This is a genomic window from Sporolactobacillus sp. CQH2019, assembly GCF_028765345.1.
Lineage (GTDB): Bacteria > Bacillota > Bacilli > Bacillales > Sporolactobacillaceae > Sporolactobacillus.
In genome coordinates this window covers 346,029-402,576 of record NZ_JARAJZ010000002.1, presented here as the reverse complement: position 1 = coordinate 402,576, position 56,548 = coordinate 346,029, and the positions used below count along the sequence as shown (strand labels likewise).

The window sequence follows — 56,548 nt, the reverse complement described above, 5'->3', positions numbered from 1 at the left end:
ATCAGATTCCTGAGCTGTCACGTGCGCTGTTAAGCAGGCTAACAAATTGGCCGGCAGAGTCGCCCGGACAGGAAATTGGGTGGAACCACGAGAAAGCACTCGTCCCTTTTGCGGACGGGTGCTTTTTCCGCAGATACGAAGCTTTTCCATCCATCACCTCTTCTTTCGAAGAAATCGCATCACTGAGTTGAAGTCAAAGGAGTGTTCTTTCATGTCAGTTATTCATATCACGTTTCCCGATCATAAGGTGAAGGAATTCCAGTCGGGTGTGACCACGGCGGAGATCGCGGCGTCGATATCATCGAGCCTTAAGAAAAAAGCGGTGGCCGGGAAAGTCAATCATAATTTGTATGATTTGACACGACCGATTGAAGAAGATGCTTCGATTGAAATAATTTCCCTTGATTCCGACGAGGGAATCGCGATCATGAGGCACAGCTGTGCGCACCTGCTCGCCCAGGCGCTGAGACGTCTCTATCCCGAAGTCAGGCTTGGAATCGGACCTGTTATTGAAAACGGCTTTTATTATGATGTAGACCTGTCGCATTCCCTGACAAAGGAAGATTTTCCGGCGATTGAAAAAGAAATGAAAAAAATTGTTGCCGAAAATCTGCCGATTGTCCGTGAAGAGGTTTCCCGTGAGAAAGCCGTTCAGATTTTTACGGAAATAAATGATCCTTTGAAGCTTGAGCTGATTCACGATCTTCCTGAAGACGCGGCCATCACGATCTACAGGCAGGGTGAATATGTAGATCTTTGCCGCGGGCCGCACCTGCCTTCCACCGGCAGGATTAGATCCTTTAAACTGATGAGCGTTGCCGGTGCCTACTGGCGCGGCGACAGCAATAATAAGATGCTGCAGCGCGTTTACGGCGTCGCGTTCCTGAATCAGAAAGATCTTGACGGCCATCTCCATTTTCTCGAAGAGGCACAAAAAAGAGATCATCGCAAGCTTGGCAAACAGCTCGGACTGTTCATGTTTTCCGAGGAGGCACCCGGAATGCCCTTCTATCTGGCAAACGGACAGATCGTCCGCACGGAATTGGAAAATTTCTCACGTGAGCTGCAGCGGCAAGCCGATTATCAGGAGGTACGTACGCCCCTGATGATGAATCAGAGACTTTGGGAAAACTCCGGCCACTGGGATCATTACCATGAGAATATGTACTTTACCAAGGTGGATGATATCAGCTACGCCCTGAAGCCGATGAATTGTCCGGGCCATATGCTGATTTATAAAGATACCCTTCATTCCTACCGCGATCTTCCGATAAGGATTGCCGAATTCGGCCAGGTTCACCGTCACGAACTCAGCGGGGCGCTGAACGGTATGCTGCGGGTCCGCACATTCTGTCAGGACGATGCGCATATCTTTGTCCGGCCGGATCAGATCGAAAGTGAAATTAAAAACATTTTTGAGCTGATCGGCAAAATATACAGCACCTTCGGCTTTGAGTATACAGTGGAGCTCTCGACCCGCCCGGAAGACCATATGGGCAGTATTGAACTTTGGGATCAGGCGGAAGCTTCTCTAAGCCACGTATTGGAAGATATGAATATGCCGTACAGCATTAATGAGGGCGACGGCGCCTTCTACGGTCCAAAAATTGATTTTCATATTAAGGACGCTCTGGGGCGGAGCCATCAATGCGCGACGATCCAGCTCGATTATCAAATGCCGGAAAAATTTGATCTGACTTATATCGACGAAAATAATGAAAAGGTGCGTCCGGTGGTCATTCATCGCGCCATTTACGGTTCGCTTGACCGCTTCTTCGGCATCCTGATCGAACATTTTGCCGGCGCGTTCCCGACGTGGCTGGCGCCCGTTCAGGCCGAGCTCATACCGGTTGCCGATGTCCATCTGGACTATGCCTCTAAACTCGAGCATGATTTAAAAGCGACCGGCATCCGGGCACACGCCGATCGCCGTGCGGAAAAGCTGGGCTACAAGATCCGCGACGCTCAGACGCATAAAATTCCGTACACACTTGTCGTCGGCGATCATGAAATCGAGAGCAGCACGATCAATGTCCGCAAATACGGCGAACAGGAATCCAACACGGTCCCGTACGAGACATTTAAAGCCGCCATACTTGAAGAAATTAAGAAAAGGGTCACGAAAAAACCGGTCGTTAAATAATTTCCGGTCGTAAAGAGCAGCATGCCGGCCGTTAAAACGTTCACGAATGGAAGTTGATTTTCCGGAATCCGGGAGGCGGGGCGCAGGCCTTGCAAAAAGCATATTGGCGTGCTATAGTGGAAACGTGATTTAATATTGATGAAAGCAGAGGCGCCCGGCTTCTCACCTGGGACGACGCAGAATTGCTGTTGTCGGGTTTGAATATAAGGTTGAATTTTCAATGCGGGCGTTTATGCGCTCGCATTTTTGTTTGACTGCTGCAGAAGTCGTTCGTGCAAGTTTCAGACCGAATCCGCGTTCCACGGCCTGTCCGCTGCCGACTGCCGCGGCCGGGGCGGTCTCTGTCCTGCACTTGTCTTTATGTTCATCCGGTCCCGGATCTTATTTTTAAAATATTTTGGAGGTGGCTCGATATTAGCAAAGAAATGATTGTCAACGAGGGGATCCGCGCTCAGCAGGTCCGGCTGATTGGTCAAAATGGGGAACAAGTCGGCATTAAAAGCAAGTCGGAAGCTTTGGCTCTGGCTCATCATGTCAATCTTGATCTGGTCATGGTTGCGCCTGGTGCCAGACCTCCGGTTTGCCGCATCATGGACTACGGCAAATACCGTTTCGAACAGCAGAAAAAGGACCGGGAAGCCCGCAAAAATCAGAAAGTGATCAGCATCAAGGAAATTCGCCTGAGCCCGAGTATTGAGGAACATGACTTCAATACGAAAATGCGCAATGCAAAAAAGTTTCTTGAGAACGGCGATAAGGTGAAGGCCTCTGTCCGTTTCCGGGGACGGGCGATCACGCACTCCGATCTCGGACGGCAGGTTCTTGAAAAACTGGCTCAGGAATGCGCGGATATCAGCGTGATTGAGGCAAAGCCGAAAATGGAAGGCCGAAGCATGTTCTTAGTGCTTGCCCCTAAGGCCGAAAAGTTAAGTAAGTAATCAAGGAGCGCGATTGAAGGGGCTCCGTAGGAGGAATTTTTATGCCAAAAATGAAAACACACAAGGGTGCCGCAAAGCGTTTCAAGAAAACGGGCACCGGAAAAATGAAACGGAACCATTCGTACACAAGCCATATGATGAGCCACAAATCTCAGAAGCAAAAACGCAATCTGCGTAAGAGCGCCATCGCAACATCTACTTTGGCAAATAAAGTCAAGAAAATGATCAACGCTTAATTAAATAAGAACGTAGCCGATTTTCATATTTTTTAAAGTCTGTTCGGCGGCGCGGAAAAATAAAAGCAGGATGGCCGTGAAAGCACAGTCTGAGGGGCGTACAGGCTTCATGGAATGCAGTGCCTTCGACGGGGACACGTATGGTTTGCCGTTGGGATCTCTCGATGAGTTGTCGGGAGCGGCTCACAGGCTGATGCGGGGATTCGGCAGCCATTTTTCCGGACGTTTCGAACGGCCTATTTAGGAGGTTTTTATAATGGCAAGAGTAAAAGGCGGATATGTGACGCGGCGCAGACGCAAAAGAGTGCTGAAACTGGCCAAGGGCTATTTCGGTGCTAAACATAAATTATTCAAGGTGGCTCAGGAGCAGGTCTTCAAATCGCTGACCTATGCTTATCGCGACCGCCGTCAGACCAAACGTAATTTTCGCAAATTGTGGATTGCGCGGATTAATGCCGCGGCCCGGATCAACGGTTTATCTTACAGCAAGCTGATCCACGGCTTAAAGACGGCCGGTATTGAGGTCAACCGGAAGATGCTGGCCGATCTCGCCGTTCATGATGCGAATGCATTTGCAACGCTTGCTGAAAAGGCAAAAACAGCTAAATAAATTTGAAGCATGTTTGAATTAAAAATGGAGAGCCGGCGCTTGAATGCAGCCGGCTCTTATTTTAACCGTTTTTCCTATTAAACGCCTTGTTCCAGCCGGGTGAGCATCTGATCGCGGAACGCGGCATCGGATTTGTTCCAGATCACTTCCATCAGGACGCCGAGTCCCGGCAGCATTTTTTCCTCACCGTTCCGGATGGCGTCGACGATCGTCTCCTGGAGCTGTTCTTTGTTGTCGCCGGATAAATTGTGCAGCACCGCGCGGCGGATATCCAGATCCATAATGAATCGGGCTCCTTTCTTTAAGCATTTTATACAGGCAATATGGTATAGTATGGATTAAACACATGAATTTATGTAGGGACGGAATCATCACAGACAGAAAAATTTCCTTACTAAAAGGAGTCTTTTCTTTGAGACGTATGGTATCGCTGCAAAATGAAAAAGTTAAAAGCTGGAAGAAGCTTCAGATGAGAAAATGGCGGGAAAAGGAAGGAATGTACCTGCTTGAAGGTCCTCACTTGCTGCAGGAAGCTCTTTTTACAGCGTATGATCGACTGACGGCCATCATCATGGATGAAGGATTTCATTTGCCTCCGGACTGGCCGATAGAGGATATCGAAGTTTATCAGGTCACGCATAAAATTTTTACCGAATTGTCACAGACGGAAACGCCGCAGGGAGTCATCGGCATTTGCCGGATGATTCCGCCGGCTCTTTCTATCCGGAAGGGTCATTATCTGCTCGTCGACGGTGTACAGGATCCGGGGAATCTCGGCACGCTGATCCGAACCGCGGACGCGTTCGGTCTCGATGCGGTATTTCTCGGTGAAGGCTGTGTCGACGGTTACAATGCAAAAACACTGCGCTCGGCGCAAGGATCGCATTTCCATCTTCCCGTTATCCATCGCGATCTGTTTGCCGTTACGGCAGAGATGAAGAAATCGGGCATTCCGCTCTACGGCTCGTCGCTGCAGGGAAAGGATATGACAGGCATCGCCGCGGACGGCCCTTATTTCGGCCTTGTAGTCGGCAATGAGGGTAACGGCGCCTCTCCCGAACTGCTGGCGGAAATGGATAAAGAAGTGAAAATTCCGATGGCCGGGCGTGCGGAATCGATGAATGTCGCGGTTGCTGCGGGCATTCTTCTTTACTGGCTGCAGACGGAAGGGCTTGCACACGGCGCATAAAATGCCTATACTAATAAAGAATCCATTGAAGGGGTCTTGTCAGGCCCTTTCTTAATCATGAAAAGCCGAGACGGAGAGCAGTACTTCCGCACCGCCATAAAGGGAAGGCACGCCATGGACTGAAAGCGCGCCGATGGGACGGACGGAACGAATTCACTCCCGAGCTGCCATTTGAACATTGATTGTTAGTTAAGAATGGACCGGTCCAATCCGCCGTTATTCAGATTTTTGAGTGGACAGCGAGTTTCAATCGCTGTCAACGAGGGTGGTACCGCGATGCTTCGTCCCTTTACAGGGGCGGAGCTTTTATTTTCCAAAAAACAAGGGGTGGAGAAAAAATGCTGCAGGAAAAGTTGCTCGAACTGCGAGACGCCGCATTGAAGAATATCGGATCGGCGAACAGCCTGAAGCAGCTTCAGGACATTCATGTCCGTTATCTCGGGAAAAAGGGTCCGATTACAGAAGTGCTGAAGGGCATGGGCAGGCTGGCAAAAGAGGAACGTCCGGTCATCGGTCAGCTGGCAAATGACGTAAGGAAAGCGATCGGCACACGGATTGAGGGAAAAAAGGCCGAAATCGAGGCAAAAGTGCTGGAGGCGCGGCTGGAAAGCGAGAGAATTGATGTAACCTTGCCGGGAAGAAAGATTCGGGTGGGGGGACACCATCTGCTGGCGTCCGTCATCCGTGAGGTGGAAGACCTTTTTATCGGCCTCGGATTTTCAATTGCCGAAGGCCCTGAGGTGGAAGAGGATTATTATAATTTTGAAGCGCTGAATCTTCCGAAAGATCATCCGGCCCGTGATATGCAGGACTCTTTCTATATCACGGATGAAGTTCTGCTGCGGACCCATACTTCGCCGATGCAGGCGCGTACGTTGGAGGCTCATAAAGGGAAGGGACCCGTTAAAATTATCTGTCCCGGAAAAGTATACCGTCGCGATAATGATGATGCCACGCACTCGCATCAGTTTATGCAGATTGAAGGGCTCTATGTCGATAAAAATGTCAGGCTCAGCGATCTGAAAGGGGTGCTGACCGTCTTTGCCAAGCATGTGTTCGGTGCCGAACGCGAAATCCGGCTGCGGCCGAGCTTTTTTCCTTTCACTGAACCATCCGTTGAAATGGATATCTCTTGTTTCAGATGCGGGGGCCGCGGCTGCTCCGTCTGCAAGGGAACCGGCTGGATTGAAATTCTCGGTGCCGGCATGGTGCATCCGAACGTACTCAGGATGTCCGGATTCGATCCGTCGGTTTATACCGGGTTCGCTTTCGGTATGGGGCCGGAACGGATTGCGATGCTGAAATACGGCATTGAGGACATCCGCCATTTTTACACGGATGATCTCCGCTTTCTGAGACAATTTAAACGGGCATAAGGAGGAGGCTCAAAATATGTTGGTTTCATATAAATGGCTGCAGGATTACGTGGATCTGGACGGCGTGACGCCTGAAGAGCTGGCGGACAGGATTACGAATACGGGGATTGAAGTCGAGCATCTGACCTATCCCGGAAAAGGGCTGAGCGGCATTGTGATCGGCAAAGTGCTGTCGTGTGAACCGCATCCGAAGTCGGATCACCTTCATCTTTGCCGCGTGGATCTCGGTAAGGAGACCGTCCAGATCGTCTGCGGCGCGCCGAATGTCGCAGCCGGCCAGAAAGTGCCTGTTGCGACGGGGGGCGCACGGATCGGCGGCAATGTGAAAATCAGGCAGTCGAGGTTCCGCGGCGAAGAATCCGACGGGATGATCTGCGCGCTCGATGAACTGGGGGTCAACAAGGAGTTGGTGCCGAAAGAATACGCGGACGGCATCTATGTGTTCGACGACGATGTTCCCGTCGGTGCCGACGCGTTGCCATATCTGAATCTGGATGATGCGATACTTGATCTGGATATTCTGATTAACAGTGCCCACTGTATGAACATGATCGGAGTCGCTCATGAAGCGGCCGCCATCTTTGACCGCCCGCTTCACATCCAAAGGCCGAATCCGAGTGAAAGCGATCAGGCCGCGGCCGACAGGATCAGTCTGAGTGTGGAGGCGGCGCAAAAAGTGCCTTATTATGGCGCACGGCTGATCGAGAATATCGAGCTTGCTCCTTCACCGCGCTGGATGCAGCTCCGTTTGATGGCTGCGGGCATTCGGCCGATCAGCAACGTTGTCGATATTTCCAACTATGTGATGATTGAGTACGGACAGCCGCTGCATACGTTTGACTTCGATGCTTTCGGATCAAACCGGGTGCTGGTCCGTTTTGCCGGCCGGAATGAAACGATCCAAACGCTTGACGGCCAGGAACGGGCGCTGACCCCGGAGGATATTGTCATCACCAACGGCAAACAGGCCGCGGCTGTTGCCGGAGTCATGGGCGGTGAAAGTTCGGAAGTGACACCGTCGACCGAAACGGTGCTCATGGAGTCCGCCGTTTTCGACCCGATCTCGATCCGAAAAACGGCCGCCCGCCTGCAAATGCGGACCGATGCCAGCAGCCGTTACGAGAAGGGGCTGGATAGAAACCGCGTTGCGCCGGCGTCCGACCGGGCTGCGGAACTGCTCGCGAAATATGCGCATGCGCGCGTTTTAAAAGGCATTGTCGAACAAGGCGATCGGACGGTGCCGGAAACAGTCATTACAATGCCGTGGGAAAAAATCAATCAGGTACTCGGAGCCGATCTTTCTTTCGGTGTGATCAAGAAGACGCTCGAGCGTCTTGGATTTACTGTTGAAAATCAAGGCGATACAATTCATGTCCGCGTCCCGTCCAGACGTTTTGATGTAACCATTCCGGAAGATCTGGTCGAGGAAGTGGGACGCATTTACGGATACAATCATATTCCCGCAACTTTGCCCGAGGGATCGGCGATTCATGCAGGGCTCACACCCTACCAGAAACTTCGCAGACGCACAGAACGCCTGATGGAAAGCGCGGGGCTTTTCCAGGCCTATACCTATTCACTGACGACCGACGCTCATGCATCGGCGTACATTGTCCGCCCGACTTCTGAAACGGCGGCAAGAGTTGTCTGGCCGATGAGTGAGGAACACGCTGCGCTTCGTCAGAGCATTGTTCCTCAGCTGATCGATGTCGTTAAATATCATCTGAACCGTCAGATGCCCGATGTGGCGCTTTACGAAATCGGAAAAGTCTTTATTCCGAAGCCGGGGGATCCGCGTCCCGGCGAAGAGGAACATCTTGCCGGAGCCGTAACCGGGAGAAGCGCGGAACGCAACTGGGAAGGCGAACCGCGGCCGGTTGATTTCTACACAGTCAAAGGTATTCTCGAAACTCTGTTCGAGGCGCTGGCTGTTTCTGAACGGATTGATTACCGTCCCGCCAGGCGGGAGGAACTGCATCCCGGACAAACGGCGGAGATTTTTCTCGACGGAAAAGTGATCGGCTACGTAGGCGCCCTTCATCCGAGAGCCCAGAAAGACGCCGGCTTGAATGAAACATTTGTTTTTGAAGTCGCTATCGAGTCGTTGCTCAGAGCGCATGAACCGGAGATCGTCTATAAAAATCTGCCTCGTTTTCCTTCAATCACGCGCGATATTGCACTCGTGGTTGACCGTTCTGTTTCCGCGGCGGATCTTGAGCGTATCATTCGGGAGACAGGCGGACCGCTGCTTGCTTCGGTCAGACTCTTCGATGTTTACGAAGGGACGCATGTTGCCAAGAATGAGAAATCACTGGCATTCTCGCTTGTCTACCTCGATCCGGAGCGGACGCTGACCGATGATGAGGTGAATGCTGCGTACAGTCGGATCATCGATGCCTGCAGCCGGGTGGGCGCCCGGCTCAGAGATTAAGGATTAAAATAAACAATAATATAGAAGATAAATGGCGAAGAGGGGACATGAGCTGTCCAGTCCTCCTCTTTTTTTCGAATCGGTTTCCTTTATAAGATAAAATAATGGCGTTTAGAAGAAAGAGATAAAGAAGGCGGCTTCGGCACCTGAAATGTTTTTTACGGGATGTTCTGATTATTTGTGTTTCCCTTCCTTCACATAAGCCGGGGATGCTTATCAACGCTGGACCGGCCTTTTTCCTGCCCGTTTTTCAAACGGCCGACTTTTTGATATGATTAACTTAAAGAATGGATGCAGCCTGAACCGGGACAAGGAATATCTTTCCGCGGGAATGAGCGGCCTACACCCCCGGAAGACGGCCGTTTTTGTCGAAAAACTTGCAAACCCTTCGTTAATCGGCTGCACAATAGGAGGGCAAATAACGAACTAAGAGATGCGCCTGTCCTGCAGCCGTGCCGTGACGGGCATCGGAAATCAGGGAAACGCCGTTTTAATCTGCGTACACACTTTCGGAAAACGTGAAGTTTTCAGCCGAGGCATTTTCTTCTTGAAAAAAATTTCTGCCGTTTCTCCGGAGTTATCGGACATCCTCTTATCAGAAAGATGGGATTGAACATATGCTGCTTAACATAATCATCATTTTGCTGCTTGCCGCCGGTTTCTTTACGGGATTCCGGCGCGGCTTGGTTCTTCAGTTGGTTCATCTAGCCGGGTTCATTGTTTCTTATATCGTTGCTTTTTTGTATTACAAACAGCTGGCGGGGGTTCTTAAATTCTGGCTGCCTTTTCCGACATCGGCGGCGCAGAGCGGAACGTTCAGTTTTTTAGGAACCCTCAATCTGCAGAGCGCCTATTATCAGGCGATCGCTTTTGTCATTCTTTTTATTGCTGCGAAAATCGTGCTGAATATTCTCGGTTCTATGCTTAATTTTCTGGCGGAAATGCCGATTATCCGTTCGGTGAACCATCTGTCGGGAGGTTTGCTCGGCTTTGTGGAAATCTATCTGATCGTCTTTCTTCTGCTCTATGCGGGGGCACTGACGCCGATGGGCGGCATTCAGTCTTCGATCGGCCACTCGTCGCTGGCACAATCGATCATCGGCAATACGCCGCTGTTTTCTAAAATGTTCAAGAGTATGTGGGTAGCTTTTATGGTCTGGAGATGACCGGCCGCCGGGCGAAATCGGCAAATTTTTCTCTCTTCAGGGGAAAAGAGTGATCGAATTGAATAAAAAACAGATTATTGATAAATTGGATGCTATTGCTCTCTATATGGAAATCATCGGGGAAAATTCTTTTAAAGTGGCTGCTTATCGCAGAGCCGGACAGGCGTTGGAAACAGACCGGCGTTCGATGGCCGGAATCGACGATGTGTCCGCGATCAAGGGCATCGGCCGCTCGACGGCCCGTGTCATCGAGGAACTGATGGCAACCGGCGAATCTTCCGTACTTCGGAATCTGCAGGAAAAAATCCCGGAAAGCCTGCTTGATCTGCTTCATATTGCGGGGCTGGGCGGGAAGAAGATCGGTACATTATACCGGACGCTTCACGTGACCGACCTGGCGTCACTGCGTCAGGCCTGTGAACAAGGACGTGTAAGCGCTCTTCCCGGTTTTGGAAAGAAGACGGAAGAAAAACTGCTGAAGGCAATTGAAGAAGGAAAAAAGCGTCCGGAAGTCCTGTCTATCGCTTATATGACCGACCTTGCGGAAACAATAGAATCGATCCTCGGGACAATCCCGGAAATCAGCCGCTTTTCCAGGGCGGGGAGCCTCAGACGGGTAAAAGAGACGATGAAAGATCTGGATTTTGTACTGGAAACCCGGAATCCTGAGAAAGCGGCGGACCGGATTCTGGAGCAGCTGCCCGTGTCCGAAGTGATCGGGCGCGGAGACGCCAAAATAACGGTTCTGATGAATGACCGCTATCAAGTCTCGGTCGACTTCCGTTTGGCTTCACCTGAAACATTCATTACAACGCTTCATCATTTCACCGGGTCTAAAGAACATAACATCCTGTTGCGCCATCTGGCAAAGGAACGCGGCGAAAAGATCAGTGAATACGGTATTGAACTCGGAGACGGCCGTGTGCTCACTTTTTCCAGCGAATCTGAATTTTACCGCCATTTCGGACTGAACGAAATTCCGCCCGAAGTACGCGAAGGGACGGATGAAGTGGAGCGGGCGCACCGTGCGCCGCTCGGGCTGATTAAACTGACGGATATTAAAGGCGATCTGCATATGCACTCGACATGGAGCGACGGTTCGCATACCATTGGGGAAATGGCCGAGGCGATGAGGGCGAAAGGGTATGCGTACGCCTGCCTGACCGATCATTCCAAGTCGCTGCGAGTGGCCGACGGTCTTTCCGAACGCCGGCTGTTCGATCAGCTTGAAGAAGTCGCACGGGTCAATGCGCGGTACGATGACTTTGTTCTCTATTCCGGCGTAGAGATGGATATTTTGCCGGACGGAACTTTGGATTATAAGGACGATGTGCTTGAAAAGCTTGATTTTGTTATTGCGTCTATTCATTCTTCTTTTAACCAGAGCCGGGCGGATATCATGAAAAGGCTTGAGGCCGCCTGCAGAAATCCGTATGTCCGGCTGATTGCCCATCCGACCGGGCGGCTGCTTGGGAAACGCAGCGGCTACCGCACCGATGTCGACCGTCTGATTCAACTGGCATCCGAAACGGGAACGGCGCTGGAGCTGAATGCAAATCGCAACCGTCTTGATCTCTCCTCGGCATGGGTATGCAAGGCCCAGGATGCGGGCGTTAAAATAGCGATTGATACGGACAGCCATTCGATGAAAATGATTGACGAAATGGGGCTTGGCGTCCGGACGGCAGCGCGCGGCTGGATACGTCCGGAGACGGTGCTGAACGCCCTTCCGGCCCGGCAGTTTGCCGATTTTATCAGGCGGAAGAAAGCGCCGTATTCAGGTTAAAAAGCTTCTCCTTTTTTTCTGCTTCGAAGTTTCAATTGCTTCTTATTTTAATACAATGTGATTTTTTAATTTTCTCCAAAAGGAGATGCGGCAAGTGAATGAACATGCACTTAAAGCATTGGAATATGAAAAAATAAAGCAAAAACTGATCCATTTTACCGCGTCTTCGCTTGGCAAAAGCCTGATTGAACAGCTGGCTCCGTCCGGAGATCTGCGCGAAGTCGGGGAGCGCCAGGAGGAGACGGATGAAGGGGCTGCGGTGCTGCGTCTGAAAGGATCGGTTCCGTTCGGAGGGATCACCGATATCAGGCCGGGTCTGAAACGGTCAAAGATAGGAAGTATGCTTATGGCAAGGGAGCTGCTCGATATTGCCGATACGATCCGCGGCGCACGCCTGATGAAAAATTTTATCCTTGATCTGGCCGAAACCGGGCAGGTCGAACTGCCGATACTGACCGGGCTGGTCCGGGAAATGGAGCCGGCGGGCGGCCTGGAACGGCAAATACGCGCCGCGATTGACGACCAGGGGGGCGTCATGGATTCAGCGAGCTCCGCGCTCCGCCGTATCCGCGCTCAGATCCGGACGGCCGACAGCCGCGTCAAACAGAAACTGGAAAACATCGTCCATTCAAGCGGTACGTCGAAGATGCTGTCGGATCCGATTATCACGATCCGCAATGATCGCCACGTCATCCCGGTCAAGCAGGAATACCGTGGTGCTTTCGGAGGCATCGTCCATGACCAGTCGGCCTCGGGAGCGACACTTTTCATTGAACCTCAGGCCATTGTCGACCTGAATAATCAGCTGAGCGAAGCAAGGGCAAAAGAACGGCATGAAGTGGAACGGATTCTGCGCGTCCTGACCGGAGAGACGGCAAAATCGGCGGACAGTCTGCTGGACCAGGTTGCCGGTCTCGCCCGTCTGGACTTCATTTTTGCGAAGGCTGATTACGGACACGCAATCAAAGGTTCGCGGCCGACGCTTAACGATCGCGGAATCATTAAAATGAAAAAGGCGCGCCATCCGCTCATCGATCCGGAACGTGTGGTGCCGATCGATGTCATTTTCGATGAATCAACGCACGCCTTGATCATTACCGGGCCGAATACAGGGGGCAAGACCGTCTCATTGAAAACGATCGGACTGGTGACGCTGATGGCCCAGTCCGGACTTCAGATACCTGCGGAAGACGGCTCGGAAATCTGCGTTTTCAAGAAGGTCTTTGCAGATATCGGCGATGAACAGTCCATTGAACAAAGCCTTAGCACGTTCTCTTCCCATATGACCAACATTGTCGCTATTATAAAAGAAGTCGATTTCGGCAGCCTCGTTCTATTCGATGAACTGGGTGCGGGAACCGATCCCCAGGAAGGGGCGGCGCTGTCGATTGCCATTCTGGATGCGGTTTATGCGCGAGGCGCGACCATTGTCTGCACGACCCATTACAGCGAGCTGAAAGCGTATGCTTACGAAAGAGCAGGTGTGATGAATGCCAGTGTCGAATTCGATGTGGAGACACTGAGTCCGACTTACCGGCTGCTGCTCGGCGTTCCCGGACGGAGCAACGCTTTTGAAATTTCGAAAAAACTGGGCCTGCCGGCCGACATTATCGATGCCGCCAAACTGCAGATCAGCCGCGAAACGAATCAAGTTGATAAAATGATCGCCTCGCTGGAAAAGAACCGGAAAGCGGCGGAACGGGAAGAAGAAACGGCGCGCCGCCTCAAGCTTGAGGCCGAGGAAAAAGAGGCGTCTCTTGCAGAAAAGCTGAACGAACTGGAAAATAAGAAAGAACTGATTCTGAAACAGGCGAAGAAAAAAGCGGAGCATTCGCTGCAGGAAGCGCGGCTTGAGGCCGAGGCCATCATCGATGAGCTGCGTCATTATCAAAAACAGGGGCAGGTCAAAGAACATCAGCTGATTAATGCCAAGACGAGGCTGTCCCATGCTCTGGATGCCCTGGATCAGCCGGATCGCAAATCTTCTCCCGTTCCCGTGAAAAAGGCGGCAGCCGGTTTTAAACCGGGCGACCGTGTGAAGATCGTCAGCTACGGCCAGGACGGTTACATCGTAGAAAAAATCAACGATCACGAATATCTCGTTCAGGTAGGAATCCTGAAGATGAATGTAGCCGGAACGGATCTTAAGAGCGTGAGGGAAGAGAAAAAAGTGCGTCCCGTGGTCAATGTCCGTACGTCGGGACGGACGGTGAAGCCGGAACTGGATCTGCGCGGCGAGCGCTACGAGGATGCCATGCTTAAAGTCGAGAAATACCTTGATGAAGCCATGCTCGCCGGATATCCCCGCGTTTCGATCATTCACGGAAAAGGGACGGGAGCACTTCGAAAGGGTGTGACGAAGCTGATCGAGAAACATCCGAGGGTTAAAGATTCGCGTCTCGGCAGCCAGGGGGAAGGCGGCAGCGGAGTCACGGTCGTCGAGTTTAAGTAAATGCGGCGGGAAAAATCATCGCGTGAGCTGAATAATGGAATCTCGCCGATGGAGATGCTATACTTTGTCACATAAGAAGTAAGAATGATACAAGGAGGTCATGATTCCATGGCTATCAATCAGGTAAATGACGCAAATTTTGCGGATGAAACATCGAAAGGACTTGTGCTGGCCGATTTTTGGGCGACGTGGTGCGGCCCGTGCAAAATGATGGCTCCGGTTCTTGAAGAAGTCGATTCCGAATTATCGGATAAACTGAAAATCGTCAAGCTTGACGTTGATGAAAATCAGGCGACTGCAAGCAAATTCGGCGTGATGAGCATTCCGACGATGTTTCTCTTTAAAGACGGCGAAATTGCCGATAAGGTTGTCGGCTTTACACCGAAGGAAGCTCTCGTTGACCGTATCAAGCAGCACATCGGCTGATTACTACTGTAAAACGGATCGGGAAGCATCCGCAAGAACCGGAGCAGAAACGCGCAAAGCGTTTTTGACTCCGGTTTTCTGTTTCTCCGCAGTTCCGTGAGAGATGGTTGAATCTTTTGCCCATCTCAGTGATAATAAAAAGATGCAGGTTTTCTATTTTATTCGATACTCTGCTTCACAGTTTTTGTAAAGGATGAAGGAAACATGGCCAGCCGAAAAATTAAAGAGAAACTCAGCCTGCTGCCGAAACAGCCGGGCTGTTACCAAATGAAAAATATGCAGGGGGAAATTATCTACGTCGGAAAAGCCAAAAATCTGTTCAATCGCGTTCACTCCTATTTCAGCGGGTCGCACGATGCCAAGACGCAGCGCCTTGTTGCCGATATTGCCGATTTTGAGTATATCGTCGTATCCTCGGAAATCGAATCCCTGCTGCTCGAAATCAATCTGATTAAGAAATATGAGCCTAAATACAATATCATGCTTAAGGATGATAAAAGTTATCCTTATATCAAACTGACTTCAGAGACGTATCCCCGCCTGATCATTACGCGAAAAGTCAATCGGAAAAGCGGTAAATATTTCGGCCCTTATCCGAATGTCACGGCGGCAAATGAAACCAAGCGGCTGCTTGACCGTCTCTATCCGCTTCGGAAATGCCGGACCCTGCCGAATCGCGTCTGTCTGTATTACCATATCGGTCAGTGCCTTGCGCCATGCGTCAATGATATACCGAAGGAAACGTTTCAGAAAATGACCGAAGAAATCACCCATTTTCTGAACGGCGGCTATCAGGAAGTAAAACTCAGGCTGAAACAGGAAATGATCGACGCGTCAAACCGGCTGAATTTTGAAAAAGCCAAAGAGCTGCGCGATCAGATCCGCAGCATCGAGACTTTGATGGAAGAGCAGAAAGTGATTCTTAACGATCTTGATGACCGGGATATATTCGGCTATGCCTACGACAAAGGATGGATGTGTGTTCAGGTCTTCTTTATGCGCCAGGGAAAATTAATCGAGCGCGATGCGTCGATGTTTCCCTTTTATCAGGAACCGGAAGAGGATTTTCTGACTTTTATCGGCCAATTTTATTCCCGCCGGAATCATATCAAACCCAAAGAAGTGCTGATCCCAAATCAGGTTGACCGGCAGCTTGCCGGACAGATGTTGAAAACCGCCGTCCTTCAGCCGCAGCGCGGGCGGAAAAAAGAGCTTGTGCAGATGGCGGTTAAAAATGCGCAGATTGCTCTTAAAGAAAAATTCGCTTTAATTGAACGCGACGAAAAACGAACGGTCGGCGCCGTCGAACAGCTCGGAAAAGCACTGGACATGCCGGCACCGCACCGGATCGAGACGTTTGACAACTCAAATATTCAGGGAACGGATCCCGTTTCGGCCATGGTTGTTTTTGAGGACGGCCGCCCGAAAAAAAACGATTATCGTAAATACCGCATTAAGACGGTCGAAGGTCCGGATGATTACGCGACAATGAAAGAGGTCGTCCGCCGCCGCTATACGAGGCTGCTTAAAGAGGCTGCTGTTCTGCCGGATCTGATTCTGATCGACGGCGGCAAAGGACAGCTTGCCGCAGCCATTGATGTTCTGGAAAATGAATTCGGCCTTTATATTCCTGTCTGCGGCCTTGTCAAGGATGATAAGCACCGGACTTCGCAGCTGGTCGCGGGCGAGCAGTCGCTGCCTGTTCCTCTTGCCAGAAACAGTCAGGCTTTTTATCTGCTGCAGCGCATTCAGGATGAAGTGCACCGCTTTGCTATTACATTCCACAGGCAGGTCAGGAACAAAGCGATGATCCATTCCGTACTGGACGATATCCCGGGAATCGGCAAACAGCGGAAGCAAGCACTGCTGCGGAAATTCGGCTCTGTAAAGAAAATTCGCGAGGCAAGCAGCGAGAATTTAATGGAAGCCGGCCTGCCGCATAAAATAGCGGAGAACGTTAAAAAATATTTGAGCGATCCTTCTTAAAAGGTGTTGTTTCAAAACATGAATTTTGTTATAATTTCCGTAACTTAATTTTTTCAAATATCTAGTGATAGAGGAGCGGTCTTCATGACTAAACCGCGCGAGAAGGGTGAACTTCACCGACCGCGGCGGAAAGGGGAGCCTGCCGAAGCCGGAAGCGGTTCATCACGCAGCCGGCTGGATCTGCGCTGAATAAGCGCAGAGCTGTCACACTCATGGGTGTGGAGAACTATCTCAGCATGTTGGAAAACGTTCGATTGTTCAGCAGCGGGGATTCTCGCTGTTCTTTTTATCAGCGAAGATGTTCGAAATTTAAGGAAGTACGTGCTCTTTCAAGGGTCCCGCTGTTTCTGTATAGAGGGCGAGAGAGGGGCGGCGGCAGATCTTATGCCGGCCAATAACTAAAGGAGCGAGGAAGAGTGGCTTTAACAGTGATGAAGTTTGGTGGAACATCGGTAGCGACGGTGGAGCGGCTTCAGAAGGTCGCGGACAGGATCATCGACAGGAAGAAGGCCGGCAGTCAGCTGATTGTCGTCGTTTCTGCGATGGGCAAGACAACGGACGAACTGGTGTCGATGGCTGGTGAGATCTCGGACAGGCCGTCAAAACGGGAGATGGACGTCCTCCTGTCGACGGGTGAACAGGTGACGATCGCTCTCCTGGCGATGGTACTGATTGAACGCGGCTGCCCGGCGATTTCTTTTACGGGCTGGCAGGCAGGGATCAGGACAGAGGACGTTCATGAGTGTGCACGGATCGGGTCCATCGATACATCACAGATCCGCCCGCACTTGAAAGAAGGACGGGTTGTCATCGTCGCCGGCTTCCAGGGGGTTACGGAAAAAGGTGAGATCACGACGCTCGGGCGCGGCGGATCGGACACGTCGGCCGTCGCACTGGCTTCGGCTTTCGGTGCCGAAAAATGTGAAATTTACACGGATGTCACTGGTGTCTTTACAACAGATCCGCGTTATGTCGGCAAGGCCAGGAAGCTGAAAGAAATCAGCTATGATGAGATGCTTGAAATGGCTTACCTTGGTGCGGGTGTTCTCCACCCGAGGGCCGTCGAATATGCGAAGAACAGCCATATCGAACTGGTTGTACGCTCATCTTTTACAGATGAAGAAGGCACGGTCATTAAGGAGGAAGTAGCAATGGAGAAGTCAAAGGCCGTCAGAGGACTTGCATTTGAGAAAAACGTAACGAAAGTGACATTGCTTGGCCTTCCGAACAGTGTCGACGCAGTATCGCGGGTGTTTGATGCGCTCGCCAAGCGGCACATCAATATTGATGTGATCGTTCAGAATGTACTTAACGAGGAAAAAACAAGCCTTTCGTTTACAATTGATCGCGATGTACTGAACGAAACGGTTGAAGTGCTGCGCGCTCAGGTGAAAGAACTGGCCTTTCACCAGCTGGTTTTTGAATCCGAACTGGCCAAAGTATCAATTATCGGCTCCGGCATGGCCTCAAATCCCGGGGTGGCTGCCCGGATGTTTCATGCACTGGCTGCCGAAAATATCAAAATCAAGATGATCAGCACTTCTGAAATTAAGGTTTCGACAATCATCGATGAAGACAAGCTTCTGGAAGCACTGGATACGCTTCATGAAACTTTTCACCTTGCGGAGCAGGAATCGATCCGTTTTTGATTCAATTCTGCGCACAGGCCGTAAAAAAAAAGTCCCCGGAGACAATCATAAATCCCGGCGGGCTTCTTTTATTTTTTAAATGCTATTTAAAATGAGCCGAGCGTATCGTTTTTCATTTTTTTTCGGGCAGTCCGCGTCGCCGGCTCTGTGTTTCTGTCAATCGGATCTTTCGCGTCCCATTTAACTGTAAATAAGGCTTTCTTTTCACGGCCTTTCCGTATATCCGTATAGCTCTCCGCCATAAATCCGAGAATCCGCTGCATTTGCTCGGCAATGAAACCGGCCTCCAGAGCAAAAGAAACGGATTCGGGATGATCCTTAATTCTTGATTCAATGAGGGCTGAACGGCAATCAAAAGTAATTTTGCTTTTCCCCTTTTCGAGCATCGTTAATGTTCCCCATCCGGCCTGTGTGAAAAAATCCGCCAGCTGCTCCTCGTTATCCAACGGGTAGTGCCTTGCGATCTTTCGCCCGGACCAATAAAGAATCGATGCGGTTTCTTCCCCAAGCAGTTCGGGTATCAATTCGTTTCTGATCAACTCATAACCGAAAGCCGGAACGCTGGCATCGCCAAAGTGCTCGGGCTGCGGATAGATGTCGCCTCGTGTCATTTCTTCATCTCCTCTCCGACTATTATATCTTTTTTTCCTTCAAATCACTACGGCCATAAAAGACAGCGTTTTCAATTTTTCATTTGACTGTCAAAAAACCGAGGGTTACAATGAATTTGTGACAAAAAAATGTCATTAAAGATTCACAACCGGCCAAATATAAGCGCTAACATTTCTGTCGGAGGGGGAAGCATCATGGCTGAAAATGATTTCGCCTGGCACCGTCTGCATTCTCTGCTGGGGGTTATCCCCGTCGGTCTGTTCCTGATAGTCCACCTGACTGTCAACTTTCAGGCAACCAAGGGATCGGACGCCTTCAATCAAGCGGCGTCTTTTATGGAACATCTTCCATATCTGCTCTTTTTGGAAATCGTTTTAATCTATTTACCGATTTTGTATCACGCAATTTACGGAATTTACATGGCATTTACGGCAAAAAATAATGTCGGAAATTTTGGCTTTTTTAGAAACTGGATGTTTTTGCTGCAGCGGCTGTCCGGTTTGTTTCTGGTTATTTTTCTTGCCTGGCATGTCTGGGAAACAAGAGTTGCCATGGCACTCGGGACGCCATTGAATTATGAAATGATGGCCCATCTTCTCACCAATCCATGGATGATTGCTTTTTATATGATCGGAATCCTGTCAGCTGTTTTTCACTTCTCTAACGGGCTTTGGTCGTTCTGTGTGCACTGGGGCATTCTTGTATCCCCGCACTCGCAAAGAATCGGCACTTATGTGGTCGCCGTCATTTTTGTCCTGCTGGGCTATGTCGGCATCCGGGCCCTATTCGCATTTATCGCTTAAAAAGCAAGTTCAGTAATCTATTAAGGGGTGAGCCTATTGAGTAAAGGAAAAATTATCGTTGTAGGCGGGGGCCTCGGCGGTTTAATGTCCACGGTAAAAGCAGCGGAAGCAGGTGTTGAAGTCGAACTATTTTCAGTAGTTCCGGTTAAGCGGTCGCATTCCGTGTGCGCGCAGGGAGGCATTAACGGTGCCGTCAATACAAAAGGCGAAGGCGATTCAACGTGGCAGCACTTTGACGATACGATTTACGGCGGCGACTTTCTCGCCAATCAGCCGCCGGTCAAGGCGATGTGCGAGGCGGCACCGGGCATCATTCATTTAATGGACCGCATGGGCGTCATGTTCAACCGTACGTCTGAAGGGCTGCTCGATTTTCGGCGCTTCGGCGGGACCGAGTACCACCGGACGGCTTATGCGGGCGCTACGACAGGCCAGCAGCTTCTCTATGCGATGGATGAACAGGTCAGACGGTTTGAAACCGAGGGACTCGTTCATAAACATGAGTATGTCGAATTTCTCTCGGCTGTTCTTGATGAAGATCGGGTGTGCCGGGGAATTGTCGTTCAGAATATGAAATCGATGGAGATCTCGGTGTTCCGAGCGGACGCGGTCATCATGGCGACCGGCGGCCTCGGCATTATCTTCGGCAAGTCAACGAACTCAATGATTAATACCGGATCCGCGGCATCGAGCCTTTATCAGCAGGGCGTCTATTTTGCTAACGGTGAATTTATTCAGATCCATCCGACGGCTATTCCCGGTGAGGACAAGCTGAGGCTGATGAGCGAATCCGCCCGCGGCGAAGGAGGACGGATTTGGACGTATAAAGACGGAAAGCCGTGGTACTTCCTTGAAGAAAAATATCCGCATTACGGAAACCTCGTTCCGCGGGATATTGCAACGCGCGAAATCTTTGATGTTTGTATAAATCAGCACCTGGGGCTTAACGGGGAGAATATGGTTTATCTTGATCTCTCCTTTAAGGACAATCATGAGCTCGATGTCAAACTGGGCGGTATTATTGATATCTATGAGAAATTTGTCGGTGAAGATCCACACAAAGTGCCGATGCGCGTCTTCCCGGCTGTTCACTATTCAATGGGCGGAATGTGGGTCGATTTTAACCAGATGACGAATATCAAGGGCCTGTTCGCCTGCGGCGAATGCGAGTATCAGTATCACGGCGCCAATCGTCTCGGCGCCAATTCACTGCTGTCGGCAATTTACGGCGGCATGGTTGCTGGACCCAATGCTGTCCGTTATGTGGAGAATCTTGATAAACAGAGCGATGATATTTCCTCCAAGCTTTATGATGATGCCCTTAAAAAGGAACAGGAAAAGTTTGAAGGCATCATGGGCCTCGACGGTAAGGAGAACGCTTATGTGCTGCATAAAGAGCTCGGTGAATGGATGACGAAGTATGTGACTGTTGTCCGTGAAAACAAGACGCTGCTCCAGACAGACGAAAAAATTCAGGAATTAATGGAACGCTATAAAAATATCGATATTAATGATACGTCAAAATGGAACAACAGCGGTGCCTCTTTTACCCGCCAGCTTTGGAATATGCTTGAACTCGCCCGCGTCATCACGCTTGGGGCGTATAACCGGAATGAAAGCCGCGGCGCTCATTATAAACCGGAATTTCCCGACAGAAATGATCCGGATTGGCTGAAAACGACTAAGGCAAAATTCAATCCGGCTAAAAACGGCCCCGACTTTGAATACGAAGATGTCGACATTTCGCTGATTAAGCCGCGGAAACGTGACTACACAAAAGCGCATTAAGGGGGAAAGATCATGAGTGAAGTTGAGACAGCAACAAAAACCGTGCGGCTAATCATTAAACGACAGGATGGGCCGGATGCGACCCCTTATGAAGAGGCTTTTGACGTCCCTTACCGGCAGAATATGAATGTGATTTCAGCTTTAATGGCCATCCGGCGCAATCCGGTGAATGCTAAAGGAGAGGAGACCACCGCTCCGCAGTGGGAGATGAACTGCCTGGAAGAAGTTTGCGGCGCATGTTCGATGGTTATCAACGGCAGGCCGCGCCAGGCGTGCACGGCATTGATCGATAAATTGGAAAAACCTGTTCATCTCGCTCCGATGGGCACCTTCCCGATTGTCCGCGATCTGATTGTCGACCGCACCAGAATGTTCGACGCTTTAAAGAGAGTAAAGGCATGGATTCCGATCGACGGAACGTACGATCTCGGTGCCGGGCCGCGCATGGCCGAAAGCAAACGCCAGTGGGCCTATGAATTGGCCAAATGCATGACCTGCGGCGTCTGCCTGGAAGCCTGCCCGAACGTGAACAGTAAATCCAGTTTCATCGGCCCCGCCCCACTTTCGCAGGTCAGACTGTTCGTTACCCATCCGACCGGAGCGATGAACAAAGCAGAACGGCTGCGGACCATTATGGGCAAGGGCGGAATCGAAGGCTGCGGTAACTCGCAGAACTGTGTCGAGGTTTGCCCGAAAGGCATTCCGCTGACGACATCGATTGCCGCCTTGAACCGGGCGACAATGGCGCAGTCTTTCCGGGACTTCTTCGGAAGCGACAATAATCAGTAATGGCACTTATTCGGACAGGATTTTATATCGGCTCTTTCTGAAAATCCCGCTCACGAATCATTTGCCGTTTTCATAAAATGTAGGGACTAAAAGCCTTCCCCGCCCGCTCTACTGCTGAGCAAGGAGGGGGAATTGTTGAAGGAAGAATACCATCGTCCAAAGCCGTTGCTGACGAAGAGGGAAAGAGAAGTCTTTGAATTGCTTGTTCAGGATAAAACAACCCGGGACATTGCCAAAGAACTCTTTATCAGTGAAAAAACCGTCCGCAATCATATCTCAAACACGATGCAGAAATTGGGTGTGAAAGGACGGTCCCAGGCGGTTGTCGAACTGCTCAGGCTCGGAGAATTAAAATTATAGCACTGGCCGGCTCCTGACAAAAGAGCCGGCTGTTGTTTCCCGGGGTGAACTGGAATATAGACAGATTCCGCGCCCGAATGTTATTAATCTCAAACTTTCCGGCGATTTCCTGCCATCGGATTAGGAAGGATTCCGGACTTATTTCCCCCGGGACGGATTTAATGAAAGTTCGATTGAAGGAGCCGTACCTGCGGCAGAAAACGGCTGCCGGAACAGAAAAACAATTTTATATCGTTTGCGACGGGCGATCGGAAAATGCGGACGGACCACAGGACCGATCGCCTTGTTTATAGGACGATCAAGGGTGCCGGCCGGATCTTATAAATGAAGTGATCCTCAGAGCAAAGACCGGCCAATAATCAGGGACCGATAACCCGTGAACGGCTTTCATTTCGCTGCGGCTGCTGGATGGCCGGCGACGTGCTGAGCGTATTCACGAGTTTTTTTATTTTGAAAAGCGGCATTTCCTGTTCTCAGATTTTTCAAACGCCGGAGGATCCCGCGTTAATTTATAAAGTTTCACAGCGGCAATGAATGAAGGAAAATTGCTGTACAGGTGTAAATATATAGTTTAAAATTTCAAACATTTTTCGACAGGTTGACACATCTATGATCAAGTGGTAAATTATTAACACGACAAATGAATAAGAAACAAACTCTTATCCAGAGTGGCGGAGGGACAGGCCCGATGACGCCCGGCAACCCCCAGATTTGACGTTTCGGCAAGTCTTGGAAGGTGCTAATTCCTGCAGAAAGATTGTTTTTCTGAAAGATGAGAGGGGTCTTCAGCCAAACCCTTCTCTTGAGGGTTTTTTTTATTTTTCGGAAACGTAAGGGGGGAGGGTTGCAAGCATTAGAAAAATTCTGATGCTGTTAAAGGCTGTCCTGAAAGAAAGTAGAATTTGTCGTTTTTATAACCCATTAAATACATCTGACTTTAATTCTTTGAAAATGGGTTAGAGGGCTTTTGAAAGCGGGGCAAAATGCTTGATTCGATTAACACATGTAAAGAAGATCTATCAAACAAGTGCCGGCCCGGTGAAGGCTTTAACCGATTTAAACCTTGAAGTCAAACAAGGGGAAATTTTCGGAGTGATCGGTTACAGCGGCGCGGGCAAGAGTACGTTGATTCGGCTGATTAACTTACTGGAGAAGCCGACGGAAGGGCGTGTTGAAGTAGACGGGCAAGTGTTGTCCGACTTGTCCGAGAAAGAACTTAATCGGAGGAGAAAACAAATCGGGATGATTTTTCAGCATTTTAATCTGCTCTGGTCGAGGACAGTTGCTGAAAATATCGCATTTCCGCTCGAACTGTCCGGGCTGTCCAAAGAAAAGCGTGAGAAGCGCGTCGATGAACTGATCCGGCTTGTCGGCCTGGAGGGAAGAGCGTCTTCCTATCCTTCCCAGCTCAGCGGCGGTCAGAAACAGCGCGTCGGTATCGCGCGTGCACTTGCCAATAATCCGGCGGTATTGCTTTGTGATGAAGCGACTTCCGCCCTCGATCCTAAAACGACCGATTCGATTTTGCAGCTTCTGTCGGATATCAACCGTTCGCTCGGTATCACCATTGTCGTCATCACTCATGAGATGCACGTAATCAACAAAATCTGCAATCGTGTGGCCGTTCTGAACAAAGGGAGCATTGTGGAAGAGGGAGCTGTTAAGGACGTCTTTCTGAACCCGCAGCAAGCGATCACGAAGGAGTTTGTCGGACAAGTGGAAGCTCCTTTACGAGAGCGGATCCGGATCGAAAAATTCCAGGCGGCCAATCCCGACGGCAAAATCGTGCAGCTTCTTTTTGACGGGAAAACCGATCAGCAGTCCGTCGTGGATAGGCTGTTTCATGATGAGGCGCTTCGTGTGACGACGATTGTCAGTGAACTGGCACCCTCACAAAAAGGTTTTTACGGGGCATTGATTCTCCTGATTAACGGCCGACGGGATTCCGTTCAGGCCGCTATTGAACAAATCAGATCTGAACACGTGAATGTTGAGGTGCTGCCGTCATGAGTCAGCTTTTTCCAAATGTCGACTGGATGGGGATGTTGACGGCGACGGGTCAGACGGTCTATATGACGCTCGTTTCGGGAGTCTTTACCTTTATTTTCGGGGTTATTCTGGGACTTGTCCTCTTTTTAACTGCAAAGGGGGGCCTGTACGAAAATGCGATCGTCTATCGGATCACGTCATCCTTTGTCAATATCTTTCGTGCCATTCCGTTTATCATTCTGATCATTCTGCTTATCCCGCTCACCGTCCTGATTATCGGCACGATGATCGGTTCTTCCGCCGCACTGCCGTCCATTATCATCGGAGCGTCTCCGTTTTTCGCCCGGCTCGTTGAAATTGGTCTGCGTGAAGTGGACAAGGGAGTGATCGAAGCATCGCAATCCATGGGAGCGAGCAGGATGCAAATTATTTGGAAAGTCCTGCTTCCCGAGTCGATGCCGTCGATTATTTCGGGCATGACGGTCACGCTGATCGCTCTGGTCGGCAATACGGCAATAGCCGGAGTTGTCGGAGCCGGCGGGCTCGGCACAATGGCTTATAATGACGGATTTGAAGCAAACAATAATGATGTGACTTTTGTTGCAACAATATTTGTTCTGGTCATTGTTTTTATTGTCCAGATTATCGGCGATATTATCGTACGCCACGTGGATAAAAGATAATAGATAGACAGACTGAGACGGGTTCCGATCCGATCAGCATAACTTAACGGGGGGATTGACTATGAAGAGGAAAATACTTGTCGTATCACTGATTTTAGCTGTTGTTTTTGTGATGGCCGCCTGCGGGAAGAGCAGCGGGAGCGGATCAAGCACTCAGAAGCCGGTAACTTTGGTTGTCGGCGCTTCGCCGGTTCCGCACGCCGAGATCCTGAAAAAAGCAGCGCCTATTCTTAAGAAAGAAGGGATCAATCTGGAAGTCAAAGTGTTCCAGGATTATGTCCTTCCGAACAAGGCGCTCGCTTCGAAGCAAATCGACGCAAACTATTTTCAGCATATTCCTTTCTTGAACTTATATAATAAGCAGAATCATACAGATCTCGTGAGTGTCGGTAAAATACACATCGAACCCTTCGGCATTTATTCAAAGAAATATAAGAATGTCAGCGACATAAAGGACGGAGCGACCGTCCAGATAAGCAACAATAAAGCGGAACAGGGCCGCATCCTGATGCTGCTTGAGTCAAAGGGGCTCGTGAAAATCAAATCGGGCGTTGATAAGGTGACAGCGACACTCAATGATATCGACAATATCAAGCATTTAAAATTCCTGCAGCCGATCGATCCTGCGCTGCTGCCTAAGGCTTATCAAAATAACGCGGCCGACCTGTTTGCGATCAATACCAATTATGCGCTGCAGGCGAATCTGAATCCGAAAAAGGACGCGCTTATTCTTGAAGGATCGCAATCGCCTTATGCCAACGTCATTGCCGTTCGAAAGGGCGATCAGAACAAGAAAGCAATTAAGGAACTTGTAAAGGTGCTTCATTCGAAAACGATTCAGGATTTTATCAACACGAAGTATAAGGGAGCCATTCTTCCGGTCTCCGATTGAATTGAAGCGACCGGCAAATGATTTTAATGGAATAGGCACGACACAAAAGGATCCGTTTCCGGTCTGAAAAATCGGGAGCGGATTTTTACATAGGATCGTTTTACAATTGCAAAAGTCATATTCAAATAAATCATATATAAATAATAGGAATAATGATTGACAGATTGTACGATAGGGCGTAAGCTCGTAGCAATGATAAGCCTGATCAGAGATTCGAGAGAGCTGTTTTCCGCGAGGCTCGGAGAAAAGTGTATGATTAAATCGCTTTTATTGAAAGAGCATGAAAAAGGGTTCCTCCAAAGTTTTTGATTGAAAGTGCTGCTTTATTGAAAAGACAACGATCTATGAATCTATGCCTCCGCAATTGGATTGCCCACATATAAGATGCTTCTAAAGGAAAGTGACTGAATGATGACGATTGATCAACTGGACGCCTTCCTTGCCGTTGTCAAATATCACAGTTTCCATCTGGCGGCGGAAAAACTCTTTTTATCACAGCCGTCGATCTCTTCCCGTATCCAGGCTCTGGAGAGAGAATTGAACGCGGAGCTCTTTGTAAAGAACGGGCGCGGTGTCAAATTGTCGGAACAGGGAGAGATTCTGATCCCTTATGCCAAACGTATGGTGGGTACTTATAAAAAAGCCTTATCGAAGCTGGAAAATGGAGATACAAAGAAAGACTGACAGGTCCGCGGTCGGAAATGAGGCAGCTCAATCCATGGATAGAGTTTTAAAAAAATGTTATTGACACAAGGAACGGTTTAAGATAGAATATAGCCAATTAAATAATTCTTATCAAGAGAGGCGGAGGGACTGGCCCGATGAAACCCGACAACCAGCACATAAAATTGTGTACGGTGTTAATTCCAGCAGATCTAATCTGGCAGATAAGAAAAATAAAACGACTGAAGCGGTTATTTTTCTTATAAAGGAAAAAATAATCGTTTTTATTTTTTAACTGCCATCATTCTTATCAAGAGAGGCGGAGGGACCGGCCCCGTGAAACCTCAGCAACGGACTCTTTTCAGAGCGCTGTGCTAATTCCGGACGATTAATGAAGATAAGAAGGGATGTAGAAGTGTTGAATCACGCGGATTATGCCTGTGTCGATAATTATCTGGACTTGTTTCTTTATGCCGGCGAACTTCACGATAAAAAATGGCAGGATGAAATTAAGGCTAAATTGGCCGAACTTCAAAGGAGCAGGCTTGGGCCGGCCGGACAGAAGGAAAAGAATCTGAAACAACAGTATCGTAAAGTAAATCGCCGGATTCTTGAATTGTATCGTCTGCACGGCTGCGATGTGAGGAAAGTCTCCGATCAATTTACAAAAGAGCTTTTCAGATTGAAGCAGAAAAGGCTGGATCTGGGACGCAAGATTGATCAACTGAACTGTCGGAATCAACAAATTTTCGGCTGAAATGACAGGTTGAAATGCTTGGCGGCGCAGTTTTGTTGGTTGATAGATAGAATTTTTTTATGAATCAGTTATGAAAAAAAGGCGTGAATACTGCTTTTCACGTCCTATTAGTGTTTCAATTTTTTTTCAAACTGCAGATTTGCTTTGATTGTGTCCATTTTTCATGGTAAATTTAGGTTGTGGAGAGAGGCATCATCGAAAGGGTAAAACGTGCTTTTCTTCCGCAACTATCACATTTGGAGGAATTTACAATGGAAAAAACAGATATGATGAACCAATCAATGATGATGCCGATGGATATGATGATGATGATGGAAATGGAAAAAATGATGACTCAGATGAAGTACATGCATATGATGATGGAACGAATGTCGGGCAAGGACATGATGATGAACAAGGATGATATGATGAGCTGTATGCACAAATGTGATGAAATGATGTCCTCAATGATGGACATGATGGGGAAAATGGGCTGATTTATCAACGATTTTATAAGTATTTAGAGACCTTAATAGCGAAAAAGTCTCCAAAAATGTTCATTTATTTTCATACAGTTGATTTTTTTAGGATATCTTTTAGAAAGTGGTTCACTTTCTGGACGGTATCCTTTTTCATTTTGTTGGTGACATGAGTATAAATTTCAAGAGTTGTTTCCATATCTTTATGACCAACGCGCTCCATAATACTTTTTAAATCAACTCCAAGTTCTGTCAGAATACAAACATAAGTATGTCTTAAACCATGTGGAGTTATTTTTTTGGCTAAATGGGCTTTTTTCATAATCCGCTGCATCCGCCGATCAATATTATAGGGGAAAAAGGGGTACCCATTTAACCGAGCAATCACAAAATTGCCATTGTGATAATCTTGAGAACGAAGGCGTATTCTGGCCTGAATCAGCTTATGCTTTTTTAAAATATCTATAATGTCTGGATCCATATCAAACTTGCGAATGGATTTTAATGTTTTAGGCGGAGTCAATTCATATTCGTGCATATTATCACTTTCGGTATAAATGGTTTTGGTGACGCTGAGAGTGTTATTTTCAAAATTGATATCGCTCCATTTCAGAGCGCAGAGTTCGCCCGCACGAAGGCCGCTAAATGGCAAGGTATAAAAAATAGCTTTATCATTATAAAGCCCGTATCGATCAACGGTGCGTAAAAATTCTTTCAGCTCATCATCTTCAAAATATTTATTTTCGATATTATTATTTTGAATCTCTTCAACCGTTAAACTCTTTTTTGGAATTTTTGCGCCGGCGCATGGATTTTCCTTAAGTAAATCCCAGGCAATAGCCTGTTTAAAGATCATGTTGGCTGTAACATGTACGCCGCTTATTGTTGATTTGGCATAGCCTTTTTTGGCTAAGTCCACTAAAATTCCTTGATACATGCGCCGGCTGATTTTCCCGATGGGTGCTTTTGGAATATAGCGATTGAGAATCTTTATTTCTTTAGAGCGTTTTCTGACCGTATTCTTTTTTGGCCCGACTGAATAGAATTCAAACCAATCGGCAGCCAGTTTTTCAAATGGCATATTTTGTGCAATTTTATGATCTGCCAAACTTCGGCCTTCTATGTCGTCAATTACTGCCTGAACTCTTGCTTTTGCTTCCTTTTTTGTTTTACCTCGGCGCCTGATCTGCTGCCGTTTTCCTGTCACCGGATCCCGTGGCCCTTCTCCAGTACAAATAATACGTGTCCCGTATTTTGTTTCCACATTTTTAAAAAACATGGTACCACTCTCCTTTGAAAATCTCTGATCATTATTACGCGTCTGTGTGATGCTGCTGGTACAATTTTCGGTCCTATATGGGAATATATGTTCTATTTTATGTTGAAAAGAAAAGCCGCTTAATGCGGCGATCCTTTAGTTACTAAAAGCTTGAGATCATTTGAAATTTAAATTAACAGTATAATTTTTTTCTGTCACATTTTCGTCTCCACACATAACTTGAAACTTAAATTGTGCATTTTTAATTGATTTTGCTTGTGAATCTTTCAGTGGGAAATATACATCGCCCTTAACGATCGCACCTTTCTCTATATCTCCCTCTTTGAATGCTGAATCAAGTGAACTATCTAGACCTTCTGCTCCGGAAATCTGAGTACCGTCTGGTAAAACGATATGTCCCTGTGCAGGATAAGCTGTTGCTTGATCATTTGCGTCATTCTTAACACTCATATTAATAACGAGAGCATATTTAATATCATTGCCATTATCATCGGTAAGCCCTTGATCTGATACGTCTTTAATTTCAGCTTTGCTGACCGTTGTCGTCTGTTGACCGGAAGTATCAGAGAAATTAGTATTATTTATTTTATCAATCCCGGAAGTTGAAGTGGAACTACTTGAATTGGTTGTTGTTGTGCTAGAGCTTGAATTGCTATTGTCTCCACCTCCGCTGCTTCCGATAGCAATAATAATTACAATTACAACGACAATTACCCAGAACCACCATCTCTTGTAAAATCTTTTTTTCGGCTTGTCTGATGCCATTATATTTTCCCCCTATGAAAATTTATCTATGTAAACTCAAATGAGTAAACATCTGCATTCATGGGATGATTTACCATGATAAAGGTCCACATATATTATATCAATTGATCGAAATATATAGCATTGTATGAGTCTACTATTTTTTGGTTAGATAAATCTCGCCATTTCTGGCGGTATTCCGCATACTTTAAGATAATTCTCTTTAGTCATCCATGATTCGTAATCGGTTTCAAATGTTAATAGTTTTGTGGCAAATCTGTTCGCCTCACACTCAATCTTATCAATACTAAAAAGTGTTTGCCTTCTCATATACGGAACATTTAAATATGGATGCAATATAGCATGTGCTAATTCATGAGCACAGACAAATCTTTTCATAATATCATTAATCGTATCGTTGATATTAATCATCTTGATTCGATTTGCACAGTTATAAAATCCGAATGTATCGCCAAGATCGGCAAAGAAAAGAAAAATCCCCATCTTTTTTGTGATCATGAATGGATCGTTTGTTCCGTACTTATTTACTGATTTCAGTACCGAAGAATCAATATCCATCGCTGATCACCTCAGGTATCAGTATTGTCACGATATTTTTTAGGGGTGAATTTCTTCTTTGCCATCTGTTTAGCAAACTTTAAGTTCGATTCAATTTGTGCCTTAACTAATTCCTTAGTTGTCTCATCCATCGGCTCACCGTCGAAGTTAAGGTTTGCTCTGCTGTCCATTCCGGACAAGATTTTTTCCAGCTGCCTGGCAATGTCTTTCTCATCTTTATCATTAAGTTCATAATAATGTTTCTTATCAGTACGTCCATATAAATAATCAGTTGAAACATCATATAAATCAGCTAATTTAGTCAATGTTTCCGGATCAGGGACGCTAATTCCGTTTTCATATCCGCTTAATGTTTTATTATTTATACCTGTTCTCTCTTTAACCTGAGTCTGCTTTAAATTCTGGCTTTCCCTTGCTAATTTTAATCTGTCGGATAGCACAGACATTCGCATCACCTCCGTGTTCATATTATATCCCTCTTCCTAGCATTAAAGAAAAAATTCCGTATATCTTAGAAAAATATATTGACATCTTAGATTCTAAGAAGTATAGTATGTATATAGAGTTCTTAGATAATAAGAACAAAGGAGGCGATAAAATGAAAATTAATCACCGTATTCGTCAATACATCGAGAGTAAAGGCTTGAAATTCGGATATGTTGCCGATCTTTCATCAATTGATGATTCCAAGTTTTCAAGAATGATGCTGGGAAAGCAAGGCATTAAAGTTGATGAATACGAGAAAATATGTAAAGCATTAAATTTATCTACGTCATATTTTTTTGATGAAGTATTCTTAGAAACTAAGAACTTAAAGCAAACTCAGGAGGTGAGTTAAATGACCAAGCAAGAACAAGAACTCTGTAACGAATTAGCAAAGCAGGCGACTGAACGTCTCAAACGTGGCAATGAGGCGGAAGACGTTCTCAATTTAGTCAAGGCTATTGCCATCCTCAAGCAAAACTGAAAGGAGCGTTAAATCGATGTCCATCGAAGATGCTATTCGTTCAGCCGTCGCTCAAGAAGTAGCACCGCTCAAGGAAGAAATCGATCAGTTGAAATCAAAAGTTGATCCGGATGAACTGGTTATGCTGAAACGCAGGGATCTAGCTGAAATATTCGGTGTGACGCAGCCGACAATCACGAATTTGTTGAATCGCCAAGACTTTCCAGTTTTTCGCGAGGTTGGGGTTAGGGTCCCTAAACACCTTCTTAAAAAATGGATTGAAGATCATACCGAATGGATTAAAGAGAATGTACCCGATTTAAAAAAAATTCATGCTATTTAACAATTTAATTGTACTTTGAAAGCTGGATATTTTAGGCAAAAAGGAGTGAGAGAGAAAGTGGGAGTTGGTAAGGAGTTTAAGCGGGCCCGGGGGAAGGAGAGTCAGCAGCAATTATCGCTTGAATTAAATGTTTCCCGCGAGGCCGTTTCATCCTACGAAACTGAGCGGGCTCGGATGCCGAAGGACGTGTCCTTGAAGGTCATGAACAAGTACGACGATCCGGACCTTGCCCGGGCGCTCGCTAACGAGTACACAGGGGGAGCGTGGGCGCCGGCGCTCGACGGCCCGGCAATGATCCGGCAGTGTTCGGCTATCCAATCCCGGACCATGAAGGAGACGGAAGAAGCCTATCACGCCATACAGAAAGCGGTTCTTGATATCAATCCTCAATATCTAGGAAATTTCGAACGTGAGGATATCAAAAAGTCGCTGGATGAAGCGTCCGAGGCGATAGCCTTTCTCAACGAATACATGGCAACGGTTTGCAAGACTTATAAAATTTCATGGCTCAAAACATGGACCGGATGCCAGGCGAGGTTAATCCATCGCGGATTCATGAGGATGGTGGGAGGCAAAAAGAAATGAATGATTTAGTGTACTTCACGGCGTTGCTGATAATCGTATGGGTCTCTTACGCAGAAATCGAGGAATGGCTCAAGAAACGAAAGAACGCCCGGTGCAACGGACGTTCAAAGGTTAAACAAAATTTACGTTAATTCCATTCTATCACGGATGGACAGAGGGGGAAAGCACATGTTCGGAAAGAGCAAAGTCCGTGAAGGAGATATTCTCGGAAAGATCATAAATGGAGAATTTAATATTCACATTGCTACTAAATACAAAGTATTCAACAGCATTAACCTTTATGACGCAGATAAATGGACCAAAAAAGGATACAAAATTATTGGTCACGCTGATTTGCTGAAACTGTGAAGCCGAAACGCCGGGATAACCCGGTGTCCGCCGGAGACGACCTTCCGGCGCTGATGAGGCAGGTCAGGGAAGGAGGCGATAGCGATGATTGAGAACGCCATGGTGTCGGGCCGTGCCCCGTATAACGATCACAAAGTTCTGCACTGCGTAGTCGGTGAATGTGACAGCTGCGGGCAGTCCATCTATCAATTTGAAGAGTATTTCGAGATGGAAAACGGCGAACTCGTCCATGATGACCTGGAATGCAAGGAACGGTATTTTTACAAGCATGGAATTAGGCACGATTAAGGAGGCGATAATCATGGATTCATCGTTAGCTCGGCTGATCGAAATGGATTTGGAAGATAAGCAAGAGTGGTTGAAGACAGCAGAAAATGAATATTTTAACGCAAAAACACAGAGCGGTCGCAATATTTGGGAGATCTCCGCTCACGAAACGAAGAAGACCATCCGCATGTTGCAGAACTATCTCAACCACTTGGCAGCCGTTGAGGAGGAACAAAACAAAAAAGCCGCTGTCTAAGGGCGACTTTTCGATCAAATATCAAATCAATCCATACCCTGATTATACAGGGTGGAAGGGAGTTTTTCAAATGGCAATGGAGCAGGAATCACTGCAGGAATATCTGGACAAGCAGCAGGGCGTCACACAGCCTGGATTCGTCGTCGACGATGACCGTAAAGCCGAATGGGCGCTTCGCAAACTGGCTGTCGTGAAGGCGCAGCAGGGCGCTGTGAAGACGGAAGCAGAGGAACAGATACAAGTCATTGAGCAGTGGGAAAACGAGCAGGTGGAACGGCTGAACAAGGATGTTGAATACTTCACGTCCATGCTTATCGGTTACGTCAAGACAAAGCGCGCTAATGATCCAAAATTCAAAACGTTGAAACTTCCACACGGAAAAATTGGTTTTCGGAAGCAGCAACCGAAATGGCAGTTTTCAGAGGATGCTATTGATCGGCTGAAACAAGCAGGATATACAGAATTGATTCGTATCAAAGAGGAACTTGATAAAGCTAAAATCAAGAAAAGATTTGCAATAGCAGGCGATGGAACGGGAATAGCAGTAGACAAAGATACCGGTGAAGTATTCCCATTCATTGTTGTCGAACAGCAAGAAGACAAACCGATTGTGGAGGCGAACTAAAATGGTTCCGGAAAGAGAATTAGCTCAAAATAACACATCGCTGTCGCTCATTGACGACATAGATGTTAGTTCTGTACAGAACACGCTCGGAAAAATTAGTAAGCTTCAGGCCGTCATTCACAGCACACTGAAGTCCGGCCATGACTTCGACGTCATCCCTGGTACAGGCAAGCCGACACTGTTAAAGCCGGGCGCTGAAAAAGTGCTCATGCTGTTTGGCCTGACAAGCCAGTATGAACTGGTCGAGAAGATCGAGGACTACGATAAAGGGTTATTCGCTTACACCTTTAAATGCTCTCTGCTAAAAAATGGTTGGAAGATCACGGAAGGCGTGGGAAGCTGTAACTCAAAAGAAGATAAGTACCGCTGGCGTCTTGTTAAGGAAGAAGATATTCCGGATGGTGTTGATAAATCGACATTACAGAAGCGCACGAACAAGTACGGCCAGACAAAATACCGCATTGAGAATGACGACACCTGCAGCATCGCCAACACGATCTTGAAAATGGCAAAGAAACGGGCTCAGATCGATGCGACGCTGACAGTCGCCAGCCTGTCGGAAATCTTTACCCAGGACGTGGAGGACATGGCTCAATTCCAGCAGGCCGAGCAGACCGAAACAATGACGGCTAAGGACGCAGGAAGTCTTGTAATCCGATTTGGCAAGTACAAAGGTGAGACACTCAGGGACATATTTAAAGAGAACCAGGGCTACCTGCAGTGGCTCAACAAACAGGATCGGACAGATCCAGCTATTAAAAAAGCAATTAGCCTGATGCTCGCCGCGGCTAAGGAGAAGGTTGAGGAAAAGAAAAAATCTGCTAAGGAAGCGGCCAGTAATCAACCCAAGGGCGATGAAAAGAAGTCAGAGAATCCGAAACCCGATGAATCCAATTGGCAAGGGAAGCCTGCTATCGAAGATCCATTCACAAGTGGACCGCTGGATAACCCGGATCTTCCATCAGATGATGAACTTCCGTTCTGAGGTGGACTGAATGGACTATCACATTATAATTCCCCCTTACATGTGGGGTGAGCCTAATTTTAAGCAGTATGTTACCTCGTATCTCCGGCGCAACTGGCCGGACATGAAACCGGTGCGGGTTGAAGTGAAAAACAGACAGATTGTTTGTGTGAAGAAGGATGAGTGTTTAAGGGGGTGAGGCCTTGAACTATATCAAATTGATTAATGCATTCTATGATCGGCTCGAAACAAGTCAGCTTAGCACATCAGCAATTGCTTTATGGCACGCCTTAGCGAGCGTAAACAATAAGGCTGGATGGCTTAGAGAATTTGCGGTAGCTGTATCGGTGTTATGCATTAAGACAGGCCTTTCCGAAAGAACGATATCGAACGCACGTAACGAGTTAAAGACAAAAGGATTCATTGATTTCAAATCGCGGAAGGGAAATAAGTCAGCTGTTTATCAATTATTTGATTTGTCGGCAATGATTGCCTACAAAGTTTCCGGGAAATCATTGCTGTCAGCAACAGATGCCGGCAATGCTTCCTATACGGTTTCCGACAATGCTTCCGACAACCTTTCCGACAATGCTTCCGCATTAGTTAGTCCTGAAACGAAACCAAACGAAACGAAACAACAAACTGCAGTTAGTCGGCAGCATTGGTTTGATGAATATTATCAGTGCTTCGGACAACAGCCCAGCCCGATACAGTGTGAGAAAATCATCGTCTATCTTGAACAGGACGGGATTAGCGATGAAGCCGTCTGCAAGGCGTTCAGAATAGCTGCAGAAGTTGGTAAGTCCTATGGATACGCTGCGGGGATATTAAACAATTGGGCTGCAAAGGGTATCAAGACTCTTGTCGATGTCAAGGCGGAACAGAAAAAGTACCAACAAACACGAAAACAAGCGACACAGAGCCGCACACAGACAGCAGCAACACGCCAAGAGGTTGTCCCCGCGTGGATGAAACAGGAACATCCGAAGAAGGAGCCGGAAGTTTCCCCGGAGGAAGCGGCGAAGCGTGCGGCCGAGCTTGAAAAATATTTTGAGAGTATCTAGGAGGGGCAATGAAAGCTATTGAACTGTTCGCCGGAATTGGCGGAATTAGCCTGGCAATGGAGTGGGCGGGCATTGAAACGATAGCATTCTGCGAACGCGATTCATATTGCCAGAAAGTGCTGAAAAAACATTGGCCGGACGTGCCGATATTCGACGATATATTTGATCTTAATAGACAAGCCCTAGAAGAAAGCGGGGTGATCGAGCGTGGAGGAACAGTTGACATTATTTCCGGCGGATTCCCTTGCCAGCCTTACAGTGTTGCCGGGCTCAAGCGAGGCACGGCAGATGACCGCGACCTCTGGCCGGAAATGTTTAGGATTATATCGGAAATCCGGCCCCGTTGGATTGCTGGCGAAAACGTTGCTAACTTCGCCAATATGGAGCTCGACAGAACGCTATCTGACTTGGATAGTGCAGGCTACGAATGCCAGTCATTTATTATACCGGCTGTGGCCATCGGAGCGCCACATAAAAGAGAGAGGACATTCATCGTTGCTAGCAACGCCGACAGCAAGCCAATCTTACAAAAAAATAAGAAAATTATCACCATCGGAAAAAAGAAGGACCATGGAATAGCACTTCCTGGCAGCTTGGGGGATTTATTCCCTCAATATATCGGAATGCACCCGAACCCGGAATTTGTCGAATGGATGATGGGATTTCCGCCAGAATGGACAAAAACAGATTAACTGCATTAGGCAACGCAGTGGTGCCGCAACAGATTTATCCGGTATTTCAGGCAATAGCAAGGATTGAGGAGGGATGAATTGTGACTCTTAAAAATCACGCACTCATGTGCGAAATCGGCGATTTGATCGAGCAACGCCGGGAAGCGCAGGAGCAGGGCAATTTAGAGGTGGTTGAACTCGTCGATCGGCTGATTGAAGAGAAGAGCCAACCACTCAGGGTCGAAGATCCGGCTCAGAGAGAACTGCGAGAACAGCCATTTTTGACGGAATCGATCATCTATGCACTGAATCACGGGTATTCTGTCTCACGCATCCACAATGAATTTCACGTGAGTGATCGGCGGATTAAGAAAACAATCGCACGGATGAAAGAGGGCGCAGCGGAATGAAGGGATTTATTGAAACTATTGATCAGGGCGATTATAGGCATTTGATTAATATCAACCGAATCGAGTCGGTATGTGAAGGCGACAGCGATGATAATGCGTGCATATTTGTTATAGGCAGTGATGGAAATACGCTTGATGCTCATGAATCCTATGACGATATTAAGAAAAAAATTGAGCAAGGTCAGTATGAAGATGATCCGCCAATCAACACGGAAGCCGTTGGATTTATGGCAGAGGAGGAAGAGGAAGATGAATAAGAAGCATAAGCCCAAGTACCCACATGGATACCCCACTTGCCCAGTCTGTGAAAACGAGGAACTTGAGCCAGGACAGAAGTTTTGCGATATATGCGGAAGCGAATTGGAATGGAAGGGAGCGAGAGCGATGAATCCACAAACTAAAGTTACCTTTAAACTGACTATCGGGTTTCCCGGAGCAGTGCAAACAGACACATTCTCTCTTCATGACCTCGGATATGATCCAGAAACTGACACAGATATTGACAAATTTTTGGAAGATCAGTGGAATGAGTGGAAGGATGAATTTGTCGATGGTGGATGGAACATCGAAGGGAGCAAGGGCGATGAATGAAGAGTATGTACTGAAAAAAGCAGTATCAAAGCAAGCACTTGAATTTCTGAACGATGACTGGAGAGACGACGAAACGATCCCAGAAGATCAGAGAAAGGAGCAATCCTTTTTTTCGGCGCTACTGCTTGATGAAGATGATTCTCGCTTAGATGATTGGGCGGATTGGATTGAGGCTCTAAAAAGTGGAAAAAAGATTGTTAATCCGAAAGACGGCGAACCGAATGATTGAATTCACGATCTTTGGCGAACCGGTTGCCCAGGGCCGGCCCCGCTTCGCCCGGCGTGGGAAGTTTACGCAGGCTTACGATCCCCCGGACAGCCGAGAGTACAAGAAATATGTGAAGTTACTGGCGGGTCAGAACCGGCCGCACACGCCGATCGAGGGCCCGGTGGAGCTGAAGCTATTGATCTATCGCCCGCTGCTAAAGTCGATGAGCAAAAAGAAAAAAGCTGCAGCTGTTGCCGGCACGCTCCGTCCAATCAAGAAACCGGACGTGGATAACGTGGCGAAAGGCATCATGGACGCGATGACCGGGATCATCTGGGCCGATGACAAGCAAGTCGTGAGCCTGCAGGTGTCAAAGTTCTATTCGGAACAGCCGCGGGTAGAAGTACAGGTCGTTGAGCTGGACGAGCTGGTGGCGACATGACGCGCCGCCGGTGGGTACTACTGAAGCGATATGAAGATAAGTGGCCGGTGTGGCGCTATGAACCGCTGCAGAGGCACGATCTCAAGGCAAGAATCAGGGACGGATGGAGGGAAATAAAGACATGGAAAAAATGAACAGAGTCAAAGTATTCATAAGAATCAAAGATTCAAGCATTGAATTTATTGACAGATCGAAGCCGGTGCGGGTTGAGGCCGAATATGTCGGGAGATATAAAAAAGCGATTGTATGCATCAGAGAAAATGACAAGAAAAATGGATATGTGTCCTTCGAAGTTTCGACTGGAAGGGTAATATCCCGAGATGACGATTTTGAAAGTCTCAAAAAGCGATCATTTGAGCTGATCGCGGAAAATTATTTGGAAATGGAACCAATGATTGATCAGATGGCGCCACTATATGGAATCGGCTGCTTCGTGTTTAACGACCATGAAATTCTTGGTAATGCATTACTTGAAAAGAAAACTTATGATCTGTGCCTCAGAAGAACAAACGGTAGATATAAGATTATTGCTGACAAGATATTGTCCTGAGTTCAATAATACTCGGATCGGAAAGGAGACGATAGCAAATGGAACCGAGCCGCGAATTCTTTTGCGCTGGATGTGGGCTGTTCTTTTGGCAAGACAATTGGAAAGACCATATCTGTCCGAATGAAAAATGTCCGACGCATAAAAATCCTGGTATTCCAATTTTTCCTGTAGATTCATTAGGGTTCTTTTATTTTGCAGACCAATTTGATGATTTTGTTAAACAAATGTCTTGGAGCTCTCCCAAATTTGCTCCGGACGAAGCCATAAAAATATATGAAGAACAAGGCGTAAATATTATTGATTAAATAAAAAAACTCGGATCCCTCCGAGATGTACCGATATGATCATTTTACCATACGGAGGGATTCCGATGCGATTAAAAGAGATGGAACTGAATATAGATGATCTTTCGGTTACTCAGAAAATGGAACGGGGTAAGGTCCTGATTGTGATTCTCGATGGTGTGCAAGGCAAAGCAAAAGTGACTCAAGCAGTCGAGCACGGGCAGACCATCATAGAGACGGCAAAAGGGAAAGTTGCTAAAATTAAATATGATGAAGGAGAATTATTTTAAATAGTGAATGTCCAAGATAGGAAAGCCTGAGGACACTGTTTGACGCATTGAGCGCCAGCGGTGTCCTCTTTATTTTTCCGGAGGTGGTCATCATGGAACCGAAAAAGAAAAAGAGAAAGCGAAATAAGCGGAAGCCCGAGCTGACGCATAGAGATATCGAAGTGCTGATGGGCATCCATCAAGACATTTATGAACGCCACAATCACGCACTGCGCAGAAAGGGGCGATAACATGGTTGCCGACCTATTGCCAATCACGGTTTATCAGGACTTGTGCAAGGAAATAGACGTCTTATATATGCGGATTCGCCAGCTTGAGAATGAGCGTAAATATTATGTGAAGATGTGCACACAGCATCGTGGCATGATCGGTGCGGCCAATTATGACGAAGAAAAGGTGAGCCATAATTTTACGTTGATGCCTTTCGATCGGGCCTATGAGCATATCTGCATAATCGACAATAAATTGCAGCCGTTGAAAAAGATCATGGCCGATAAGGAATATGTCAAAACGGAGATGGAGAAGAAGATCAGCAGTTTTGAAAGTGTAGATTACCTCGTAGCCTATTATAGAGTGCAAGGATGGTCATTGGTTGAAATCGCTGATAAATTGGGTTACAGCATAGGATATATTAGAAATATCAGTAGCAAAATTAAAAGCCAGAAATCATACATGAGACAATTCAGAATTAAGCATCGAAGGGATAAAAACATGTGACTTTCATGTGACTTTTTCCTTGTAAATCTGTGATATGATGATAACGTGGACGGTGGGCCGGATAGGAAACAGCCCCCAGCCAGAGTAGAAGACGATGACGCCCCGTTGGGGCTTTTATCTGATATATCATCGAGGAGATGAAATGAGCATGGATAAAGACGATTTTTTGAAAAATATTGCGCCTCTTCAAGATAAGATGCTAAAGGATTGGTTAGATCATAAACCTGGTGATGGTCCAAATGGTGAATGGACGCCTAAACAAATGTTAGCGATCCATGATGCCATGGAAAGACGCAATAGAAAAAACGGTATAAATAATAACTGATAATATCGCATCCCATTCGGGGTGCTTTTTTTACTGCTATAAAAGGAGCTGGGAATGATGTAAATGAACCTGACTGAAAAACAGAAGCGATTTGCAGATAAGTTCATCGAGACTGGAAATGCGACGCAGTCAGCGATTGACGCGGGGTACAGTAAGAGAACGGCACGATCAATCGGAGCCGAGAACCTGACAAAACCTGACATTAAGAAATACATTGATGATCGTCTTAAACTGCTTGATGAACAGTCAATTGCCAAGCAAAAAGAAATTCTTCAGATTTTGACACGGCTTGTTCGCCGTGAGGAGCCGGAAATAGTTACTTCGTTAGTCAGAAAGCCGACAAAAATTAAGATGACGGCGAAAGACGGAACGACCTATGATAAATTTGCATATGAGGATGTCATTGATTCGGCTGAAGTAAAAACAAAAAATAGTGATGTCACAAAGGCCGCAGAATTACTTCTGCGGATTTTTAATGCTGGAAATACATCTGAGTTAACCAATCAGCGTATCGAGCAAATGAAGGCAAATACGGAACTCACAAAGGCACGCACTGGCCTGATAAAAGGTGTTAAAGCCGATACATCATTACTTGATGCACTGGTTGATGCGTTACATGGTGGTGATGGATCCGGCAAAGGTGGTGGTTAAATGTCCCTTCAATTTTCGGAAAAGCAACTGAAGATAATCAGAGCGCCTTTCAATCATACCTTAGAGGTAAACGAAGGGACTCCGTAGCCCCGATCGGGCAAGACAACAGCCGGCCATTTTCGCTATGCTGAGTTCTTGACGATGACACCAGATAGCAATCATTTGGTCGTGGCATACAATCAAGAGCAGGCATTCCGTCTGTTTATTGATGGTGACGGTACCGGCCTGATGCACATCTTCAGCGGACTGTCTGAGATCCGTCATGATGAGCATGGCGATCACTTACTTGTGCGTATGCCATCCGGAGACAAGCGAGTCTATTACAAAGGCGGTGCCAAGGCAAACAGTCGGGGTGCTATTACTGGTATGTCGCTCGGGTCCGTTGTATTCTGCGAGATTAATCTGCTGCATATGGACATGATTCAAGAGTGCTTCAGGCGAACTTTTGCCGCAAAGATGCGCTACCATCTGGCTGATCTCAACCCGCCGGCGCCAAACGATCCGGTTATATCCGATGTATTCGACGTGCAGGACACGCGCTGGACGCATTGGGATATTAACGATAACCCGATCCTGACACCGGAACGTAAGAAAGAACTGCATGATACGCTGATTAAAAATCCATATCTCTATCATCGTGACTGGCTAGGTGAGCGTGTATTGCCTGAAGGCGTCATTTACGCGATGTTCGATATGCACGAGAATATCAAGGATGCCATCGTTGGCGAACCGATCGAAATGTTCTTTGCGGGTGACGCTGGGCAGGGTGATGCAACGACGTTGTCGTGCAACATTGTTACGCAAGTACCTGATGGGCAAGGTTTTAAAACCTATCTGAACCGTGTGGCAAACTATTATCATTCAGGCAATGAAACCGGCCAGGTTAAAGCAATGTCTGAATATGCCCGTGAGTTAAAGGTGTTCATAGACTGGTGCCGGAAGACATTCAATCTCTACTACAATCACGTACTGATTGACCCGGCAGCACGGTCCTTGCGGGAGGAATTGCGGCTCGTTGGCATTGATGCCGAGAAAGCCAATAATAATAGCAAGGACATCAAAGGATCGACAAAAGGCATTGAAGTCGGAATAGAACGGATGCAGTCGCTCATTGCAGAGCGGCGTTTTTTATTGGTCAATCCTCCGAATGGTAAATATGATCATTACCACTTTATCAAGGAGATTGGCCTGTATGTTCGTGATGACAATGGCAAGCCAGTAGATGCCAACAACCACGCCATGGACGAGGCACGCTATTCTGTTAATTATTTCTATCGTCACTATGTCGGTGTGTAGGAGGTGATGCGATGTTCTCAAAGATCTTTTCGGCAGTAAAGGGGTGGTTAGCAAAAATGGGACTGATTCAATCAATCAATAGTGTGACAGAATTCGCCGCCGTCATCGAAAGTCAGTGGATGTACAACCGTGTGCTCATCTGGCGCGCATTGTATCGCGGCTATTTAGGGAACGTCGACAGTGTACCGTTCCATGATGCCGAATTCGTCGATGTCACCGGCGAAAAGCATCATCGCCATCGGGCAACCCTCATGATGCCGAAGATTGCCTGTGAGAAAATGGCAAGCCTCGTCTTCAATGAGAAATGCAAGATCAATATCGGCGCGGTCAAGAGCGCCGGGGCAAACATGACGGACAGCAACACGGGCAATGATTCGTCAAATAGCACGGACATTGACACATTCAGCGACAATATATTCGGAGTGCTCAGCGACAATGAATTCTATAAACAGTTCCAGCGCTGGATTGAATACATGTTCGCACTTGGCGGCCTGGTTGCTAAACCCTATGTCGAAAACGGCAAGATTAAGATCACATGGGTGACGGCACAGAACTTCCTTCCGCTACAATCGACGAATGACAATATCCGGGCTGGCGTATTTCTAGATGAAACGCGACAAGGCAAGAAATATTATACTCATCTCGAATGGCACACGTGGGACAATACGGACACCTACCACATCATCAATGAATTGTACGTCAGCGACAGCCCGGACGATCTGGGCGTCAAGGTGTCATTAAACACGCTTCCGCAATATGGGAATATGGATAAGGACATCATTGTCAATGGGCTAACCCATCCGCTGTTTGTCTATTTTAAGCCGAACATCGCGAACAACTTTGAAACATTGTCGCCATTGGGGATTAGCCTATTTTCTAACTCACTGGATACGCTGAAATCGCTGGACATCGCTTTTGACAGTTTCCAGCGTGAGTTTGCACTGGGAAAGCGCCGGATCATTGTTCCTGCGTCCGCCATACGTGCGGTCTACGATAATAAAGATGGCTCGGTCCATCGCTACTTTGACACAAACGACGAGGTTTACCAGGCGATGCAGGCGGGCGAGATGGACACCGAGCAGATTAAGGATATGGCCGTTGCGCTTCGGGTGACGGACCATGTGGCCGCGATCAAGTCACTGCTGGACATGCTCGCTATGCAGATGGGATTCAGCAGCGGGACATTTACCTTCGATGGTCAGGCCGTCAGAACAGCGACTGAGGTAATCAGCGAGAATTCGGATACCTTCCGCACGAAGAACAGCCATGAGACGTTGATCGAGCACGGTATCAAAGAATTGGTCGATGTCATCGCACAACTCGCCGATCTGTACGGCATGTTCACAAACCCGGGCGCTGATAACTATGAAGTAACGGTTGACTTCGATGATAGTATCGCCGATGACCGTGTCCAGAACGCGAACTTTTATGTGACGATGAATGCCGCCGGCATGATTCCTAAACAGCTTGCCATCCAGCGGATCTTCGACATTACGGAGGATCAGGCGAAGCAGTGGATGGACATGTTGAAAGCGGAAGGCGCTCAGGTTAATGATCAATTAATGAACGGACTGGTCACAGGTGCCGAGCAGGGCGTCAAGAACGCAGATTATCAAGCGAGGGCGTGATTAGATGCTCACTCCGTTCCAATTGAATCAACTATCTCAGCCAGTCATTAATGTCTACTCGCAATTGGAAAACGACATTCTGACGGCCATTGCCGAACGTCTGAAAACAGATAAGGACATCACAAAGGATAACGCCCTCAAATGGCAGTTCGACAAGCTGGCACAGCTTAATGATCTGAACAAGGATGTCATCAAACTGATTGCCAACATGTCCGGCAAGTCCGAAAAAGAGATCAGCACATTAGTGCAGAGCAGCATGCAGCAGAGTGTTGATCCGATGGATAAATGGCTGCAGAAAGTAGCCGACACAGGAAAGATTGAAAAGGCCGTTCCGCTTAAACAGGATACGGCCGTTTTTAATACGCTCCGGATGTTTCAAAAGCAGGCAAAGGATAACCTGAACCTGATTAACTCAACCATTCTTGCCAACAGTGGTCAGGTCTATCGGGACATCCTCACACAGGCCACAGCAGCCGTGCTCAGCGGGTTTAAATCGCATCATCAGGCATTAGCTGATGCATCTTCTAAATGGGCACAGAAAGGCGTTCCGGCGCTCATAGATTCAGCCGGCCGGCAATGGTCGATCGAAGGATATGTTCCACTGGTGACGCGTACGGTCAGTAATAACGTCGCCAATCAGACGCAGTGGGACCGGATGGATAGTTACGGATTGGACCTGATCGAAGTTACGACCGTCGCAGGACCACGGCCCGGGTGTGCGCCCTATCAAGGGCACATATATAGCAAGAACGGACGGGATAAACGGTACCCACCACTCAGCAGTACGACATATGGACAACCGGCCGGCCTATTCGGATGCAATTGTCACCACACCAGTTATCCGTATATCCCGAATGTTTCGGTCAAACGATATGAACCGGTTCCGCTTGGTGAAGCCAACGCTATCTATGAACAGTCGCAGAAGCAGCGATATTTAGAGCGCCAGATCCGAAAGGCCAAAACAGAAAAGTCAATGATGGAATCACTGGGCAATGAGGAAGCCATTAAAAAAGCAAATCAAAAGATTCGGACACGGCAGCAGAATATGCGTGACTTCATCAGAACAACGAACCGGACACGGCGGTATGATCGTGAGCAAATACAAAACTGAGGCGATGATATGCCAGAAGTGATATTGACAGATAAGCAATTACAAGAGCGCTTAAAATATTGGCAGGAGCGTTTAAGGCTGAGAGATTGGGATATCGAAGCAGAAATTGTTCCATTATCAGCAATGGATGATCAAACGCACGGCGGAGAAAACACATATCTTTTGCAGTCCAAGGCATCGCGAATCAGCATTTTAAATCATGGTGACTATCAGAATATGAACTGCATCATTCCTCATGACATGGAAGAAACACTGGTTCATGAACTGCTTCATCTTCATTTCGCGCCGTTTGATAGTGAAAAAAACTATATGCCAATTGAGCAGGCAATTGAATCGTTGGCTAAAGCATTCGTAGAAACAGATCGTCAGAAAGTTTGACCTGGACAAGTCATTAAAAGGTCTATTTATTATGCCTACAAATTGAAAGGAGGATTCATATGTCCATCCCATACAGATTAAACCTGCAGTATTTCGCAGAAGGTGATCCAGCAGATCCACAGCCAACACCACCACAGGGAGGAGGTGATCCACAACCATCTAATCCAAATAAAGGAGGTTCAGATCCACAATCCAACAATCCGGATCCGCAGCCTTCCGCTGACGATATCAAAGCATCTATTCTAAAGGAATTGGGCGTTGATAATTTAGACGCCGCAAAGCAAAGCCTGACGGCCTTTAAAGAATATCAGGAGAGCCAGAAAACAGAATCGCAGAAGCTGCAAGATCAAGCGGCTGAACTGCAGAAACAACTCGATGCGGCTAATGCAGCGAAGACGCTTGCTGATGCGAAGATCGCGGCACTCGCCAAAGGCGTGCGTCCCGATGCCGTCGATGACGTAATCAAGATGGTAAGCGGTGCTAAGGACATTGGCAAAGCCGTTGATGAAGTGCTGAAAAAGTATCCTGTTTTTGGATCAGAAGGCCAGCAGACGCCGCCTGCCAGTCCCGGACATCCGCAATGGGGCCAGCAGAACTATAATCAAAAAACGCAGCAGACCGAAGTTAACAAGTTCATTGACGCATTCAAGAAGGTTGGAATGATTACTGAAGACAAGCAGAAATAAGGGAGTGATTAATCCATGGCAGTATTAAATTATGCTGAAATATTCAATCAGCAACTATTCCAAGCATTCTTCAAACCGCTGATGTTCAGCGCACTATGGGGTAGTGCTTCAAACAGCATGGTCAAGTTCCTCAATGCACACACCGTGCAGATTCCGCATATTGATACGGGCGGAGCAACCGATGTAAACCGTGATACAATCACCGGATTCACGCGTAATGTGGATAACAGCTATGAATCTAAGACACTGACGCACTATCGGGAATTCTCAACGCTGGTTGACCCTCAGGATGTCGACGAAACGAATGTGGCTGTATCGATCGCTAACATTCAGCAGGTATATAACAGAGAAAAGAAAGTGCCTGAACTCGATCGGTATATGATCTCTAAACTGTATTCAGAAAAAGTTGCGAAGGACGGCGCTGCTTCGATTGATACGACAAACGCGCCAACCACGGCGAATGTCCTTGATCTGTTCGACCAGTACATGATGGAAATGGACGACTCCGAATATCCGGATGATGGCCGGGTGCTTTATGTCACACCGGCAGTGCATAAGCTGATGAAAGGATCGGATCGTATTACCCGTTTTATCGATTCCGGTACTTATAACGGGCAATTAAACCGTGCGCCGCAGGCTTTGGATGGCGTGCCGATCATCGTTGTTCCATCGAGTCGTATGAAGACGCTCTACAACTTCACGAACGGGGCTGTAGCTGATCCAACAGCAGGGCAAATCAATATGCTGCTTTGCCATCCGGGGTGCGTGCTCTCACCAATGAAATATGAATTTGTCAATATGGAAGAACCATCGGCACATTCAAAAGGAAAGTTCCTGTATTATGAAAACTTCTACTGCGATGTGTTCCTATTTGATCGTCGCTCAGGTGCGGTCAAATTCAATGTCACACCAGCAGTCTAAAGGGGGTCATTTAATTGGCGACATTGATTTTTAAAAAGAATAACAGAGTCATTAACGCCCCGGATACTTCTGAGGCGTTTTATCTTAATGAAGGATATGATGAAGTCGAATTGGATCCGCAGAAAAAGCAATACACAGTGGTCAAGGCTGCGCCGCAGAAGACAGTGCCATATGCCGACTATGAAAAACTGCAGGAAGAACTGGCCGCGGTGAAGGCGGCAACGGATCAACCGGCAGGCGACAAAGCAGCACAATCAGCAAAGAAGTGATGATCCATGAAATGGATCAGCCAAGACTTTTATGATAATCAATATGGCGGCACGCCGATTCAATCGGATAAGTTCAACATGATCGCTAATGCGGCCGAGCGAACAATCGATCAGATCACGCATTTCAATCTGTCTAAGCTGGACTTTAGCACGTTGCCTGCTTTTATTCAAAACCAGGTATTGATGGCGATCAGCGCACAGATGGAATATTTCTACGAGATCGGCAGCCATACAGAGGCCGGCATGCAGACGGTTCAGTCGGCGTCGATCGGCGGGTTCCACTATCAGAATGCGCCTATGGTTAATACGACAACCAATCTGATGCGGTCGGACGTCGCAATCAACTATCTGGCGCCTACTGGCCTCATGTATGCCGGCGTGGAAGTCAAGAACCCCGGATTCGACAGCCGATATGGTTATTTCGGCGGCTGGATTAACGATTGAGGTGATTCCATGTTTATTAAACCGATACCGCCGATCATGTTGCCGAACACGGTCCAGTATGTTCCGCTTATCAGTAATGATCGTTATGGGAATACATGGGACGACAGCCATCCAGTCACGATCACTCATGTGCGCGTGGATGATGTCTCTCAGATACGGTTCAGCAATCGGTCTGAGACGATTGACTTCACGTCGATGCTTTATATCGATACCTACACGTCTAATCAAGTCGTCAACGGCGTTGAGCAGGATCTGGCGATTGTTCCGAAGGAAAAGGATCATATTATCTTCAACGGCCTGACCTATCAAATCGACAAAGTGATCGTTCTTCAAACGGAACGCGGCGTGCATCATTATGAATGTCAGCTAAACAGGGTGTGATAAGATGGGAATTCATGTGAATGTCAATCTTGGGGATATTGCCGGTAAGGTAAATAAGGCGAAGAAATTCGCTCAGGTTGCGCTGGATGAACAAGTGCTGAAGGATTCGAACAGGTTCATCCCATTCGATACTGGCAACCTGCGTGATTCATCCATCCGAGCAAGCCAACCGGGAACCGGAAAAGTTGTTTGGGATACGCCCTATGCGCGCCGGCTTTATTATAATCCACAATACAACTTTTCAAAGGACCAGAACACGCTTGCCCGTGGCCGGTGGTTTGATGCGGCAAAGGCACAGTGTGGTGCGCAATGGGTAGACACTGCTCAAAATGGGGTGAATGAATACTTTGCTAACCACTGAATTAGATTTTCAGGATCGCATGATCGACGCGCTCGAAGCGAATTGCGATCTATTTGCCCAGATCAGTGTGCCGATCATCCCGGCGAATTCCGACGGCACACCGGCGAACGGCATCGCCTTTATGCTGACGCCGATCGGGCAGGCGACCTGTAATTATGACGGCCAGTGGGATAAGCAGTATGCCTTTCAGATCACGGTGCGGCATACGGATCAACTGACAGCCGTTAATACCTTGCAGGCGATTAGTCGATATGTGGATGGTCTGGATAATGATAGTATCCAGAGCCAAAACGGTTCTTTTTATTTTATCAATGGTCAGGTGACGAGCCTGCCTAATTTTCTGATGAAGGATGATCACGGCGTTGTCTATGTGGCCTCTTATTCAGCGGAATTGCTATTAAACGAATAAAGGAGTGAGAAAATGGTCCAATTCAACCTGAACTATAAAAACAGATATGAAATTGATAAGAATGGCGGAATGGATCCGTCAGATGTTTCTAGCGCTCAGTGGTTGCGGCTGGCTACTGGCATTCAGACAATCACACCGGCGCCAGGTGATACGACAGACAACACGCCATATTATGACGGCGGAGGTTTTGCGCAGACAGACCGGACGGGGATGAACTTTTCCCTGGCTTTTGCCGGAAACCGTGTCGAAGGTGACCCGGCTCAGGACTTTGTAGAGAGTAAACAGTTTGCACTCGGCGATGCTGCAAAAACATTGCTTCGCTGGACAAAGACAAATGGTGTGATTATCATCGCTCAAGTTTCGCTGACCGCAATCATCACGGCAGGCGGTGCGGCAAACGCGAAACAGACATTCAGCTTCACATTGAACTTTAACGGTGCACCTACTACGACATCGGGCCTGACGGCTCCGACGGGATTAGCCGGGACGCCGACGGCGAATAGTGTTGCTTTGACATGGGGTGCTATAGCCGGTGCGACGATGTACCACGTCTATCGCAGCGGCATTCTGATTGCTTCTCCGTCGACTAACTCGTTCACGGACACCGGCCTTCAGGCATCGACGGCTTATATCTATCAGGTTTCTGCGGTCGATGAAACAGGATTTGAATCTCTGCCAACTGCTCCGCTTAACGAGACGACAACGGCATGATCCATGGGGCTTTGGCCCCATTTTTTACATAACCGAAAGGGATGATTAAAATGATAGAAATCGGAATTGAAGAAAATAAAAACATAGAAGAAGTCAAGTTTGGCGGGACGTTGTATCAAATTGATTTTTCAGACGACAAGCAGAAGGAATATGCCGCATCATTTGAAAATATCGGGAAACGGTTTGAAGCGGTCGCGAAAGAATATGACACTCTTTCCGCTAATGAAAAGGCGACCGGTGATCAACTGGCGAAGAAGAGTATTGAATTGATCGAAGTTCAACGAGATGGCAGCATTGAATTTCTGGATCTCATTTTTGGACAAGGTGAGGGCCAGAAACTCTATGAAAAATGTGGGAGATCCACTGAATATCTCCGCGATAAAGTCGAAGAGCTGGCCACGGCGATTAACCTGAAACGCGAAGAGGAGCGGAAACAGCGGTTCAGGGATCTCAAGTCAAAATTTGTGCATCACAACAAGAAAAATAGATGATGTCTTATGCTGAGTTTAAAACAGCCTCTTGACGATAAGATCAGAATCAATGGGCAGGAATATGATCTCGATCTTAGTTTTGATAATGTCCTTCGATGGTATGACCTGATGGACGACAAAAAGATTGATGATATGTTAAAAATCATGCTGGCTTTCGAAATGTTTGTCCCAGACTGTGAGGCAGACAGCCCCACGATGGTTCAAACGGTCAATGCAATTGTCAAAGAATATATCACGGCTAAGCCCGATGACGGTCAAGAGACATCCAATCAAACACAATATTATGATTTTAACAAGGACGCGGAATATATTTTCGCGTCCTTTCTTCAGGAATACGGAATTGATCTCTTGGATCAACAGGGCATTATGCAATGGGAAAAATTTATCGCGCTTTTTAATGGATTACGATCCGACACGAAGTTTATGAAAATTGTCGGAATTCGTTCCGCAGAACTGCCGACCGGAAATAGCGAATATGAAATAGCTGAGCGTAAACGCATGGTTGAACTGAAAAATATCTATACACTTGATCCCGAGCAAAGCCGGCAGGAGCAAGAAGCGCGGATGGACAAGATGTTCGATAACTTAGTCAATATGGCGAAGAAAGGAGGAACATTGTCATGAGTGATGGCAAGGTCATTATTGATGTGACGCTGGATGATAGGACAATTTCTTCGGATGCCTCTAAGATTAACACAATACTGAAATCAGTGGGCAAAGATGCCGGTTCAGAGATGGATAAGCAATTTTCTAAGAATGCAAGTAATATGTCCAAAGTGGCCGATGAAACAGCAAAGAAAATATCTTCTTCATTTTCTGGGGCATTTCAGGATAAAAATGGCCGATGGCATGCTGCCGAAGGACAATTTTTGAATTTGAATAAGATAGCAAAAGATTACGGAATAACCGTTTCAGATCTGAAAACGGTGCTGAGTAGTACAGCCAATTCGGCTGAAAGCAGTGCGAAAAAGATCGGCAATGCCGCCAAAAATGCCCATGATGAAGCTAAAAAAGCGGTTAAGGATCCGATTACTCAGACTGTTAAAGCCAAGGATGAAGCGTCCGCTCAACTACGTGGCGTCCGTCTGGCCGCTCAGAAGACCAGTGATGCCTACAGCCACATGAAGGGCGTATTTGCGGGAACAATCGTCGCTGCAGGAGTGACAAGCGCCATCTCGACACTGAAGAATGGCTTTGTCAGTATGATTCAGACAGGCATTCAATATAATGCCGTCCAGGACAAGATGAATGCCGTGTGGGAAACGCTGACCGGGAATGCTGCTAAGGGCCAGAAAATGGTCCAATCGATCAATAGCATGTCAACGGCTTTCGGCCAGAGCGTTGATATTGTCAATGAACTGGATCAGCAGTTTTATCATGTCTTTGATAATCAGCCACGGACCGAAAAGCTGACCAAAGCCGTCCTGACGCTTGCCGATACGTTGGGCATGTCAAGCGCTGATGTGCAACGGCTAGGGCTGAACTTTACGCATATGCTATCCAGTGGCCGGATGCAGCTGGGCGATTTCAATATGATCACGGATCAATTGCCGATGTATGGTGAGAAGTTGCTGCAATATGAGCAAAAGATCCAGAAAAACGCACATCTGACCATGGCCCAACTTCGAAGTGAAATGAGCGCCGGAAAAATATCTTCTCAAGATGCCGAAGCCGTTATGGAGCAGTTAGGCGTTAAATATCAGAGCGCGACCGAGAACATGATGGGTACGACAACCGGCCTATGGCGAGCCATTCAGGCAAACTGGGGCCGTCTGGCCGGCCAATTCGTGAAACCGATCTTCGATCTGAAAAAATCAGGATTTAAGGATCTGGAAGATTGGCTCGCGTCGCGCGCTGCCGATCAATATTTCAATCATCTTGGGCAAGTCGTAGCCGGATTCGTTAGCAAAGTGACCGACCTTGTCAAATTCCTCACGGATCACCGCAATGCAGTCATCGATTTTGGTAAGGCATTCGGTGGCATGGTGGCAGCGATCATGGTACTCAAAACAGTCGCCGGGATTATGTCTGCCTTTGATACGGTCATGGGCGGCCTGAAACGGCTGCGGTCGGAGTTTTCCTTAACGGCGGCCAGTGCCGGAGACTTAGCAGGGGCCGAACAAGCAGCGGCGAGTGCCGGCGAAGGGATTGGCGGGGCCGTCCCGACGAAAGGCGCGAAGGGAACCGGCGGCGCATTGGCAGCAGGGGAAACAGTCGTTGCCGATGCAAGTAAGGGGAGTAAATGGCTGTCACGCCTTGGCTCATTTACGAAGATGGCCGGGTCAACCATTGCCATTATGGATGTTCTCAGTTCGTTTACTAATCTGTTCGGCATGACGCAGAAGACGATCGGTTCCCATGTCGGAGCAGCGGCCGGTTCGCTCGGCGGGACATGGGGCGGTGCTGCAGGTGGCGCGGCGATTGGAACCATGATCGCCCCCGGTGTCGGTACGGCCATTGGTGCCGGCGTGGGTGCAGCTGCCGGATCCTATGCCGGGCAGGAATTTGGGAAGGCGTTCGGCGGCTACATTCAGAAAAACGCTTCAAACCTTGGAAAGCCACTGATTAATACATCAATCAACTGGGGGAAAAGCATTGGCAAAAGCACGCAGTCGGCACTCAATCAATATGTGAAACTGTCAGATACGGCGCAGAAGCAGCTGGAAAACTTGGTTGTTAGCGGGCAGAAAGTATCTAAGCAAAACGTCGGGACGCTGGTTAAGCCTTACCAACAGATGGCAAGTCAGATTGTTAGCAATTTTAACAAGACAAAGTCCGGCGCGGCTAATGCGCTTGCCGGACTGAGGAAAACGAATAAAACTGAATATGATCAGATTCTGAAAGAAACGACCAAAAGCACGAATGACAAAGAAAAGGCTGTCAACGGTATCGAGAAACAGATTGAAAAAATCTATAATAATGCGGCAAAACAGCACCGATCTTTAACTGCAAACGAGCAATCGCAGATCAACAAGTTGCAGGATAAGATGAATAAATATGCTGTCCAGTCCATGACGAGCAGTGCCAATCAGCAGACGATCATACTCGGAAAACTGCGAGACCACGCAAGCAGCCTTTCGGCGCAGCAGGCCGCGGCGATTGTCAAGAATGCGAAAAAGCAGGAACAAGGCGCTATATCATCCGCTGATAATGAATATAAGCAAGTCGTCAAGCGAGCCAATCAGAAGTTTAATGGCGTCAAATCATGGGCTGATCAACAGTATTATGTCAATCATTCTATTTCAAAAAAGCAATATGAAGATATTGTAAATAATGCGACTCATGAACGCGACGGTGTGATTAGTCGCGCAAAACAGCAACATGATCAATCCGTTGATAAAGCTAAAGATATGTTTAACATGACAGTATCTTACGCAAAGCGTCAAGCGAAGGGTCATGTCGATCAAGTCAATTGGGAAACTGGAAATGTCCTTTCTCCATGGAGCCGAATGGTGAATAAAATTAAAGGATGGTGGCAAAGCATCGTTGGTTTCTTCACCGGCAAGGGAGATATTGCGACGAAAGGTTATGCCTATGGAACCGGCGGGCACCCCGGCGGCCCTGCGCTTGTTGGTGACGGTACCGGAAGTAATGCAGGCCCTGAGGCGATCATTGAACCTAATGGTCGCCTTTCTTTTTCGCCCGCACATCCGACATTAGTTAACCTACCCCGCGGCACATCGGTTATTTCAGCGGCAGCTACCAGGCGGCTGTTTGGCGAAGTCCCGCATTATGCCGACGGGATATTATCCAATGCTTTTAACTGGCTGATGAAGGGGCCAAAATATTTGGTCACAAAATCATTTGAAACCTTGGGGCTGAATAATCAGGCAGCTTCCATTCCTGGCCAGTTTTCTAAACCTGCAGGAGACATGATCCGTCAAACAACCTCTCTCGCAATCAACTGGGCTAAGTCGCAAGCAAATGACTGGATCGGCGGCCTATTGGCCCTGCCAAGCCATGTTTCCGGAACATTGAAAAATTGGATTGCTCAGGCGATCTCTATCGCACATATTCCGTTTTCGTGGGCGTCGGGCTTGGCGTCTATCGCGATGCATGAATCCGGAGGCAATCCGAACGCCGTAAACCGGTGGGACATCAACGCGAAAAATGGTCACCCGTCCATGGGCCTCATGCAGATGATTGGATCAACCTTTCTTGCGAATGCCATGCCGGGATTCGGCAATATATTAAACCCGGTGGACAGCATCATCTCGTCCTACAATTACATTCGCAAGCGTTACGGAAATATCCTAAACGTGCCGGGCATTCAAGCCATGGCACACGGCGGGGGATATGTCGGCTATGCAAATGGAACGGATGATTCCGTTCCCGGGCAGGTAGTTGTTGCGGAGAATGAGCCGGAAGTCATTACAACGAAAGACGGCCGGATCATGTTGGCTAATCGTCCGACTAGTTTTGATGATTTCATGTCCGGAAGCCGCGTTACTCCGCTGTCAAAGATTCCGCGGTATGCAAGCGGATTGATCAGTGCCAATCTTCCGAAGATCAATGTCCCTATTTTTTCCATGGCCGGAGGATCGGGAATGGGTGGGAATGGCCGTGTCAATGTTAAAGTGGAACCCATGCCGGTTACCATCAATTCTATTCTCGATGGCAAGATTATTACTCAAACAGTCACTAAGATACAAAACAAGCAAAAGATTGATCAAAGTAAGGCTTGGGGGATTATATTATGACAGCACTTCCAAGTAACGAATTCGGTTTTTCCTTAAACGGCGACCATTCTCGTAATTATAATATCCGGATCATTGATATCACCCGTAATATTTTTGCAGAACCAACCGAAAACGAGCAGACCATACCGGGAAGGAAAGGAACCGTCTATTTCGGCACATCCATCGGGCACCGGATCATACTGGTAGACATTAAGATCGTTGCGTCCTCAAATGAAGAGCGAAATACATTGGCACATAATATTGCAAACTGGCTGATGGACACAGCCGATCAGGACGATGAATTGATCTTCGATGATGAAGCAGATAAGGATTATTATGGTCATTTTGCTACGGATTCTCAGATCACCCGATCACTCTATAGTGGAGCGGCGACCTTGGAATTTCACTGCTCCGATCCATTTTCTTATAAGGAGCAGGTCGATACCGGTATCTACACTTCCTCGCCTGTCGCGCTTCCTGTGTCCGGACAGGTGCCGACCAAACCGATTATTAATGTCAAGGTCAATGCTGACATCACGAGTCTCGCTTTGACTAATTCCAAAAATGATTATCTGTTTCTCGGTAGTACAATCGATCCGGATCAAGGGCAGGCACCCGCAAATAAGACGCCGGCCGTGTTCGGCGATCCGATGACTGATTCGTCTATTTGGGCGGCCAACACAGACGAGAACTACATCAACGGAACGGTTGCCGGACAGTTTCAAGTCAGCGCACAGGCATTCTTGACACAGTCGGCGGACTACGGAACTGGATCCGCTTGGCATGGTCCGAGTCTGAAGCGGTTTTTATCAGGCTCTCAGCAATTGCAGGACTTTCGCATGGACGCGGTCGTATGGTTTGATTCGCAAAATTACAAGAGCATGGGTGTCTGCCGAATCTATCTGATTGACGCAAATAATAATTCGATCGGGTATATTTGCCTGAAAGACAACGACGCTGTGAATCCCTTCACCATTTTTCAGGCTAAGGCAGGCACGGAAGATAAGGGGCATGATATCTGCTATACCGGTCAGCAGGATTGGATGATCAAGAAAAACGAAACGTTAAAAAAGAAAGTAAATGGCCGATGGATATCATATACAGCTCCCGTAAATGTTGCATCAACAAATATATTCAATGGATTTTACGGCATTTTGTCTATCCAGCGAATCGGGAATGTTTGGACCGCAACAATTACCAAGTGGGACAACAAAAATAATCCGCAATGGAAATATACGTATACCTGGACAGATGCATCGAATCAATTTACCGGCAAGCTGGCCGGCGTTGCGATTTATAACGCGGCGTATGGAACGGCTGCAGTCATGGATCATAATCAGCAGGCCGATATTAAGGTCTATCAGATTATCGACGGCGGCAAGCCCGGGGCAACCGAGATACCGGTGATCGCTACAGCCGGCGACGAGATTATGGTTGATTGCGAGGCACACAAAGTTTTAAA

General features: G+C 47.6%; 67 protein-coding genes, 1 other RNA gene, 1 pseudogene, 4 riboswitches and 1 other annotated feature (1 of these 74 running past the window's edge). Of the genes and pseudogenes, 63 read left to right on the top strand and 6 right to left on the bottom strand.

What is annotated here, in order from left to right; all coding sequences use genetic code 11:
• Positions 1-211 precede the first annotated feature (211 nt).
• The 4 genes from thrS to rplT all read left to right on the top strand — a co-directional run bounded on the left by thrS (position 212) and on the right by rplT (position 3,927).
• Positions 212-2,143: a threonine--tRNA ligase gene (gene thrS / locus OYT88_RS04910; RefSeq protein ID WP_274398278.1), complete on the top strand. Its 1,932-nt coding sequence runs from the start codon at positions 212-214 to the stop codon at positions 2,141-2,143.
• A 425-nt stretch (positions 2,144-2,568) separates the two neighbouring features.
• On the top strand, positions 2,569-3,081 hold the full coding sequence (gene infC / locus OYT88_RS04905; RefSeq protein WP_274398277.1) for a translation initiation factor IF-3: 513 nt from the start codon (positions 2,569-2,571) through the stop codon (positions 3,079-3,081).
• A gap of 41 nt (positions 3,082-3,122) precedes the next feature.
• Entirely contained in the window at positions 3,123-3,317 is a 195-nt protein-coding gene (gene rpmI, locus OYT88_RS04900; protein ID WP_274398276.1) for a 50S ribosomal protein L35, read from the top strand.
• A gap of 256 nt (positions 3,318-3,573) precedes the next feature.
• Positions 3,574-3,927, top strand: a complete 354-nt coding sequence (rplT, locus tag OYT88_RS04895; RefSeq protein ID WP_274398275.1) for a 50S ribosomal protein L20 — start codon at positions 3,574-3,576, stop codon at positions 3,925-3,927.
• 77 nt (positions 3,928-4,004) lie between these two features.
• On the opposite strand, the gene sspI is transcribed toward rplT, so the two are convergent.
• Positions 4,005-4,208 (bottom strand): small acid-soluble spore protein SspI, encoded by a 204-nt coding sequence (gene sspI / locus OYT88_RS04890; protein WP_274398274.1) that lies wholly within the window; start codon positions 4,206-4,208, stop codon positions 4,005-4,007.
• Between the two features lie 140 nt (positions 4,209-4,348).
• Here sspI and OYT88_RS04885 point away from each other — a divergent pair, with 140 nt between their 5' ends.
• The 9 genes from OYT88_RS04885 to OYT88_RS04845 all read left to right on the top strand — a co-directional run bounded on the left by OYT88_RS04885 (position 4,349) and on the right by OYT88_RS04845 (position 18,388).
• The gene (locus tag OYT88_RS04885) at positions 4,349-5,116 is read left to right on the top strand and encodes a TrmH family RNA methyltransferase (protein ID WP_274398310.1); all 768 of its coding nucleotides are present in this window, start codon (positions 4,349-4,351) and stop codon (positions 5,114-5,116) included.
• A 58-nt stretch (positions 5,117-5,174) separates the two neighbouring features.
• Positions 5,175-5,408 (top strand) — a binding site (T-box leader).
• Positions 5,409-5,457: 49 nt separating this feature from the next.
• Positions 5,458-6,492, top strand: a complete 1,035-nt coding sequence (gene pheS / locus OYT88_RS04880; protein WP_274398309.1) for a phenylalanine--tRNA ligase subunit alpha — start codon at positions 5,458-5,460, stop codon at positions 6,490-6,492.
• Between the two features lie 16 nt (positions 6,493-6,508).
• Complete coding sequence (gene pheT, locus OYT88_RS04875) at positions 6,509-8,923, top strand: phenylalanine--tRNA ligase subunit beta (RefSeq protein ID WP_274398273.1); 2,415 nt, start codon at positions 6,509-6,511, stop codon at positions 8,921-8,923.
• Positions 8,924-9,540: 617 nt separating this feature from the next.
• Entirely contained in the window at positions 9,541-10,089 is a 549-nt protein-coding gene (locus tag OYT88_RS04870; protein WP_274398272.1) for a CvpA family protein, read from the top strand.
• Positions 10,090-10,141: 52 nt separating this feature from the next.
• On the top strand, positions 10,142-11,875 hold the full coding sequence (polX, locus tag OYT88_RS04865; RefSeq protein WP_274398307.1) for a DNA polymerase/3'-5' exonuclease PolX: 1,734 nt from the start codon (positions 10,142-10,144) through the stop codon (positions 11,873-11,875).
• A gap of 94 nt (positions 11,876-11,969) precedes the next feature.
• A complete protein-coding gene (locus tag OYT88_RS04860; protein WP_274398271.1) occupies positions 11,970-14,327 on the top strand; it encodes an endonuclease MutS2 in 2,358 nt (785 codons plus the stop codon).
• Between the two features lie 108 nt (positions 14,328-14,435).
• Entirely contained in the window at positions 14,436-14,753 is a 318-nt protein-coding gene (trxA, locus tag OYT88_RS04855; protein ID WP_274398270.1) for a thioredoxin, read from the top strand.
• 204 nt (positions 14,754-14,957) lie between these two features.
• Positions 14,958-16,739, top strand: coding sequence for an excinuclease ABC subunit UvrC (uvrC, locus tag OYT88_RS04850; protein WP_274398269.1), 1,782 nt, complete (start codon positions 14,958-14,960; stop codon positions 16,737-16,739).
• A gap of 60 nt (positions 16,740-16,799) precedes the next feature.
• Positions 16,800-16,976: riboswitch (Lysine riboswitch) on the top strand.
• Between the two features lie 179 nt (positions 16,977-17,155).
• The gene (locus tag OYT88_RS04845) at positions 17,156-18,388 is read left to right on the top strand and encodes an aspartate kinase (protein ID WP_274398268.1); all 1,233 of its coding nucleotides are present in this window, start codon (positions 17,156-17,158) and stop codon (positions 18,386-18,388) included.
• A gap of 86 nt (positions 18,389-18,474) precedes the next feature.
• On the opposite strand, the gene OYT88_RS04840 is transcribed toward OYT88_RS04845, so the two are convergent.
• Positions 18,475-18,999: a YslB family protein gene (locus tag OYT88_RS04840; protein WP_274398267.1), complete on the bottom strand. Its 525-nt coding sequence runs from the start codon at positions 18,997-18,999 to the stop codon at positions 18,475-18,477.
• A gap of 195 nt (positions 19,000-19,194) precedes the next feature.
• Here OYT88_RS04840 and OYT88_RS04835 point away from each other — a divergent pair, with 195 nt between their 5' ends.
• From OYT88_RS04835 to OYT88_RS04790, 10 genes are all read left to right on the top strand, one after another.
• Complete coding sequence (locus OYT88_RS04835) at positions 19,195-19,803, top strand: succinate dehydrogenase cytochrome b558 subunit (RefSeq protein ID WP_274398266.1); 609 nt, start codon at positions 19,195-19,197, stop codon at positions 19,801-19,803.
• Positions 19,804-19,839: 36 nt separating this feature from the next.
• Positions 19,840-21,591 carry a succinate dehydrogenase flavoprotein subunit gene (gene sdhA, locus OYT88_RS04830; RefSeq protein WP_274398265.1) on the top strand — a complete coding sequence of 584 codons (1,752 nt, stop codon included), beginning with the start codon at positions 19,840-19,842 and terminating at the stop codon, positions 21,589-21,591.
• Positions 21,592-21,603: 12 nt separating this feature from the next.
• Positions 21,604-22,380 carry a succinate dehydrogenase iron-sulfur subunit gene (sdhB, locus tag OYT88_RS04825; RefSeq protein ID WP_274398264.1) on the top strand — a complete coding sequence of 259 codons (777 nt, stop codon included), beginning with the start codon at positions 21,604-21,606 and terminating at the stop codon, positions 22,378-22,380.
• A gap of 135 nt (positions 22,381-22,515) precedes the next feature.
• Positions 22,516-22,740 (top strand): helix-turn-helix domain-containing protein, encoded by a 225-nt coding sequence (locus tag OYT88_RS04820; protein ID WP_010026148.1) that lies wholly within the window; start codon positions 22,516-22,518, stop codon positions 22,738-22,740.
• Positions 22,741-23,396: 656 nt separating this feature from the next.
• A riboswitch (SAM riboswitch) is annotated at positions 23,397-23,519 on the top strand.
• Positions 23,520-23,727: 208 nt separating this feature from the next.
• Positions 23,728-24,750 (top strand): methionine ABC transporter ATP-binding protein, encoded by a 1,023-nt coding sequence (locus OYT88_RS04815; RefSeq protein WP_274398263.1) that lies wholly within the window; start codon positions 23,728-23,730, stop codon positions 24,748-24,750.
• Positions 24,747-25,412, top strand: coding sequence for a methionine ABC transporter permease (locus OYT88_RS04810; RefSeq protein ID WP_274398262.1), 666 nt, complete (start codon positions 24,747-24,749; stop codon positions 25,410-25,412). The genes OYT88_RS04815 and OYT88_RS04810 overlap by 4 nt, the downstream gene beginning before the upstream one ends.
• A gap of 61 nt (positions 25,413-25,473) precedes the next feature.
• Positions 25,474-26,304, top strand: coding sequence for a MetQ/NlpA family ABC transporter substrate-binding protein (locus OYT88_RS04805; protein ID WP_274398261.1), 831 nt, complete (start codon positions 25,474-25,476; stop codon positions 26,302-26,304).
• Positions 26,305-26,712: 408 nt separating this feature from the next.
• Entirely contained in the window at positions 26,713-26,988 is a 276-nt protein-coding gene (locus OYT88_RS04800; RefSeq protein ID WP_274398260.1) for a LysR family transcriptional regulator, read from the top strand.
• A 105-nt stretch (positions 26,989-27,093) separates the two neighbouring features.
• A riboswitch (SAM riboswitch) is annotated at positions 27,094-27,198 on the top strand.
• Between the two features lie 73 nt (positions 27,199-27,271).
• Positions 27,272-27,371, top strand: a riboswitch (SAM riboswitch).
• Between the two features lie 11 nt (positions 27,372-27,382).
• Positions 27,383-27,724 (top strand): hypothetical protein, encoded by a 342-nt coding sequence (locus tag OYT88_RS04795; protein ID WP_274398259.1) that lies wholly within the window; start codon positions 27,383-27,385, stop codon positions 27,722-27,724.
• Positions 27,725-27,975: 251 nt separating this feature from the next.
• Positions 27,976-28,200: a hypothetical protein gene (locus OYT88_RS04790; protein ID WP_274398258.1), complete on the top strand. Its 225-nt coding sequence runs from the start codon at positions 27,976-27,978 to the stop codon at positions 28,198-28,200.
• Positions 28,201-28,270: 70 nt separating this feature from the next.
• Here OYT88_RS04790 and OYT88_RS04785 read toward each other — a convergent pair whose 3' ends face one another.
• From OYT88_RS04785 to OYT88_RS04770, 4 genes are all read right to left on the bottom strand, one after another.
• Entirely contained in the window at positions 28,271-29,461 is a 1,191-nt protein-coding gene (locus tag OYT88_RS04785; protein ID WP_274398257.1) for a site-specific integrase, read from the bottom strand.
• Positions 29,462-29,617: 156 nt separating this feature from the next.
• Positions 29,618-30,226: a DUF4352 domain-containing protein gene (locus OYT88_RS04780; protein ID WP_274398256.1), complete on the bottom strand. Its 609-nt coding sequence runs from the start codon at positions 30,224-30,226 to the stop codon at positions 29,618-29,620.
• A 147-nt stretch (positions 30,227-30,373) separates the two neighbouring features.
• Positions 30,374-30,784, bottom strand: a complete 411-nt coding sequence (locus OYT88_RS04775; RefSeq protein ID WP_274398255.1) for an ImmA/IrrE family metallo-endopeptidase — start codon at positions 30,782-30,784, stop codon at positions 30,374-30,376.
• 11 nt (positions 30,785-30,795) lie between these two features.
• Positions 30,796-31,251 carry a helix-turn-helix domain-containing protein gene (locus OYT88_RS04770; protein ID WP_274398254.1) on the bottom strand — a complete coding sequence of 152 codons (456 nt, stop codon included), beginning with the start codon at positions 31,249-31,251 and terminating at the stop codon, positions 30,796-30,798.
• Between the two features lie 131 nt (positions 31,252-31,382).
• Between OYT88_RS04770 and OYT88_RS04765 the strand changes: the two genes are divergently transcribed.
• From OYT88_RS04765 to OYT88_RS04570, 40 genes and pseudogenes are all read left to right on the top strand, one after another.
• Positions 31,383-31,622, top strand: coding sequence for a helix-turn-helix domain-containing protein (locus tag OYT88_RS04765; RefSeq protein WP_274398253.1), 240 nt, complete (start codon positions 31,383-31,385; stop codon positions 31,620-31,622).
• Positions 31,623-31,751 carry a hypothetical protein gene (locus OYT88_RS04760; RefSeq protein ID WP_274398252.1) on the top strand — a complete coding sequence of 43 codons (129 nt, stop codon included), beginning with the start codon at positions 31,623-31,625 and terminating at the stop codon, positions 31,749-31,751.
• A gap of 16 nt (positions 31,752-31,767) precedes the next feature.
• Positions 31,768-32,073 carry a helix-turn-helix domain-containing protein gene (locus OYT88_RS04755; RefSeq protein ID WP_274398251.1) on the top strand — a complete coding sequence of 102 codons (306 nt, stop codon included), beginning with the start codon at positions 31,768-31,770 and terminating at the stop codon, positions 32,071-32,073.
• A 57-nt stretch (positions 32,074-32,130) separates the two neighbouring features.
• Positions 32,131-32,658 carry a helix-turn-helix domain-containing protein gene (locus tag OYT88_RS04750; protein ID WP_274398250.1) on the top strand — a complete coding sequence of 176 codons (528 nt, stop codon included), beginning with the start codon at positions 32,131-32,133 and terminating at the stop codon, positions 32,656-32,658.
• A gap of 168 nt (positions 32,659-32,826) precedes the next feature.
• Entirely contained in the window at positions 32,827-33,006 is a 180-nt protein-coding gene (locus tag OYT88_RS04745; RefSeq protein WP_274398249.1) for a hypothetical protein, read from the top strand.
• Positions 33,007-33,074, top strand: an RNA gene (locus OYT88_RS04740) — hammerhead ribozyme type II.
• Between the two features lie 16 nt (positions 33,075-33,090).
• Entirely contained in the window at positions 33,091-33,294 is a 204-nt protein-coding gene (locus OYT88_RS04735) for a hypothetical protein (RefSeq protein ID WP_274398248.1), read from the top strand.
• A gap of 13 nt (positions 33,295-33,307) precedes the next feature.
• Positions 33,308-33,529 carry a hypothetical protein gene (locus OYT88_RS04730; protein WP_274398247.1) on the top strand — a complete coding sequence of 74 codons (222 nt, stop codon included), beginning with the start codon at positions 33,308-33,310 and terminating at the stop codon, positions 33,527-33,529.
• A gap of 70 nt (positions 33,530-33,599) precedes the next feature.
• On the top strand, positions 33,600-34,154 hold the full coding sequence (locus OYT88_RS04725) for a host-nuclease inhibitor Gam family protein (protein ID WP_274398246.1): 555 nt from the start codon (positions 33,600-33,602) through the stop codon (positions 34,152-34,154).
• 1 nt (position 34,155) lies between these two features.
• Entirely contained in the window at positions 34,156-35,139 is a 984-nt protein-coding gene (locus OYT88_RS04720) for an exodeoxyribonuclease X C-terminal domain-containing protein (protein WP_274398245.1), read from the top strand.
• A gap of 182 nt (positions 35,140-35,321) precedes the next feature.
• A complete protein-coding gene (locus tag OYT88_RS04715) occupies positions 35,322-36,182 on the top strand; it encodes a DnaD domain protein (protein ID WP_274398244.1) in 861 nt (286 codons plus the stop codon).
• Positions 36,183-36,190: 8 nt separating this feature from the next.
• A complete protein-coding gene (gene dcm, locus OYT88_RS04710) occupies positions 36,191-36,874 on the top strand; it encodes a DNA cytosine methyltransferase (RefSeq protein WP_274398243.1) in 684 nt (227 codons plus the stop codon).
• Between the two features lie 80 nt (positions 36,875-36,954).
• Positions 36,955-37,263 (top strand): hypothetical protein, encoded by a 309-nt coding sequence (locus tag OYT88_RS04705; RefSeq protein WP_274398242.1) that lies wholly within the window; start codon positions 36,955-36,957, stop codon positions 37,261-37,263.
• A complete protein-coding gene (locus OYT88_RS04700; protein ID WP_274398241.1) occupies positions 37,260-37,520 on the top strand; it encodes a hypothetical protein in 261 nt (86 codons plus the stop codon). The genes OYT88_RS04705 and OYT88_RS04700 overlap by 4 nt, the downstream gene beginning before the upstream one ends.
• The gene (locus OYT88_RS04695) at positions 37,513-37,854 is read left to right on the top strand and encodes a DUF7167 family protein (protein ID WP_274398240.1); all 342 of its coding nucleotides are present in this window, start codon (positions 37,513-37,515) and stop codon (positions 37,852-37,854) included. The genes OYT88_RS04700 and OYT88_RS04695 overlap by 8 nt, the downstream gene beginning before the upstream one ends.
• Positions 37,847-38,083: a hypothetical protein gene (locus tag OYT88_RS04690; RefSeq protein WP_274398239.1), complete on the top strand. Its 237-nt coding sequence runs from the start codon at positions 37,847-37,849 to the stop codon at positions 38,081-38,083. Before OYT88_RS04695 ends, OYT88_RS04690 begins: the two co-directional genes overlap by 8 nt.
• Positions 38,076-38,504 carry a RusA family crossover junction endodeoxyribonuclease gene (locus OYT88_RS04685; RefSeq protein ID WP_274398238.1) on the top strand — a complete coding sequence of 143 codons (429 nt, stop codon included), beginning with the start codon at positions 38,076-38,078 and terminating at the stop codon, positions 38,502-38,504. The genes OYT88_RS04690 and OYT88_RS04685 overlap by 8 nt, the downstream gene beginning before the upstream one ends.
• Before the next feature lie 121 nt (positions 38,505-38,625).
• Entirely contained in the window at positions 38,626-39,054 is a 429-nt protein-coding gene (locus OYT88_RS04680; protein WP_274398237.1) for a hypothetical protein, read from the top strand.
• 38 nt (positions 39,055-39,092) lie between these two features.
• Positions 39,093-39,359, top strand: coding sequence for a hypothetical protein (locus tag OYT88_RS04675; RefSeq protein WP_274398236.1), 267 nt, complete (start codon positions 39,093-39,095; stop codon positions 39,357-39,359).
• 65 nt (positions 39,360-39,424) lie between these two features.
• Positions 39,425-39,628, top strand: a complete 204-nt coding sequence (locus tag OYT88_RS04670) for an XtrA/YqaO family protein (RefSeq protein WP_274398235.1) — start codon at positions 39,425-39,427, stop codon at positions 39,626-39,628.
• A 92-nt stretch (positions 39,629-39,720) separates the two neighbouring features.
• Positions 39,721-39,858, top strand: coding sequence for a hypothetical protein (locus tag OYT88_RS04665; RefSeq protein ID WP_274398234.1), 138 nt, complete (start codon positions 39,721-39,723; stop codon positions 39,856-39,858).
• Between the two features lies 1 nt (position 39,859).
• Complete coding sequence (locus tag OYT88_RS04660; RefSeq protein ID WP_274398233.1) at positions 39,860-40,345, top strand: hypothetical protein; 486 nt, start codon at positions 39,860-39,862, stop codon at positions 40,343-40,345.
• 148 nt (positions 40,346-40,493) lie between these two features.
• Complete coding sequence (locus OYT88_RS04655) at positions 40,494-40,670, top strand: hypothetical protein (protein WP_274398232.1); 177 nt, start codon at positions 40,494-40,496, stop codon at positions 40,668-40,670.
• Between the two features lie 63 nt (positions 40,671-40,733).
• The gene (locus tag OYT88_RS04650) at positions 40,734-41,321 is read left to right on the top strand and encodes a terminase small subunit (RefSeq protein ID WP_274398231.1); all 588 of its coding nucleotides are present in this window, start codon (positions 40,734-40,736) and stop codon (positions 41,319-41,321) included.
• Positions 41,322-42,617: pseudogene (locus tag OYT88_RS04645) on the top strand (PBSX family phage terminase large subunit). It begins immediately after the preceding gene.
• 11 nt (positions 42,618-42,628) lie between these two features.
• On the top strand, positions 42,629-44,245 hold the full coding sequence (locus OYT88_RS04640; protein WP_274398230.1) for a phage portal protein: 1,617 nt from the start codon (positions 42,629-42,631) through the stop codon (positions 44,243-44,245).
• A gap of 4 nt (positions 44,246-44,249) precedes the next feature.
• On the top strand, positions 44,250-45,356 hold the full coding sequence (locus OYT88_RS04635) for a phage minor capsid protein (protein ID WP_274398229.1): 1,107 nt from the start codon (positions 44,250-44,252) through the stop codon (positions 45,354-45,356).
• 9 nt (positions 45,357-45,365) lie between these two features.
• The gene (locus OYT88_RS04630) at positions 45,366-45,734 is read left to right on the top strand and encodes a hypothetical protein (protein ID WP_274398228.1); all 369 of its coding nucleotides are present in this window, start codon (positions 45,366-45,368) and stop codon (positions 45,732-45,734) included.
• A gap of 59 nt (positions 45,735-45,793) precedes the next feature.
• Complete coding sequence (locus OYT88_RS04625) at positions 45,794-46,420, top strand: hypothetical protein (protein WP_274398227.1); 627 nt, start codon at positions 45,794-45,796, stop codon at positions 46,418-46,420.
• 15 nt (positions 46,421-46,435) lie between these two features.
• On the top strand, positions 46,436-47,341 hold the full coding sequence (locus OYT88_RS04620; protein ID WP_274398226.1) for a capsid protein: 906 nt from the start codon (positions 46,436-46,438) through the stop codon (positions 47,339-47,341).
• A 14-nt stretch (positions 47,342-47,355) separates the two neighbouring features.
• Positions 47,356-47,610, top strand: coding sequence for a hypothetical protein (locus OYT88_RS04615; RefSeq protein WP_274398225.1), 255 nt, complete (start codon positions 47,356-47,358; stop codon positions 47,608-47,610).
• Between the two features lie 6 nt (positions 47,611-47,616).
• Entirely contained in the window at positions 47,617-48,054 is a 438-nt protein-coding gene (locus OYT88_RS04610) for a head-tail connector protein (RefSeq protein ID WP_274398224.1), read from the top strand.
• A gap of 9 nt (positions 48,055-48,063) precedes the next feature.
• Positions 48,064-48,435, top strand: a complete 372-nt coding sequence (locus OYT88_RS04605) for a putative minor capsid protein (protein ID WP_274398223.1) — start codon at positions 48,064-48,066, stop codon at positions 48,433-48,435.
• 4 nt (positions 48,436-48,439) lie between these two features.
• Entirely contained in the window at positions 48,440-48,796 is a 357-nt protein-coding gene (locus tag OYT88_RS04600; RefSeq protein ID WP_274398222.1) for a minor capsid protein, read from the top strand.
• Positions 48,783-49,205 (top strand): phage tail terminator protein, encoded by a 423-nt coding sequence (locus tag OYT88_RS04595; protein WP_274398221.1) that lies wholly within the window; start codon positions 48,783-48,785, stop codon positions 49,203-49,205. Before OYT88_RS04600 ends, OYT88_RS04595 begins: the two co-directional genes overlap by 14 nt.
• Positions 49,206-49,217: 12 nt before the next feature.
• A complete protein-coding gene (locus OYT88_RS04590; RefSeq protein ID WP_274398220.1) occupies positions 49,218-49,916 on the top strand; it encodes a phage tail tube protein in 699 nt (232 codons plus the stop codon).
• Between the two features lie 50 nt (positions 49,917-49,966).
• Positions 49,967-50,407, top strand: a complete 441-nt coding sequence (locus OYT88_RS04585) for a hypothetical protein (protein WP_274398219.1) — start codon at positions 49,967-49,969, stop codon at positions 50,405-50,407.
• A 6-nt stretch (positions 50,408-50,413) separates the two neighbouring features.
• Positions 50,414-51,031, top strand: coding sequence for a Gp15 family bacteriophage protein (locus OYT88_RS04580; protein ID WP_274398218.1), 618 nt, complete (start codon positions 50,414-50,416; stop codon positions 51,029-51,031).
• Positions 51,028-55,107, top strand: a complete 4,080-nt coding sequence (locus tag OYT88_RS04575; RefSeq protein ID WP_274398217.1) for a tape measure protein — start codon at positions 51,028-51,030, stop codon at positions 55,105-55,107. Before OYT88_RS04580 ends, OYT88_RS04575 begins: the two co-directional genes overlap by 4 nt.
• Positions 55,104-56,548, top strand: partial view of a distal tail protein Dit gene (locus OYT88_RS04570; RefSeq protein ID WP_274398216.1) — the 5' portion only. 136 nt of this gene lie beyond the right edge of the window; only the first 1,445 of its 1,581 coding nucleotides appear in the window; its start codon is at positions 55,104-55,106; the stop codon falls past the right edge of the window. Before OYT88_RS04575 ends, OYT88_RS04570 begins: the two co-directional genes overlap by 4 nt.

Coding starts and splice junctions, on each gene's coding strand:
- thrS (WP_274398278.1), top strand. CDS start 212: ATGTCAGTTATTCATATCACGTTTCCCGATCATAAGGTGAAGGAATTC.
- infC (WP_274398277.1), top strand. CDS start 2,569: ATGATTGTCAACGAGGGGATCCGCGCTCAGCAGGTCCGGCTGATTGGT.
- rpmI (WP_274398276.1), top strand. CDS start 3,123: ATGCCAAAAATGAAAACACACAAGGGTGCCGCAAAGCGTTTCAAGAAA.
- rplT (WP_274398275.1), top strand. CDS start 3,574: ATGGCAAGAGTAAAAGGCGGATATGTGACGCGGCGCAGACGCAAAAGA.
- sspI (WP_274398274.1), bottom strand. CDS start 4,208: ATGGATCTGGATATCCGCCGCGCGGTGCTGCACAATTTATCCGGCGAC.
- OYT88_RS04885 (WP_274398310.1), top strand. CDS start 4,349: ATGGTATCGCTGCAAAATGAAAAAGTTAAAAGCTGGAAGAAGCTTCAG.
- pheT (WP_274398273.1), top strand. CDS start 6,509: ATGTTGGTTTCATATAAATGGCTGCAGGATTACGTGGATCTGGACGGC.
- OYT88_RS04870 (WP_274398272.1), top strand. CDS start 9,541: ATGCTGCTTAACATAATCATCATTTTGCTGCTTGCCGCCGGTTTCTTT.
- trxA (WP_274398270.1), top strand. CDS start 14,436: ATGGCTATCAATCAGGTAAATGACGCAAATTTTGCGGATGAAACATCG.
- uvrC (WP_274398269.1), top strand. CDS start 14,958: ATGGCCAGCCGAAAAATTAAAGAGAAACTCAGCCTGCTGCCGAAACAG.
- OYT88_RS04840 (WP_274398267.1), bottom strand. CDS start 18,999: ATGACACGAGGCGACATCTATCCGCAGCCCGAGCACTTTGGCGATGCC.
- OYT88_RS04835 (WP_274398266.1), top strand. CDS start 19,195: ATGGCTGAAAATGATTTCGCCTGGCACCGTCTGCATTCTCTGCTGGGG.
- sdhB (WP_274398264.1), top strand. CDS start 21,604: ATGAGTGAAGTTGAGACAGCAACAAAAACCGTGCGGCTAATCATTAAA.
- OYT88_RS04810 (WP_274398262.1), top strand. CDS start 24,747: ATGAGTCAGCTTTTTCCAAATGTCGACTGGATGGGGATGTTGACGGCG.
- OYT88_RS04805 (WP_274398261.1), top strand. CDS start 25,474: ATGAAGAGGAAAATACTTGTCGTATCACTGATTTTAGCTGTTGTTTTT.
- OYT88_RS04800 (WP_274398260.1), top strand. CDS start 26,713: ATGATGACGATTGATCAACTGGACGCCTTCCTTGCCGTTGTCAAATAT.
- OYT88_RS04790 (WP_274398258.1), top strand. CDS start 27,976: ATGGAAAAAACAGATATGATGAACCAATCAATGATGATGCCGATGGAT.
- OYT88_RS04785 (WP_274398257.1), bottom strand. CDS start 29,461: ATGTTTTTTAAAAATGTGGAAACAAAATACGGGACACGTATTATTTGT.
- OYT88_RS04780 (WP_274398256.1), bottom strand. CDS start 30,226: ATGGCATCAGACAAGCCGAAAAAAAGATTTTACAAGAGATGGTGGTTC.
- OYT88_RS04775 (WP_274398255.1), bottom strand. CDS start 30,784: ATGGATATTGATTCTTCGGTACTGAAATCAGTAAATAAGTACGGAACA.
- OYT88_RS04770 (WP_274398254.1), bottom strand. CDS start 31,251: ATGAACACGGAGGTGATGCGAATGTCTGTGCTATCCGACAGATTAAAA.
- OYT88_RS04765 (WP_274398253.1), top strand. CDS start 31,383: ATGAAAATTAATCACCGTATTCGTCAATACATCGAGAGTAAAGGCTTG.
- OYT88_RS04760 (WP_274398252.1), top strand. CDS start 31,623: ATGACCAAGCAAGAACAAGAACTCTGTAACGAATTAGCAAAGCAGGCG.
- OYT88_RS04755 (WP_274398251.1), top strand. CDS start 31,768: ATGTCCATCGAAGATGCTATTCGTTCAGCCGTCGCTCAAGAAGTAGCA.
- OYT88_RS04745 (WP_274398249.1), top strand. CDS start 32,827: ATGTTCGGAAAGAGCAAAGTCCGTGAAGGAGATATTCTCGGAAAGATC.
- OYT88_RS04735 (WP_274398248.1), top strand. CDS start 33,091: ATGATTGAGAACGCCATGGTGTCGGGCCGTGCCCCGTATAACGATCAC.
- OYT88_RS04730 (WP_274398247.1), top strand. CDS start 33,308: ATGGATTCATCGTTAGCTCGGCTGATCGAAATGGATTTGGAAGATAAG.
- OYT88_RS04725 (WP_274398246.1), top strand. CDS start 33,600: ATGGCAATGGAGCAGGAATCACTGCAGGAATATCTGGACAAGCAGCAG.
- OYT88_RS04720 (WP_274398245.1), top strand. CDS start 34,156: ATGGTTCCGGAAAGAGAATTAGCTCAAAATAACACATCGCTGTCGCTC.
- dcm (WP_274398243.1), top strand. CDS start 36,191: ATGAAAGCTATTGAACTGTTCGCCGGAATTGGCGGAATTAGCCTGGCA.
- OYT88_RS04700 (WP_274398241.1), top strand. CDS start 37,260: ATGAAGGGATTTATTGAAACTATTGATCAGGGCGATTATAGGCATTTG.
- OYT88_RS04695 (WP_274398240.1), top strand. CDS start 37,513: ATGAATAAGAAGCATAAGCCCAAGTACCCACATGGATACCCCACTTGC.
- OYT88_RS04690 (WP_274398239.1), top strand. CDS start 37,847: ATGAATGAAGAGTATGTACTGAAAAAAGCAGTATCAAAGCAAGCACTT.
- OYT88_RS04685 (WP_274398238.1), top strand. CDS start 38,076: ATGATTGAATTCACGATCTTTGGCGAACCGGTTGCCCAGGGCCGGCCC.
- OYT88_RS04680 (WP_274398237.1), top strand. CDS start 38,626: ATGGAAAAAATGAACAGAGTCAAAGTATTCATAAGAATCAAAGATTCA.
- OYT88_RS04675 (WP_274398236.1), top strand. CDS start 39,093: ATGGAACCGAGCCGCGAATTCTTTTGCGCTGGATGTGGGCTGTTCTTT.
- OYT88_RS04670 (WP_274398235.1), top strand. CDS start 39,425: ATGCGATTAAAAGAGATGGAACTGAATATAGATGATCTTTCGGTTACT.
- OYT88_RS04665 (WP_274398234.1), top strand. CDS start 39,721: ATGGAACCGAAAAAGAAAAAGAGAAAGCGAAATAAGCGGAAGCCCGAG.
- OYT88_RS04660 (WP_274398233.1), top strand. CDS start 39,860: ATGGTTGCCGACCTATTGCCAATCACGGTTTATCAGGACTTGTGCAAG.
- OYT88_RS04655 (WP_274398232.1), top strand. CDS start 40,494: ATGGATAAAGACGATTTTTTGAAAAATATTGCGCCTCTTCAAGATAAG.
- OYT88_RS04650 (WP_274398231.1), top strand. CDS start 40,734: ATGAACCTGACTGAAAAACAGAAGCGATTTGCAGATAAGTTCATCGAG.
- OYT88_RS04640 (WP_274398230.1), top strand. CDS start 42,629: ATGTTCTCAAAGATCTTTTCGGCAGTAAAGGGGTGGTTAGCAAAAATG.
- OYT88_RS04635 (WP_274398229.1), top strand. CDS start 44,250: ATGCTCACTCCGTTCCAATTGAATCAACTATCTCAGCCAGTCATTAAT.
- OYT88_RS04630 (WP_274398228.1), top strand. CDS start 45,366: ATGCCAGAAGTGATATTGACAGATAAGCAATTACAAGAGCGCTTAAAA.
- OYT88_RS04625 (WP_274398227.1), top strand. CDS start 45,794: ATGTCCATCCCATACAGATTAAACCTGCAGTATTTCGCAGAAGGTGAT.
- OYT88_RS04620 (WP_274398226.1), top strand. CDS start 46,436: ATGGCAGTATTAAATTATGCTGAAATATTCAATCAGCAACTATTCCAA.
- OYT88_RS04610 (WP_274398224.1), top strand. CDS start 47,617: ATGAAATGGATCAGCCAAGACTTTTATGATAATCAATATGGCGGCACG.
- OYT88_RS04605 (WP_274398223.1), top strand. CDS start 48,064: ATGTTTATTAAACCGATACCGCCGATCATGTTGCCGAACACGGTCCAG.
- OYT88_RS04600 (WP_274398222.1), top strand. CDS start 48,440: ATGGGAATTCATGTGAATGTCAATCTTGGGGATATTGCCGGTAAGGTA.
- OYT88_RS04590 (WP_274398220.1), top strand. CDS start 49,218: ATGGTCCAATTCAACCTGAACTATAAAAACAGATATGAAATTGATAAG.
- OYT88_RS04585 (WP_274398219.1), top strand. CDS start 49,967: ATGATAGAAATCGGAATTGAAGAAAATAAAAACATAGAAGAAGTCAAG.
- OYT88_RS04580 (WP_274398218.1), top strand. CDS start 50,414: ATGCTGAGTTTAAAACAGCCTCTTGACGATAAGATCAGAATCAATGGG.
- OYT88_RS04575 (WP_274398217.1), top strand. CDS start 51,028: ATGAGTGATGGCAAGGTCATTATTGATGTGACGCTGGATGATAGGACA.